The organism is Enterobacter sp. CCUG 70166, from assembly GCF_020224095.1.
GTDB classification, from domain to species: Bacteria; Pseudomonadota; Gammaproteobacteria; order Enterobacterales; family Enterobacteriaceae; genus Enterobacter; species Enterobacter intestinihominis.
On the sequence record NZ_NRIQ01000028.1, the window covers coordinates 1 to 56,254 of the forward strand.

The 56,254-nt window shown below is 52.7% G+C and carries 57 protein-coding genes, 1 tRNA gene and 1 rRNA gene (1 of these 59 cut by a window edge); 38 read left to right on the top strand and 21 right to left on the bottom strand.

Annotated elements, in window-relative coordinates; all coding sequences use genetic code 11:
* The first annotated feature begins 26 nt into the window (after positions 1-26).
* Both CKK19_RS12195 and rrf read left to right on the top strand, forming a co-directional pair.
* Positions 27-102, top strand: a tRNA-Thr gene (locus CKK19_RS12195).
* 43 nt (positions 103-145) lie between these two features.
* Positions 146-261 (top strand): 5S ribosomal RNA (rrf, locus tag CKK19_RS12200).
* Between the two features lie 347 nt (positions 262-608).
* Here the strand turns inward: rrf and CKK19_RS12205 are convergent.
* The 3 genes from CKK19_RS12205 to CKK19_RS12215 all read right to left on the bottom strand — a co-directional run bounded on the left by CKK19_RS12205 (position 609) and on the right by CKK19_RS12215 (position 5,342).
* Complete coding sequence (locus CKK19_RS12205; RefSeq protein WP_003860364.1) at positions 609-830, bottom strand: lipoprotein; 222 nt, start codon at positions 828-830, stop codon at positions 609-611.
* A gap of 247 nt (positions 831-1,077) precedes the next feature.
* Entirely contained in the window at positions 1,078-4,191 is a 3,114-nt protein-coding gene (locus CKK19_RS12210; RefSeq protein WP_022649576.1) for an efflux RND transporter permease subunit, read from the bottom strand.
* Positions 4,192-4,202: 11 nt separating this feature from the next.
* Entirely contained in the window at positions 4,203-5,342 is a 1,140-nt protein-coding gene (locus tag CKK19_RS12215) for an efflux RND transporter periplasmic adaptor subunit (protein WP_023298751.1), read from the bottom strand.
* A gap of 396 nt (positions 5,343-5,738) precedes the next feature.
* On the opposite strand from CKK19_RS12215, the gene envR reads away from it, so the two are divergent.
* The gene (gene envR / locus CKK19_RS12220; RefSeq protein WP_023307086.1) at positions 5,739-6,386 is read left to right on the top strand and encodes an acrEF/envCD operon transcriptional regulator; all 648 of its coding nucleotides are present in this window, start codon (positions 5,739-5,741) and stop codon (positions 6,384-6,386) included.
* Here the strand turns inward: envR and CKK19_RS12225 are convergent.
* Entirely contained in the window at positions 6,381-8,465 is a 2,085-nt protein-coding gene (locus CKK19_RS12225; protein ID WP_063853578.1) for a putative bifunctional diguanylate cyclase/phosphodiesterase, read from the bottom strand. The two genes, envR and CKK19_RS12225, sit on opposite strands and share 6 nt — an antisense overlap.
* 139 nt (positions 8,466-8,604) lie before the next feature.
* Positions 8,605-8,769: a DUF2556 family protein gene (locus CKK19_RS12230; protein WP_003860373.1), complete on the bottom strand. Its 165-nt coding sequence runs from the start codon at positions 8,767-8,769 to the stop codon at positions 8,605-8,607.
* A 363-nt stretch (positions 8,770-9,132) separates the two neighbouring features.
* On the opposite strand from CKK19_RS12230, the gene CKK19_RS12235 reads away from it, so the two are divergent.
* The 4 genes from CKK19_RS12235 (at position 9,133) to CKK19_RS12250 (ending at position 12,062) form a co-directional block, all read left to right on the top strand.
* The gene (locus tag CKK19_RS12235; protein ID WP_211924502.1) at positions 9,133-10,356 is read left to right on the top strand and encodes a tyrosine-type recombinase/integrase; all 1,224 of its coding nucleotides are present in this window, start codon (positions 9,133-9,135) and stop codon (positions 10,354-10,356) included.
* Entirely contained in the window at positions 10,353-11,141 is a 789-nt protein-coding gene (locus CKK19_RS12240) for a DUF6387 family protein (RefSeq protein ID WP_225455146.1), read from the top strand. Before CKK19_RS12235 ends, CKK19_RS12240 begins: the two co-directional genes overlap by 4 nt.
* Positions 11,142-11,244: 103 nt before the next feature.
* Positions 11,245-11,529, top strand: a complete 285-nt coding sequence (locus tag CKK19_RS12245; protein ID WP_045286785.1) for a helix-turn-helix transcriptional regulator — start codon at positions 11,245-11,247, stop codon at positions 11,527-11,529.
* Positions 11,530-11,549: 20 nt separating this feature from the next.
* Complete coding sequence (locus CKK19_RS12250; RefSeq protein WP_212463955.1) at positions 11,550-12,062, top strand: hypothetical protein; 513 nt, start codon at positions 11,550-11,552, stop codon at positions 12,060-12,062.
* Positions 12,063-12,462: 400 nt separating this feature from the next.
* On the opposite strand, the gene CKK19_RS12255 is transcribed toward CKK19_RS12250, so the two are convergent.
* Positions 12,463-12,654, bottom strand: coding sequence for a toxin-antitoxin system HicB family antitoxin (locus CKK19_RS12255; RefSeq protein ID WP_032661928.1), 192 nt, complete (start codon positions 12,652-12,654; stop codon positions 12,463-12,465).
* A 139-nt stretch (positions 12,655-12,793) separates the two neighbouring features.
* Between CKK19_RS12255 and CKK19_RS12260 the strand changes: the two genes are divergently transcribed.
* The 17 genes from CKK19_RS12260 (at position 12,794) to CKK19_RS12345 (ending at position 24,603) form a co-directional block, all read left to right on the top strand.
* A complete protein-coding gene (locus CKK19_RS12260; RefSeq protein WP_024188218.1) occupies positions 12,794-12,985 on the top strand; it encodes a host cell division inhibitor Icd-like protein in 192 nt (63 codons plus the stop codon).
* The gene (locus CKK19_RS12265) at positions 12,978-13,172 is read left to right on the top strand and encodes a hypothetical protein (protein WP_032174324.1); all 195 of its coding nucleotides are present in this window, start codon (positions 12,978-12,980) and stop codon (positions 13,170-13,172) included. The genes CKK19_RS12260 and CKK19_RS12265 overlap by 8 nt, the downstream gene beginning before the upstream one ends.
* A gap of 62 nt (positions 13,173-13,234) precedes the next feature.
* On the top strand, positions 13,235-13,384 hold the full coding sequence (locus CKK19_RS12270; protein ID WP_223259295.1) for a hypothetical protein: 150 nt from the start codon (positions 13,235-13,237) through the stop codon (positions 13,382-13,384).
* On the top strand, positions 13,371-13,562 hold the full coding sequence (locus CKK19_RS12275) for a DUF4222 domain-containing protein (RefSeq protein WP_021538179.1): 192 nt from the start codon (positions 13,371-13,373) through the stop codon (positions 13,560-13,562). The genes CKK19_RS12270 and CKK19_RS12275 overlap by 14 nt, the downstream gene beginning before the upstream one ends.
* Entirely contained in the window at positions 13,546-15,297 is a 1,752-nt protein-coding gene (locus CKK19_RS12280; RefSeq protein ID WP_047351788.1) for a primase-like DNA-binding domain-containing protein, read from the top strand. Before CKK19_RS12275 ends, CKK19_RS12280 begins: the two co-directional genes overlap by 17 nt.
* A 297-nt stretch (positions 15,298-15,594) precedes the next feature.
* Positions 15,595-15,855 carry a hypothetical protein gene (locus CKK19_RS12285; RefSeq protein ID WP_001123053.1) on the top strand — a complete coding sequence of 87 codons (261 nt, stop codon included), beginning with the start codon at positions 15,595-15,597 and terminating at the stop codon, positions 15,853-15,855.
* Positions 15,856-15,995: 140 nt separating this feature from the next.
* On the top strand, positions 15,996-17,057 hold the full coding sequence (locus tag CKK19_RS12290; protein ID WP_059288273.1) for a hypothetical protein: 1,062 nt from the start codon (positions 15,996-15,998) through the stop codon (positions 17,055-17,057).
* Position 17,058: 1 nt separating this feature from the next.
* The gene (locus tag CKK19_RS12295; protein ID WP_059288272.1) at positions 17,059-17,541 is read left to right on the top strand and encodes a hypothetical protein; all 483 of its coding nucleotides are present in this window, start codon (positions 17,059-17,061) and stop codon (positions 17,539-17,541) included.
* Between the two features lie 242 nt (positions 17,542-17,783).
* Positions 17,784-18,950, top strand: a complete 1,167-nt coding sequence (locus CKK19_RS12300) for a phage major capsid protein (RefSeq protein ID WP_059288271.1) — start codon at positions 17,784-17,786, stop codon at positions 18,948-18,950.
* A gap of 51 nt (positions 18,951-19,001) precedes the next feature.
* A complete protein-coding gene (locus tag CKK19_RS12305) occupies positions 19,002-19,562 on the top strand; it encodes an HK97 family phage prohead protease (protein ID WP_032174314.1) in 561 nt (186 codons plus the stop codon).
* A 1-nt stretch (position 19,563) separates the two neighbouring features.
* On the top strand, positions 19,564-20,799 hold the full coding sequence (locus CKK19_RS12310) for a phage portal protein (RefSeq protein ID WP_042998351.1): 1,236 nt from the start codon (positions 19,564-19,566) through the stop codon (positions 20,797-20,799).
* A complete protein-coding gene (locus CKK19_RS12315; protein WP_001201224.1) occupies positions 20,796-21,134 on the top strand; it encodes a phage head closure protein in 339 nt (112 codons plus the stop codon). The genes CKK19_RS12310 and CKK19_RS12315 overlap by 4 nt, the downstream gene beginning before the upstream one ends.
* Positions 21,131-21,424, top strand: a complete 294-nt coding sequence (locus CKK19_RS12320) for a head-tail connector protein (RefSeq protein WP_032660536.1) — start codon at positions 21,131-21,133, stop codon at positions 21,422-21,424. Before CKK19_RS12315 ends, CKK19_RS12320 begins: the two co-directional genes overlap by 4 nt.
* Positions 21,424-21,867, top strand: coding sequence for an HNH endonuclease (locus CKK19_RS12325; protein ID WP_225455147.1), 444 nt, complete (start codon positions 21,424-21,426; stop codon positions 21,865-21,867). Before CKK19_RS12320 ends, CKK19_RS12325 begins: the two co-directional genes overlap by 1 nt.
* A 275-nt stretch (positions 21,868-22,142) precedes the next feature.
* The gene (locus CKK19_RS12335; RefSeq protein ID WP_000113647.1) at positions 22,143-22,499 is read left to right on the top strand and encodes a phage terminase small subunit P27 family; all 357 of its coding nucleotides are present in this window, start codon (positions 22,143-22,145) and stop codon (positions 22,497-22,499) included.
* Complete coding sequence (locus CKK19_RS12340) at positions 22,483-24,144, top strand: terminase large subunit (protein WP_046275061.1); 1,662 nt, start codon at positions 22,483-22,485, stop codon at positions 24,142-24,144. The genes CKK19_RS12335 and CKK19_RS12340 overlap by 17 nt, the downstream gene beginning before the upstream one ends.
* 150 nt (positions 24,145-24,294) lie before the next feature.
* Positions 24,295-24,603, top strand: coding sequence for a DUF3892 domain-containing protein (locus CKK19_RS12345; RefSeq protein WP_001547818.1), 309 nt, complete (start codon positions 24,295-24,297; stop codon positions 24,601-24,603).
* Between the two features lie 157 nt (positions 24,604-24,760).
* On the opposite strand, the gene fis is transcribed toward CKK19_RS12345, so the two are convergent.
* The 12 genes from fis to CKK19_RS12405 form a co-directional block, all read right to left on the bottom strand.
* Positions 24,761-25,057: a DNA-binding transcriptional regulator Fis gene (gene fis, locus CKK19_RS12350; RefSeq protein ID WP_000462905.1), complete on the bottom strand. Its 297-nt coding sequence runs from the start codon at positions 25,055-25,057 to the stop codon at positions 24,761-24,763.
* 23 nt (positions 25,058-25,080) lie between these two features.
* A complete protein-coding gene (gene dusB, locus CKK19_RS12355; protein ID WP_006812176.1) occupies positions 25,081-26,046 on the bottom strand; it encodes a tRNA dihydrouridine synthase DusB in 966 nt (321 codons plus the stop codon).
* Positions 26,047-26,375: 329 nt separating this feature from the next.
* Complete coding sequence (locus CKK19_RS12360; protein WP_023298748.1) at positions 26,376-27,116, bottom strand: carbonic anhydrase; 741 nt, start codon at positions 27,114-27,116, stop codon at positions 26,376-26,378.
* 137 nt (positions 27,117-27,253) lie between these two features.
* A complete protein-coding gene (gene prmA / locus CKK19_RS12365; RefSeq protein ID WP_022649571.1) occupies positions 27,254-28,135 on the bottom strand; it encodes a 50S ribosomal protein L11 methyltransferase in 882 nt (293 codons plus the stop codon).
* Between the two features lie 11 nt (positions 28,136-28,146).
* Positions 28,147-29,598 (bottom strand): sodium/pantothenate symporter, encoded by a 1,452-nt coding sequence (gene panF / locus CKK19_RS12370; protein ID WP_022649570.1) that lies wholly within the window; start codon positions 29,596-29,598, stop codon positions 28,147-28,149.
* Positions 29,588-29,830, bottom strand: a complete 243-nt coding sequence (locus CKK19_RS12375; RefSeq protein WP_022649569.1) for a YhdT family protein — start codon at positions 29,828-29,830, stop codon at positions 29,588-29,590. Before CKK19_RS12375 ends, panF begins: the two co-directional genes overlap by 11 nt.
* Positions 29,831-29,938: 108 nt before the next feature.
* Positions 29,939-31,288 (bottom strand): acetyl-CoA carboxylase biotin carboxylase subunit, encoded by a 1,350-nt coding sequence (accC, locus tag CKK19_RS12380; protein WP_003860388.1) that lies wholly within the window; start codon positions 31,286-31,288, stop codon positions 29,939-29,941.
* 10 nt (positions 31,289-31,298) lie between these two features.
* Positions 31,299-31,760 carry an acetyl-CoA carboxylase biotin carboxyl carrier protein gene (accB, locus tag CKK19_RS12385; protein WP_063853579.1) on the bottom strand — a complete coding sequence of 154 codons (462 nt, stop codon included), beginning with the start codon at positions 31,758-31,760 and terminating at the stop codon, positions 31,299-31,301.
* Between the two features lie 21 nt (positions 31,761-31,781).
* The gene (gene aroQ, locus CKK19_RS12390) at positions 31,782-32,234 is read right to left on the bottom strand and encodes a type II 3-dehydroquinate dehydratase (protein ID WP_022649568.1); all 453 of its coding nucleotides are present in this window, start codon (positions 32,232-32,234) and stop codon (positions 31,782-31,784) included.
* A 234-nt stretch (positions 32,235-32,468) separates the two neighbouring features.
* A complete protein-coding gene (gene msrQ / locus CKK19_RS12395) occupies positions 32,469-33,068 on the bottom strand; it encodes a protein-methionine-sulfoxide reductase heme-binding subunit MsrQ (protein WP_063853580.1) in 600 nt (199 codons plus the stop codon).
* On the bottom strand, positions 33,069-34,070 hold the full coding sequence (gene msrP / locus CKK19_RS12400; protein ID WP_032626457.1) for a protein-methionine-sulfoxide reductase catalytic subunit MsrP: 1,002 nt from the start codon (positions 34,068-34,070) through the stop codon (positions 33,069-33,071).
* A gap of 77 nt (positions 34,071-34,147) precedes the next feature.
* Positions 34,148-35,122, bottom strand: a complete 975-nt coding sequence (locus CKK19_RS12405; protein ID WP_063853581.1) for an MDR family oxidoreductase — start codon at positions 35,120-35,122, stop codon at positions 34,148-34,150.
* 183 nt (positions 35,123-35,305) lie between these two features.
* Here CKK19_RS12405 and csrD point away from each other — a divergent pair, with 183 nt between their 5' ends.
* From csrD to tldD, 8 genes are all read left to right on the top strand, one after another.
* Positions 35,306-37,246 (top strand): RNase E specificity factor CsrD, encoded by a 1,941-nt coding sequence (gene csrD / locus CKK19_RS12410; protein WP_022649564.1) that lies wholly within the window; start codon positions 35,306-35,308, stop codon positions 37,244-37,246.
* A gap of 282 nt (positions 37,247-37,528) precedes the next feature.
* On the top strand, positions 37,529-38,572 hold the full coding sequence (gene mreB / locus CKK19_RS12415) for a rod shape-determining protein MreB (protein WP_000913396.1): 1,044 nt from the start codon (positions 37,529-37,531) through the stop codon (positions 38,570-38,572).
* A gap of 62 nt (positions 38,573-38,634) precedes the next feature.
* Positions 38,635-39,651, top strand: a complete 1,017-nt coding sequence (gene mreC / locus CKK19_RS12420; protein WP_003860400.1) for a rod shape-determining protein MreC — start codon at positions 38,635-38,637, stop codon at positions 39,649-39,651.
* Positions 39,651-40,139: a rod shape-determining protein MreD gene (gene mreD / locus CKK19_RS12425; RefSeq protein WP_003860402.1), complete on the top strand. Its 489-nt coding sequence runs from the start codon at positions 39,651-39,653 to the stop codon at positions 40,137-40,139. Before mreC ends, mreD begins: the two co-directional genes overlap by 1 nt.
* Before the next feature lie 9 nt (positions 40,140-40,148).
* Positions 40,149-40,742: a Maf family protein gene (locus CKK19_RS12430; protein WP_003860403.1), complete on the top strand. Its 594-nt coding sequence runs from the start codon at positions 40,149-40,151 to the stop codon at positions 40,740-40,742.
* A complete protein-coding gene (gene rng, locus CKK19_RS12435; RefSeq protein ID WP_003860405.1) occupies positions 40,732-42,201 on the top strand; it encodes a ribonuclease G in 1,470 nt (489 codons plus the stop codon). The genes CKK19_RS12430 and rng overlap by 11 nt, the downstream gene beginning before the upstream one ends.
* A gap of 42 nt (positions 42,202-42,243) precedes the next feature.
* Positions 42,244-46,050: an AsmA2 domain-containing protein YhdP gene (yhdP, locus tag CKK19_RS12440; RefSeq protein WP_063853582.1), complete on the top strand. Its 3,807-nt coding sequence runs from the start codon at positions 42,244-42,246 to the stop codon at positions 46,048-46,050.
* A gap of 83 nt (positions 46,051-46,133) precedes the next feature.
* The gene (gene tldD / locus CKK19_RS12445) at positions 46,134-47,579 is read left to right on the top strand and encodes a metalloprotease TldD (RefSeq protein ID WP_225455148.1); all 1,446 of its coding nucleotides are present in this window, start codon (positions 46,134-46,136) and stop codon (positions 47,577-47,579) included.
* A gap of 113 nt (positions 47,580-47,692) precedes the next feature.
* Here tldD and aaeR read toward each other — a convergent pair whose 3' ends face one another.
* Positions 47,693-48,619 (bottom strand): HTH-type transcriptional activator AaeR, encoded by a 927-nt coding sequence (gene aaeR, locus CKK19_RS12450; protein ID WP_022649561.1) that lies wholly within the window; start codon positions 48,617-48,619, stop codon positions 47,693-47,695.
* A gap of 178 nt (positions 48,620-48,797) precedes the next feature.
* On the opposite strand from aaeR, the gene aaeX reads away from it, so the two are divergent.
* From aaeX to CKK19_RS12475, 5 genes are all read left to right on the top strand, one after another.
* Positions 48,798-49,001, top strand: a complete 204-nt coding sequence (aaeX, locus tag CKK19_RS12455; RefSeq protein WP_003860416.1) for a p-hydroxybenzoic acid efflux pump operon protein AaeX — start codon at positions 48,798-48,800, stop codon at positions 48,999-49,001.
* Between the two features lie 7 nt (positions 49,002-49,008).
* Entirely contained in the window at positions 49,009-49,941 is a 933-nt protein-coding gene (aaeA, locus tag CKK19_RS12460) for a p-hydroxybenzoic acid efflux pump subunit AaeA (RefSeq protein WP_023298740.1), read from the top strand.
* A gap of 5 nt (positions 49,942-49,946) precedes the next feature.
* Positions 49,947-51,914, top strand: a complete 1,968-nt coding sequence (gene aaeB, locus CKK19_RS12465) for a p-hydroxybenzoic acid efflux pump subunit AaeB (protein ID WP_063853583.1) — start codon at positions 49,947-49,949, stop codon at positions 51,912-51,914.
* A gap of 86 nt (positions 51,915-52,000) precedes the next feature.
* A complete protein-coding gene (locus CKK19_RS12470) occupies positions 52,001-53,455 on the top strand; it encodes an NAD-dependent succinate-semialdehyde dehydrogenase (protein WP_063853584.1) in 1,455 nt (484 codons plus the stop codon).
* A 45-nt stretch (positions 53,456-53,500) separates the two neighbouring features.
* A complete protein-coding gene (locus CKK19_RS12475; RefSeq protein ID WP_022649557.1) occupies positions 53,501-53,773 on the top strand; it encodes a barstar family protein in 273 nt (90 codons plus the stop codon).
* Between the two features lie 59 nt (positions 53,774-53,832).
* On the opposite strand, the gene yhcN is transcribed toward CKK19_RS12475, so the two are convergent.
* Complete coding sequence (yhcN, locus tag CKK19_RS12480) at positions 53,833-54,096, bottom strand: peroxide/acid stress response protein YhcN (protein WP_063853585.1); 264 nt, start codon at positions 54,094-54,096, stop codon at positions 53,833-53,835.
* 378 nt (positions 54,097-54,474) lie between these two features.
* Positions 54,475-54,945 carry a transcriptional regulator ArgR gene (gene argR, locus CKK19_RS12485; protein WP_003860428.1) on the bottom strand — a complete coding sequence of 157 codons (471 nt, stop codon included), beginning with the start codon at positions 54,943-54,945 and terminating at the stop codon, positions 54,475-54,477.
* A gap of 397 nt (positions 54,946-55,342) precedes the next feature.
* Here argR and mdh point away from each other — a divergent pair, with 397 nt between their 5' ends.
* A protein-coding gene (mdh, locus tag CKK19_RS12490) for a malate dehydrogenase (protein ID WP_023298737.1) crosses the window boundary here: on the top strand, positions 55,343-56,254 show its 5' portion. 27 nt of this gene lie beyond the right edge of the window; 912 of the gene's 939 nt are visible here — the first part of the coding sequence; the start codon lies at positions 55,343-55,345; the stop codon falls past the right edge of the window.

The following is a 56,254-nucleotide window of genomic DNA, read 5'->3' on the forward strand; positions in this document are numbered from 1 at the left end:
GAACTGCCAGGCATCAAATTTAGCGTGCTGATATGGCTCAGTTGGTAGAGCGCACCCTTGGTAAGGGTGAGGTCCCCAGTTCGACTCTGGGTATCAGCACCACTTTATACTTAGGTTAAAGTTTGGCAAGAAGTAACAGAATTTGCCTGGCGGCTTTAGCGCGGTGGTCCCACCTGACCCCATGCCGAACTCAGAAGTGAAACGCCGTAGCGCCGATGGTAGTGTGGGGTCTCCCCATGTGAGAGTAGGGAACTGCCAGGCATCAAACAAGTAGAAAGGCCATCCGAAAGGATGGCCTTTTTGCGTTATGCCCTCAGCTAAACCAATTTACTTATCAGATATTCCAACGAGTGCCGTTAATACCTTACTGACGTATTAAAGCGTCTTAACCCAGCTATAAATGAATTCACGGAATGCATAATGCTTACTCGCAGCAGCGTTAAATCAATTCAGTGATTCAGACTGAGGTTGTATAGGTAAGGAAATAGGGCTATAAAAAAAACAGGATACTGAATCTAAAAATTATCTGATGATATCTGAGAGGGGAAATATACATCCCTTTGATTAGATAAAATAAAAGCGCGGCGATGGCCGCGCTTTTAAAAGTATTATTTAGTCAGGGCGACAATACCGAGAGTCAGGCCAGCTATTGCTGCGGCGCCACCGGCAATCGCACCTGCTGTTTCCCAGTTATCCTGGGTAGTCCCCTTCATACAGGTATTGGTGTGAACCAGTCGCCCCTGATCGTCGTATACCGGTACACAGGGAGAGTCGTGCGCGCAACCAGCAAGCAGCGCAGCGAGAAGTGCAACGGAAAGGAATCTTTTCATGATGTTACCTCAATATGATCGCTTATTCGCTTAAGAGCCGATGCGGCAATTTACGAATTGATGATTATTTTACCACCGCACTAATACCATACAGCACGGGGAATAATCTCAAATTGTGTGGATTGTAAAAATCATGGAGAAAAAAGAGGGGCGTTGATTATTTATGGAGGAAATGTGAAGAGATGTCTTTTTATTAGAATGCTGACAGGAAATAAAAAAGGCACCAGAGGTGCCTTTATGATTTTCATTAATCCTTATGCTTTGTAAACCGTCTCCGGACAACAACGAAGAAAACAGGAACAAAGAAAATGGCCAGCAGAGTGGCTGACAGCATCCCGCCCATCACGCCCGTCCCGACAGCGTTTTGTGCCCCACTACCTGCGCCACTACTGATGACCAGAGGCATAACACCAAGGATAAATGCCAGAGAGGTCATCAGGATAGGGCGCAGACGCATACGTGAGGCTTCCAGCGTGGCTTCAATAATCCCTTTGCCTTCTTTATCCATAAGATCCTTGGCGAACTCAACGATCAGTATGGCGTTTTTGGCTGATAAACCAATTGTCGTAAGCAGACCAACCTGGAAGTAAACGTCATTGTTCAGCCCACGTATTGATGCAGCCAGAAGCGCGCCGATCACCCCCAGGGGCACAACCAGCATGACCGAGAATGGAATTGACCAGCTTTCATAGAGAGCCGCCAGACACAGGAACACCACAATCAGTGAAATGGCATACAGTGCTGGAGCCTGATTTCCGGAAAGACGTTCCTGATAAGACATCCCCGTCCAGTCGTAGCCAATTCCGGAAGGCAGTTTCGACGCAAGGCTTTCCATCATCTCCATTGCCTCACCGGTACTTTTGCCTGGCGCAGACTCACCGAGGATCTCCATTGATGGCATCCCATTGTAACGTTCCAGACGAGGTGAGCCGTACACCCAGTGAGAGCTGCTAAAGGCAGAGAAAGGCACCATTTCGCCGTTAGCACTACGCACATACAGGTCGTTAATATCTCCTGGTAACATACGGAAGCGAGCATCAGCCTGGACATAAACTTTTTTCACGCGTCCATGATCGATAAAGTCGTTCACATAAGTGCCACCCAATGCTGTTGAGATGGTCTGATTGACATCAGATATGCTCACACCCAGCGCCTGGGCCTTCTCCTGGTCGACATCCAGTTTGTACTGTGGCGTATCTTCCAGTCCGTTAGGACGCACGCGGACCAGTAAGTCAGGATGTTCCCTTACCATGCCAAGCAGTTGGTTACGTGCCTGCGTGAGCTGCGTATGTCCCAGGTTTGCCTGGTCAATCAGTTCAAAGTCAAAGCCTGTTGCGGTACCCAGTTCAATAATGGCAGGGAGGTTAAACGGAAATACAAGACCATCTTTGATCTGGCTAAACGCTTTCGTTGCGCGGCTGACAATCGCCTCAACGCCGTTTTCCTTGCCCGGGCGTTCTTCCCATGGCTTCAGGCTGACGAAAGCGATACCGGAGTTCTGCCCCTGCCCGCTAAAGCTAAATCCGTTTACGGTAAAGACCGATTCAACGTTCGCTTTCTCTTTCGTCAGATAATAGTCCTGAACCTGATCGAGTACCTGCTGGGTACGCATCTGCGTCGCCCCTGCTGGCAGCTGAACCATCGTCATAAACACCCCCTGATCCTCTTCCGGCAGGAAGGAGGAAGGCAGGCGCAGGAACAGTACTGCCATGCCGCCGACGATGATGACGTAAACCAGCAGATAGCGTCCGGTCTTACGTAAAATGCCGCTCACGCTGTTGCTGTAGTGCTCCACGCTCTTATCAAAAAGCGCGTTAAACCAGCCGAAGAATCCACCTTTCTTTTCATGATGGTCGCTGGAAACCGGTTTGAGCAGCGTTGCACATAAAGCAGGCGTTAATATCAACGCCACCAGCACCGATAAGGCCATCGCGGAGACAATGGTCAGCGAGAACTGGCGATAGATAGCCCCGGTTGAACCTCCAAAAAATGCCATCGGAATAAACACCGCTGAAAGCACCATGGCAATGCCCACCAGAGCGCCCTGGATTTGCTCCATCGACTTCTGGGTCGCCTCTTTTGGCGGCAGCTTGTCCTCAACCATGACGCGTTCTACGTTCTCAACCACCACGATGGCATCATCGACGAGCAAACCTATCGCCAATACCATCCCGAACATCGTCAGGGTGTTAATGGAGAAACCAAACGCAGCCAGTACCGCAAAGGTACCCAGTAGCACCACGGGCACGGCAATAGTCGGAATAAGGGTCGCCCGCAGGTTTTGCAGGAACAAGTACATCACCAGGAACACGAGAACGATCGCTTCAAACAGCGTCTTCACCACTTCATGGATTGAGATCTTCACGAAAGGTGTGGTGTCGTACGGATAAACGACTTTCAGGCCCTGAGGGAAGAAGGGCTGCAACTGCGCCAGTTTACTCTTAATGGCGGCAGCGGTATCCAGCGCGTTTGCGCCAGTCGCCAGCTTGATCCCGAGCCCCGTTGCTGCCTGGCCATTGATTTTGGTGACCATGTTGTAGTTTTCGCCACCCAGCTCAATGCGGGCCACATCTTTCAGGTGGACCATTGAACCGTCCTGGTTCACCTTCAGCGTCACACGGCCAAACTCCTCCGGCGATTTCAGGCGCGTTTGAGCAATAATTGAGGCGTTCAGTTGCTGCCCTGGTACGGAAGGCGTTCCTCCCAACTGGCCCGCAGCAATCTGGTCGTTCTGCGTTTTCAGTTGGTTAATGACATCCAACGGCGTGAGCTGATATTTATTCATCGCGTTGCTGTCCAGCCAGATGCGCATTGCATACTGCGCACCGAACAGCTGCACATCACCGACGCCGGAAGTACGGCTGATCGCATCTTTTACGTTAGAAGCGACATAGTCGGAGATATCATCCTGAGTGAGGTTTTTATTATCCGACACAAATCCCGCGACCAGCAGGAAGCTGCTGCTGGATTTTTCCACGCCGATCCCCTGTTGCTGTACTTCTTGCGGTAGCAGCGGCATAGCGAGCTGGAGTTTGTTCTGAACCTGCACCTGCGCGATATCAGGATCCGTACCCGACTCGAACGTCAGGGTGATGGTGACGTTACCGGCAGAATCACTGGTGGACGACATGTACATCAGATTGTCGATTCCGTTCATGTTCTGTTCGATAACCTGCGTCACGGTATCCTGGACCGTCTGGGCATCAGCGCCAGGGTAGGTCGCTGTCACCGCAACTGCTGGCGGCGCAATGGTTGGATATTGCGCCACCGGCAGTTTTAAAATGGCCAGCCCGCCCGCAATCATCAGAATGATGGAGAGCACCCAGGCGAAAACAGGTCGTTGAATAAAGAAATTAGCCATCTCGTTATCCCTTAACTGGCTGGAGTCGCGGCGGTATCAGGAATAGCCACGACGGTGACGCCAGGGCGAACTTTTTGCAGGCCGCTGATAATGACGCGGTCGCCATTTTTCAGACCTTCCGTGATCAACCACCGATCGCCAATCGCCTGCGGTGCAACGACAGTGCGAGATTCCACCTGGTTTTTATCGTTTACCACAAGCACGGTTGCATCACCGCGAGGTGTACGGGTTACCCCCTGCTGGGGAACAAGGATGGCATCAGGCTGTGTGCCTTCGTCAATGCGTGCACGGACAAACATACCCGGTAACAGCATATGCTGAGGGTTAGGGAAGAGAGCGCGAAGGGTGATTGAGCCGGTACTTTCATCTACCGTGACATCAGAGAACTGGAGCGTTCCTTTCAGAGGATAAGGCTGGCCATTTTCCATCAGCAACTCAACGCTGCTGGTGTCTCCCTTTTGCAGGCTCGTCTGCTGCTTCAGACGCATAAAATCGCTGCTGGATTGCGTTACATCGACATAAATGGGATCGAGCTGCTGAACTGTCGCCAGTGCGGTTGACTGACCATTAGTGACTAACGCCCCTTCAGTGACGCTGGATTTGCCAATGCGCCCGTTGATTGGCGATGTGACTTTCGTATAAGCAAGATTGATTCGCGCGCTTTCAACGCCAGCTTTCGCGGCAACGACGCTTGCATCCGCCTGCTGGGCGGTTGCCACCGCCTGATCATACTCCTGCTTGCTCACATATTGCGTACCGACCAGCGGAAGGTAACGTTTTACCGTCAGATGGGCTATGTTTGCCGCCGCCTGCGCTTTTACCAGTTCACCTTTCGCATTGTCGTAGGCTGCCTGATAGGTGGCCGGATCGATCTGATAAAGTGATTCACCCGCTTTGACGTCGCTGCCTTCGGTAAAATTACGGTGCAGAATGATACCACTTACCTGGGGACGAACCTCCGCTACACGATAAGCATCAGTTCTGCCTGGCAATTCCGTCGTTACGGCCAGTGGCGCGCTTTTGACAATATGAACACTGACCTGAGGAGCTTGCCCATGCTGCTGTGGGTTTTCTTGCCCATCGCACCCGGCGAGCAGTGCAGCACAGACAATGAAACCGGATAAGGGTAAGCGTCTGAAGTGATTCGTCATTACTGTTCCTTAAACTACCCTTGAACCGATATATGCCATAAGTCGGTGAAAGGGTGTGAGGCAAAAAAAGAAATGTAGCTGCGTATAATAATGAGGGTATTCAAGGTTTTTTAATTTATAAGTGCTGATGGAGGCAATAAAAAGCAAAATCAGATTCTGAACCAGTGTATTCGAAATCCGGCTTCTGTCAGGATAATCAACGGAATACTTATGAGTAAATACAAACTATTTATTTAATGAATTTGATTCGCTCAATTTATTCGTATGAATTATAAATTAAATGAATTGACTTTTTTTGTGCAAAACTAAAACGGGTTATGGTGAATACTTTGACTTACACGACCCTTTAATAACGTTTGATGTCGTATCAACCGTATAAGTAATGAGTAGCAGGCTATGGCGCGTAAAAAGAAAGAAGAGGCTCAAAAGACCCGGCAGCAGCTGATTGAAGCCGCTATCGGGCTATTTGCGACACGTGGCGTGGCTAATACCACGCTTACCGACATCGCCGATGCTGCTCAACTTACTCGCGGGGCGGTTTACTGGCATTTTTCGAGTAAAGCGGAAATATTTAACGCCATCTGGGAACAGCAATTGCCGCTGCGTGAAATGATTCGTGACAGGTTAATACTTTCTGAAAAAGATGACCCTTTGTTAATGCTTCGTGAACAGTTTATTGTCGCGCTGCAATATATTGCGAGCGAGCCACGCCAGTATGCTCTTTTACAAATTCTGTATCATAAGTGTGAATTTCATGACGATGTGATTTCAGAATGTGAAATACGCAAGCGGATCGGTTTAAACGATAATTATCTTCGCAGGACGTTGAGACAATGCGTTGCGCGTAGCATTATTTCTTCCCAAACTAATATTGAACTGGCGCTGATTGTTTTCCACGCATTTTTTAGCGGAGTCATTAAAAACTGGTTAATGGATAGCAACAGTTTTAATCTGTACAAACAGGCGCCGGCGCTGGTGGATAATATTCTTGCGACACTAAATATCACTCGAGTGGCGCCAGTGTTTTACGATACAGCCTCATGATTGCATACGGGATGGTGACATCTCCCCGTGCTGGCACTGTTCCATAATAGCCTGCGCGGTAATCGGTTTGCCCAGCAGATAGCCCTGTAGCGTATTGCATCCCAGTTCTGTCAGAAAGGTCTGCTGCGCTGCGGTTTCGACCCCTTCTGCCACGACCTTCAGATTCAGCGTTTTTGCCAGGGCGATAATCGCCGAGACGATCGTCGCATCTTCACTCTCTCCACTTAACTCTTTTACAAAAGCACGATCGATTTTCAACTCGCAGGCAGGGAGTCGCTTAAGATAAAGAAGGCTTGAATAACCTGTACCAAAATCGTCTATCGAGGCTTTTACGCCCGCATCCGTCAGCGCTGTCAGGACACGAACGCTTTCGTTCGGATTGCTCATCGCCGTGGTTTCAGTCACCTCCAGGATCAACATGCCGGGCGGTACGCTATGGCGCGTCAGACAATCGAGAACCGTTTTAATCAGCGACGGCTGTTCGAACTGCAACGTAGAAAGATTCACCGCCATTGACCAGTCCGTGTGGCCCTGAAGGTGCCATTCTCGAAGCTGGCGGCAGGCCTCGTCGATTACCCAGTTTCCAATTGGAATAATCAGCCCGGTTTTCTCTGCAAGCGGTAGAAACAGGTCGGGGGGCAGTAATCCCTGTTTGGGATGCTGCCAGCGTAACAGCGCTTCGAATCCGATGACCGGCCCGGCAGGGGCATGGAATTTAGGTTGATAAAGCAGGCGTAACTCATCACGGTCGATGGCCTGCCACAGATCATTCATCAGCTGTAGATGCGTCTGCGCCAGCGTATTCATTGACGGCTGAAAGAAGTGATAACCGTTGCGACCCATATGTTTCGTGTGGTACATCGCAGCATCAGCGTTAAACATCAGTTCACGATCGGTTTTGCCATCGTGTGGATAGAGCGCAATGCCAATGCTCAGGGTGACCATCAGTTCGTAAGGATCGAGATGGAACGGGCTATCAATGACGCGTACCAGTGAATTTGCCAGTGAGGCAGCATCATCCGGGGTAGTGGTTTCGGCCAGCAGGACGAATTCATCCCCACCGATACGCGCCAGCGTGTACTGACCTTTCAACTGCAACAGCAAACGCTGAGTCACCGCAACCAGAAGCTTGTCACCGACATCATGACCATAGGCATCGTTGACGGTTTTAAAGCCATCAAGATCCATAAACATCAGCGCGAAAGGGCTTCCTTCGCGATCGGCCTTGCTGATGGCCTGATCGAGGCGATCCTCAAGCAGAATACGATTGGGTAAGCGCGTCAGCGTATCATGCAACGCCAGCTGAGCAAGTTCACGGTTAGCTTCTGCCAGGGATGAGGCCAGCAGCGAGGTACGAGCCTGAAGGCGGGCATCGAACATCGATACCAGCAGCGTAATCCCCAGAATAGCGAGCGCGACCACGCTAACCAGTATCGCCAGCCAGCTCCCGTTAATGCCATGATGGTGGACCATCGTCGACATTGGAAATTGTGCTGCTTCCATGCCGGCGTAATGCATGCCAGCGATAGCGATGCCCATGGTGATCGCCGCCCCCAGACGCATCAACGCCATTCGTGCAGCTTCCTGACGTAAACGGAACGTCAGCCAAAGAGCGGCCAGTGAAGCGGCAAGGGCTATGCCCACAGAGATAGCCATCCACGTTTTATCCCAGACAATACCCGGTGTGACCTCCAGGGCAGCCATACCGGTGTAGTGCATGGTAACTATGCCTGCACCCATCACGACGGCGCCAGGCAGCAGTCGGCGCAAATGTAGCTGCTCGCCGCTAACGAGCCACAGGGCGAACATTGACGAGCTGATGGCGATAATCATCGAAAGCACGGTCAGGGTCGCGTTGTAACTCATGCTCATGGAAAGCTCCATCGCCAGCATACCGATGAAATGCATCGCCCACACGCCAATCCCCATCGAAACTCCGCCACCTGCCAGCCAGACGCGTGCAGCGACGCCCTGGCTTCCGGCAACGCGCGCAGCCATATTCAGCGCGGTATAGGCGGCAAGAATGGCGACAATAAAGGAGATGACGACGAGGATTTGGTTGTATTGGCTAACCAGCATGGTCTGTTCACTCGTTGTGAGACGTTAAGCAAGAGCGGTTGGAAAGGGCACAGACATTATCATCGTCAGGAAATGACGAAAAGTGATTTAAGCCCCTGTTTTTATTGGGTGATAACAGAGGGGTACAGGATGGAAGAGGCTAGTCCAGCTCTGAGCAGTTGACCAGTTTTAGCGGGTTCACGGAATTCATATTGCGACATTTATCGGTTTCGGTGCTCATCAGTTCAATCCACTGCATCAGCAGCGCATCGAAAATGAAAACAGAGACAGCAAAAACGACCAGCCACCAGTATTTACGAATCATGTGTCATTCCGCGAAAAGAGAGCCTGTAAGGTGGTGGAAATATACACGAAAAGCGGGCGTTGAAAAGTGGGGAAGGAGAAGGTTTACAAAGCGTTGACGGTCGCTCATCCGGGCAATAAAAAAGGCGCTTCCCCATGCCGAAGAGCGCCTTTTTAAACAAGCATTTAACTGATTAGTATCAGTTCATGCCGTACTGTCATATTAGCTGTTTTCATGCTTTTAGATGATTTTAATATTCATATAATAATCAATGTGTTATATAAATTCATGCCTGTATATTGTTCCAGTGTTTTTCTTTGTTTATGCTATTATGCAAGCAATTCTGTATAAACATTTGTATAAACACTTTGGGCTGGGTGGTCTATGGCTGGCGAACTTAACAAACTGAGCGACAGGAAGTTAAAGGGATTACATGGTATCCCGGCCAGTAAGATTGAGTTCTATGCTGATGGTGCCGGGCTGAGCGCCAAGGTAACGAAAGCTGGTGGTATTAGCTGGGTGTTTACTTACCGACTCGACGGGCAGAAGCTGCATCGTCTTACTCTGGGACGATACCCGGATATGAGCCTCAAAGAAGCCCGTTCTTCGCGTGATAAATGCCGCCAATGGCTGGCCTCAGGTAAAGATCCAAAGCACCAGTTGGCGCTGACCACTCAGGAAACGCTTAAACCGGTCACTGTTAAGGAAGCTATAGAATACTGGATACGCGAATATGCAGAAGAGAACCGCGCGAATGTTGAACGGCACAAAGCGGAGCTGCGAAAACACATTTATCCTTATATAGGGAAAATGGCGCTCGCTGACTGTGAAACACGATACTGGCTTGACTGCTTTGACAGGATGAAAAAGAAAACTCCAGTCGCCGCAGGTTATGTGTTCCAGATGTGCAAACAAGCCCTGAAATTCTGCCGGGTTCGTCGCTATGCTGTGAGTACCGCGCTTGAAGATTTAACAATTCCAGATGTCGGTAAAAAACAGGCAAAAAAAGACCGGGTATTAAACGATAAAGAGGCTGGCGATTTATGGGCTGCCATTTCCTCTGGCACTTGCTTCATGCCTTACTACACCAGGCTACTGACAATCTTAATGGTGTTTGGGTGCCGAACGCAGGAGGCCAGGCTATCAGAGTGGAGTGAATGGGATATGGATGCCTGGGTCTGGACAGTTCCCAAAGAGCACAGCAAGGGCGGCGAGAAGATTGTAAGACCTGTGCCGGATGCCATGCGCAAATTCATTGAAATACTGCATGATGAAACGAAACTATCCGGTCTTTTGCTTGGGTCGGTTAAAGGCAGTGAAGCGGTAAGCCAGTGGGGCCGTAGCGTTTATAAAAAGCTGGGACATTCTGAACCATGGACACTGCACGATCTAAGACGAACATTAGCAACGCATATGAATAATATGGGTATAGCACCACACGTTGTTGAACAGTTGCTGGGGCACTCAATGCCGGGAGTCATGGCGATTTATAATCGCAGCCTGTACTTGCCTGAGAAACTGGATGCGCTGAATAAATGGTATGACCGTCTCGATATTTTGGCGGGTAATCACTCGAATATTGTTATTTTAAAGGCTGGTGAGAAATGAAAAAGATAAATAAAATGACCGATTTGCCGAAATGGTTTTCATTGGACAATTACAATTCTATCAATGGGCTGAGTGATCTTGATTTAATTAATCAGTTAGCTATGAGAATGGAAGTTGCTAATGATGATTTTGAATGGCTTGATACCTATCCCGGAGCAAGAAATGAGTTCGCTTCATTTATGGAAGAAAGATTTAGTAACCCAATTCGGCCGCTGAGTGGAAAATTATTTGCAGAGAAAATAAAAAGAAAAAAATATTCTGAATGGCAAATGGATGCCGTCGGAGGTGTTGAGCCTTTAAGATTAATTGATGTGATGCAGTTGTCTAAGAAAGCCTCTCATTATATTGATGAAAATAAAATTAATCGCTCATTGCGTGGACAAAAAAGGTCTGTAAGTAAGACCATAAGCGATAATGATCAAATGCACATTACTTTAGATTTGTCTTGGCCTGATGAAATTTTATTAAGCGATTTGGCTGCATTGTTGCCAATATGGCGAATGGATCTTGAAAGCAAAAGTGAAAATAGTTGTAAGTTAAGTAATAGCTGGGGTGTAATCAAAAAGAAAATATTCGATTACAAGATATTGCCAATGTTAGACCTTATGGAGTGGGCTAAAATTAACAATGCAACAATCACTAACAGAGTTTTATCTTTGGCCCTGTTTCCTAATGCAGAGTATGACGCCATTGGTATCGCTCAAACGATCAAACCGTTCATTAGAAATTTTTCCGCAGATTTTTCTATAGAAATATTAAAGCGCAAAGCTATGGATTCATTTTAATCGGGAAATCCATATAGAAATAATTAAAAATTATCTAATAGTGAACCATGCTTTTTAATAGCAAATAATAGCCTCCACAAAACGTAGAAACAGTGGAGGCAACATGCAAAATATCACCTTTACCCCGCCAAATCCTGAGCAGCGCCGCACCCTTCTGGAGGAGTACGGCTTCAAGTTCGACCGTCGAATCCGTGAAGAAGAATGCAGCGAGATCACCAGTCTTTCCCGTTCCAGCCGCTGGAAGATGGAGCAGCAAGGGCGCTTTCCATCACGCTGCCACTTCGGACGCAATAGCTGTGCATGGCTTCTTTCTGATGTGCTCTGGTGGGTTCGTAATCCGCCTGCCGTGGAGAACGTCAATAACCCGTACAGCCGCAAATCTGCTTAATTAACTACAGGTAATCAGATATGAAAATGATTAATGCCCTCAACGGGCAGGGATTCGCTCACCCTGAAGCCAGACAGAAGGAAATTCTCGTTAACGGCCTTCCGTTTGAATTTGTCGGCCAGTGGCAGGAATACCCGACTAAACGCAGCTTTGCCGTTTCAGTATCTACGGAACTACGCCGCCAGTATTACCCGGACGATGCCACTTTTGGTAAGGCGATGCGTGAGGCGGGTTATATTCCCGTGCGCACCCGTAAATTGACCGGGAAGCTGGCAAGTTACTGGCTGTATCGAGTAACGGGTGATGATAAGGGGGTATGCACAGCAGAACCCACGCCCCGCAAGGCTTCCGAGCCAGTTGTCCAGACCATATCTAAGCCTCATCCGTGGTTTAAGCGTGTGGCACTCGATGGTAAATGGCAGTACGTCTACGCAGATCACATCCGCTTTCTGACTAAAAAGCGTCATCGCGTCGATGGTGTTCGGGTTCAGGGGTATACCGCTGGCGGGCTGAAAGTGGAGGCTATTGTATGACAGGCAAAACAAAGGCGGCCATGCCGGGCCGCCTGAGTCTCAACGCTTTACTGAAACATCGCCAGATTACCAGGCTTGCCGCTGGTGGTCAAACCTTGAGCCAACGAAATCCGTACGCACAAATTAACCGCGTACGTTTAACGTACGGACATCGCAATCCATTGAAGGAACTTGATTATAACGAATCGTTAGAATCGGCTGGCAACAAACATGAACAGTATTCGGGTTCGCCTGAACATCAACACTGCTTAGGTTCAGAGGTTCCGACTAATAACGTAGAGAGCTGCGAAGATAACCAACCCTCTTTAAGAGGTGAGCCTCTGCACAACTCATTAAAAGTTGCGCAAAACAGACCATTTTTAAGAGGGGCAGTTCACAGCATTACGGAGAGTAACCCTGCTCAGCCCTTTGGCTCGATGCCCTGTCGGCGCAATTCCGCGCGGGCCAGTTCTTTCAACCAATTACCGAGACTAACGCCCTCACGTTCTGCGGCATCATTAAGCTGCTGCCGTAATTCTGGAGTGATTCGGATCTGGAAAGTAGGCGACAGCCCTTCTCCTTTTGGTGTTTTATCTCGTTTGATAGTTGACATGTACGTACGTAACCTTATAGCATGGATTTTGTTATGTACGTACGTTATCACGACGAACATGCAAAAGACAACGCCCCGGACTGCGGGAACAGTGCCAGGGCGTCTGACCTCCACCGATAAGTTACGTATCGAGGAAGCTATGAAAGATCATATCACACACCCGCAAGGGCGGAAGTCCTACATCTGGCGTTTTCTTGCACTGAGCGCCATCGGTCGCAACGTCATTCACATCACAGCTAACACTGAGCGCGAAGCCCGTGAGCAATCACCGGCTGGCTGCGTGATGGTATTCGCTGGCCGTCTACCAGTTCAGGAGGTTCGCTATGCGTGAGCCAATCTGTCTGGAGCAGGCCGAATATAAATCAGCGCTGGCTTCATCACTTTACGAAACCATCCTGGAAAAAGCCTCTGCTGAATGTTCAGAAACGCTGCTGAATCTGATTTCTATTGCGTGTGATTTTAATCAGGAAATTCACCGGGCATTAATCGCCGAGCTGCACATGGGAGAGACAAAGTGAGACAGGTTCCTTTTGAAGTCCTGATGCACGCTGAAAATGCCCTTTCAGAAAGTGAGTGCGCAATGTCTGTGCTGAGCATGTGGATTGACAGCATTCCCGACGGTGAAGAACACCGTGAGGAAGCGTGCCGTGTCGGAGCAATTATGTCTCTGCTGCACAAATCTATCGGCGAGCTGGTGAAGGCGCGGGAGGCTTACAGTGCGAAATCCTGAAATCAACGATAGCTGGAAGGATAAGCGCGGCGAACTGGTCACGGTGAAAGATAACGCATTTAACCGGGTAACGTTTGTGCGTGATGGTTACGATTTTCCGTGCATCTTTCCGCTGGAAAGGTTCGTTAAAGAGTTCACTTTCGTTAGCTGGGGGCTGAAAGATGAAAAACGCGCCTAATGTGAAAACCCTCCCGCGCGACAAAATGGAGGAGGCCATCATCTTTGCTGGAACGGGAGCATGGAAAGCCGCTCAGGATTACCAGAAAGGGAAGGGCGAGCATGGAGACGATGTTCCGCCTGTGGTTCTGGATCACACTCAACTGGCGGAATTGCCACACCTGCGCATTGTTGATAAAGGCCGTCGATTTGCCCGTGTCTGTCAGGCCGGGCTTATCGAGCAAAACCAAATCAGCATGATTGCAAATAAGTTGTGTGAGGCTGGCGTTACCAATGCTGAGTTTATCAACGAACAAGGCGAGAAAGAGGACTGGACGCCATTGATGAAACGTCTGGAAGACGAGCCCCTTATGGTGACTACGAGGGGAAGTGCTACGCCAGCGCTTAACCAGATGGGAGCCAGCCAGCGCGGGGAAGTTCTGCTTGCTCATTACAATGGCAATCTGGCGATCCATGCTGATTCCGACACGGTTCATCATTACAACGGCGTGGTGTGGGTTCCGCTTTCGGATAAAGAGCTGCAGCGAGAAATGGCGCAGATTTTTATTGATTCCGAAGTCGCCTATTCGCAGAACGCGATTAAATCCGCTGTCGATACAATGAAGCTGGGCCTCCCGGTAATGGGTAACACAGCCCGTAACCTGATTGGTTTCAGCAACGGGGTTTTTGATACCCGGTTAGGCCAATTTCGACCGCATGATAAAAAGGACTGGCTTATCGTTGCGAGCGAATTGCCATTCAGCGAACCAGCAGAAGGTGAAACTCTGGCAACCCATGCGCCTAACTTCTGGAAATGGCTCCGCCGCTCTGTGGCGGATAATGACCGAAAAGCAGACCGCGTACTGTCTGCGCTGTTTATGGTGCTGGCGAACCGGTACGACTGGCAGCTGTTTCTTGAGGTAACGGGGCCGGGCGGAAGTGGTAAAAGTGTTATGGCTGAGATCTGCACGATGCTGGCGGGCAAGGCCAACACCGTATCGGCGAGCATGGCGGCGCTGGAGAACCCAAGGGAAAGGGCGCTGGTAGTGGGCTATTCGCTGATTATCATGCCGGATATGACCCGGTACGCTGGCGACGGCGCAGGGATTAAAGCTATCACTGGCGGGGATAAGGTAGCCATTGACCCTAAACACAAAGCGCCATATTCAACCCGTATACCTGCGGTGGTGCTGGCCGTCAATAACAATGCCATGTCGTTCAGCGACAGAAGCGGGGGGATTTCCAGACGGCGGGTGATTTTCAACTTCTCCGAAGTGGTACCGGAAAACGAACGCGATCCTATGCTGGCCGAGAAGATTGAAGGTGAGCTGGCTGTAATCATTCGCCACCTGCTCACTCGCTTTTCCAGGCAGGACGAAGCCAAACAGCTTTTGCATGAGCAGCAAAAATCAGAAGAAGCGCTGGCCATCAAACGTGAAGGGGATTCACTGGTGGACTTTTGCGGCTACCTGATGGCTTCGGTGGTTTGTGATGGAATGCTGATTGGTAATGCCGAGATCGTGCCATTCAGCCCGCGCCGTTATCTGTATCACGCTTATCTGGCTTACATGCGGGCCAATGGTCTTAGCAAGCCTGTATCGTTAATGCGGTTCGGTACGGATATGCCAGGCGCAATGGCTGAATATGGCAAGGAGTACCAGAAGCGCAAAACTAAACATGGCATAAGATCGAACGTCACCCTGCATGATGATTCAGAAGACTGGATGCCAATGTGTACCGATACAACAAAAGAATAAAGGCGGGGAAAATTAAAAGTAATGGGATAAGTGTTCACCACTGTTCACCATGTATAAAAATCATTAAATAACAATATGTTAATGGGTGAACACTTTTTTATGAAGTGTTCACCAAGTATTCACCTGTTCACCTTTAAAGGGCTTTTCTTTTAAAAGGTGAAGGGTTAAGGTGAACACTAGTGAATACTTAAAATCATAGTCTTCACCCTGTAACCGAATGAATTTAAATAGGAAAAATGCAAAGGTGAACAGGTGAACACTTAAACGCATATTTTTAAATTTTACAGGAGGGGCTGTATGCCAATCACTAACGAGGAACGCAGGGAACACCTGGAAAAGTTTGGTTTAAGCAGTCTTGATACAATGCACACTGACGATTACCGTAAAGCCCTTGAAGAGGAAGCGTTCTTTTGGGATGACCCACACGGTTTTGTGATGCACACACTTTCCGGAGAACGGCTCGTTACGAATACAGAGCAGCTGGATGCCTTGATCGAGCACTTAGAGGAATACCGAGCGCTGTTGCCTGAACCACCAAAATGGATGAGTGAGAAATAGTAGCCATAAGCAGATGCAGTATTGTTCTGTGCTTTGATGATTGATTTATGTTGTTCTTGAGTTATCTTAAGGGCTGGGATTTACAATTTAAATTCATGTTGAATTATTAGCATTCTATTGAAAGAAATTAAGGATCTTAGATGACTACACAAGAACCTATAACATACAAAAGAAGAACTGTTCATTATAAAAGGGCAGTAATTGGTGGTTCAAAGCAATATCTGCAATCTATTTTAGAGGAAGCCTTGGGTGAAGGCGGTGCTTATGAATTAGCATCTAGCAGAAAAGAGCAAATAGACCCTAATGATCCGTCTGCTGGATTTCACCTCATTAATAAAAGCCAGCATTACGAAAGTATTTTCTTCGGGCAGTTTTTACTCTTCGAACCTGGTAAAACCCAAGCAACTATAACGATGGAAGATAATGCCCAAGCTTATAAAATAGATCCTATAACAACCGCATCGCTTAAGAAGCGTAAAGGCGATAAAGGGACGGAAAAAGAGTTTGTAGAATCTATTCTTTATTTTGGGGTTTATAAAAATCATGTCTTAATTGTCCAGTCTGCCGCATTGAGAACAAAAGAGTTTGAGCAACATGTAAATAACCTGTTTGCCAATAACACATTATCTACAACAGGCGTTACTTCTATAATCTTTAAGGACAAGCCTGCAAACTCGATAGTTAAAAGATTAGAGGAATCCCCGGTTAAGAGTGTGGTGTTAGGGCGTTCTCCTATAGAAAGTGAACAATTACAACTCAATCCCAAAAGAGATAAAGAAGCGGCAAAAAGAGAAATTCAGCGCCTCGAATCTAAAACAGTACAATTTAAGCCTGCAGGAATAGGAACTAAAATTCTTGATACAGTGCTGGGCGATGGTTGGGCTAGTAAATTAGATCTCGACGATTCACTGGATGAAGCGAATCTTAATGTTAAACTTGAGATAAGCTATAATCGAACTACCACAGGCAGCGGTCAGTTCGTACTGGATACTATAGCCAGTTCCTTGCGAGATCTAGATAATGATAGCGTTAGGGTAGAGCTTAAAAATGGTGGAGTTATAACGGGTAAAGAACTGAAACTTTCTGATTCTCTAAATGTCCAAGTTCATGATGGTTTGTTGTCAGAAGATGACTTATATCTTAAAATGTTTAAATGGTTGTCTGCAAACATACTTAATGGAGAAATAGACAACAGGGGGTAATATGAAGGTGTTAAGTACATTTATATTCACTATCCTGTCTTTTTTGATAGGAGCATTGTGTCTATTCGGTCTTATCCATCATTTCGGTGTGGATAAGTTGACTGCGCCTTCCCCAATCATTGCAGTTTTAGTCCTTCCTTTAGCTTACTGCTTGCAAGCAATTTATAAATTAAGCGATTTGAAAGAAAGCCAGCAATTAAATGGCGATGAAGCTAGACGGCTTTTTTATATAGTTGATGTGAAACGTGGTAGGCTATTTACATGTATAGTTTTTTATTTTCTGTCAGCTATCTTTGTTGGCATATCTATGATGATTGGCGACGGTGGGCAATTATTTAAAAAAATAACCCTCATAATATCTGGTGGGCTGCTTGGGGTTACAGTTTTTACAATCTTTATCATTTATTCATTGATGAACGAAGTTACGAATTTCAAAGCTAAACTGGTTCGTCGTGAACAGGATGAAAAACACCGCAAAATGTAACTTATAGAAGATTTGTAAATTATTTGTACTCGTGTTTAGCCATGATTAACCCTGTCTCTGACTGGGGTTTTCTTTATATTTTTCATGTATATCTTTAAGAGTGGCACTCAGACGTGAGCCGCCACTGGCCGTTAAGTCAAGCTGTAGCGAGTACAGCCTGTGGGATGCAGAAAAAGATTTAACGGCCTCCCCTCCAAGCGCTGGTTTCACGTCTCAACGTTAATTGTTACGGAAACCACTCCATGAAGAAACTACTCGAATTACGCCAGCAGAAAGCCGCACTCAAAACACAGATGCGTTCCATGCTGGACAAAGCCGACACCGAAAAGCGCAGCCTGAACGAAGAAGAGGGCAAAAAGTTCGACGAACTCCGCGCACAGGCTGATGCGCTTGAAGTTGAAATCAACCGACTTGAAGCCGTCGCCGACGATCAGCGCAATCTGCCTGGTACTTCCGTCGAAGGTGAGCCAGTAAGCAACGACGAGCTGCGCCACTACATCATGACAGGTGATACCCGTTCTCTCTCCACGCTGGTGCAGGCTGACGGCGGTTATACCGTTATCCCTGAGCTGGACAAAGAGATTATGCGCCAGTTGCAGGATGATAGCGTGATGCGCTCCATCGCAACGGTGAAGACCACCAAAACCAACGAATACCAGAAGCTGGTATCTGTGGGCGGCACTACCGTTAATCGTGGTACCGAAGGTGAGGCACGTACCGAAACCAGTACGCCGAAGATGGAGCGCGTTGATATCAAACTCAACCCGATCTACGCCTACCCGAAAACCACTCAGGAGATTCTCGACTTCTCCGAGGTGGATATTCTGGGCTGGCTGTCTTCTGAAATTGCCGACACCTTCACCGCGACCGAAGAAAGCGACTTTGTGAACGGCGACGGTGATAAAAAATCAAAAGGCTTCCTGTCTTACCCTCGCGCGGCCACTGCCGACAAAACCCGTCCGTTCGGTACGCTGGAGAAGATGGAAGCGGCTGACGTTTCCTCTGATGGACTGATCGACCTGCTGTATAAGCTGAAAGCCAAATACCGCAAAAACGCCGTATGGGTGATGAATTCCAACACCGCCGCCAAACTGCAAAAGCTGAAAAACGGCAACGGGGATTACATCTGGCGTGATCGTCTTGTTGCCGGTTCTCCCGATACGCTGCTGGGCCGTCCTGTTCAGTATCTGGAAACCATGCCGGATGCGGAGGCGGGTAAAGCGTTCCTCGCGGTTGGCGACTTCAAGCGCGGCTATTTCATCGTGGATCACACCACTGGCGTGCGTACCCGTCCTGACAACATCACCGAGCCGGGTTTCTACAAGGTGCATACCGATAAATACCTGGGCGGTGGTGTGGTGGACTCCAACGCCATCAAGGTGCTTGAGCTTTCAGGCTCCGGTTCCTGATTTGACGTTTAAGGGGCTGCGGCCCCTTTTTGCCCTCTGTGGAGTCCAGTAATGAAAACAATCGATTTTGAAATCCGTACCTCCGAAGTGAGCGCCAGCAACAAAAAGCTGGTGGGCTATGCCGTGCGCTGGAACAGTCTCTCTGAAATTATCTGGGACGAGTTCCGCGAGCAGTTTGCGCCGGGAGCGTTTAAAGACAGCCTGGCATCCGGTAGCGATGTGCGTGCGCTGTACGAGCATAACTATACCCAGCTGCTGGGCCGCACTAAATCCGGCACGCTGGTGCTGTCAGAAGATGATACCGGGCTGCGCTTCGAGCTGACCCCGCCGAATACCCAGCTTGGCAACGATGTGCTGGAGCTGGTGGAGCGCGGGGATATCTCCGGCATGAGCTTTGGTTTCCGGGCGCTGAAAGAGGCGTGGGATATTGCTCAGTCTCCATACCTGCGCACTGTTACCGCTGCCGAACTGCGGGAGATTACCGTTACCTCTATGCCTGCTTATCCTGAGTCTGGCGTGGAAATCGCGCACCGTTCGCTTTTCTCCCAATATCCTGAACTGCGCCGGGCTGGCGATAACCGCCGCCGCTGGGCTGAATTAGCGGGGCTCTGATATGTGGAATATCTGGCCGTTTGGCCGTAAGTCTGAACCCTCTGAGCAGCGCAGCATGACCATTGATGAGTTTCTGGCGATGGCAGGGATTCCAAATACCGGATCAGGCGAATATGTGTCTGCGGGTACTGCGGAATCTCTGCCGGCGGTCATGAACGCCGTGTCAGTTATCAGTGAGGCGGTGGCAACAATGCCCTGCTACCTCTACCGCGTGCGCAACGATAACGGGCGTGAGGCGCGAGAATGGCTGAGCAATCACCCGGTGGATTTTCTGCTGAACGAGCAGCCGAACGACTGCCAGACACCTTACCAGTTTAAACGCACGATGATGCGCCATTGTCTGCTGAATGGTAACGCCTATGCGGTGATCCAGTGGGGCCGCGACGGCCAGCCGCAATCCCTGCACCCGTATGCGCCGGGGGCGGTTGTACCTGAGCGTATCGGCCAGCATAAATACAAATACACCATTACTGAACCATTTACCGGGGCTGTGCGCACCTACTTGCAAGAAGAGATCCTGCACCTGCGTTACTCGACCGATGATGGTTTTCTGGGGCGCTCGCCGATCACCACCTGCCGTGAGGCGCTGGGGTTAGGTCTGGCCCAACAGCGCCACGGTGCCAGCATTATGAAAGATGGCATGATGGCGGCTGGCGTGGTCACTACTGCTGAGTGGCTCGACAGCGTGAAGGGCAAACAGGCTCTGGACGCACTGGAGCGCTACAAAGGTGCCAGAAACGCCGGGAAAACGCCGATCCTTGAAGGTGGCATGGACTACAAGCAGCTTGGCATGAGTAATCAGGATGCCGAATGGCTGGCCTCCCGTCGCTTCACCATTGAAGACATTGCCCGCATGTTCAACGTGTCGCCCATCTTCTTGCAGGAATACAGCAATAGCACCTACAGCAACTTTAGCGAAGCGAGCCGCGCATTTCTCACCATGACCATGCGCCCGTGGCTGGCGAACTTCGAGCAACAAATCAAATCTGCGCTGCTGGTGGCCTCTCCGGTTCCGGGAACCCGCTATCAGGTGGAGTTTGACTCTGCTGACCTTCTCCGCGCTACGCCAACCGAACGTTACGCCACTTATGAGCGAGGCATTAAGAACGGGATCATGAACCCGAACGAAGCCCGTGAGCGTGAGGGGATGCCGCCGCGTGAAGGTGGTGACGAATTCAGCCAGGCATGGAAGCAGGAAGTGAAGATCAGCAAAGACGGCAAGGAAGGTGACGCATGAGAGCCGGGGGGCTGAGAAGCCGCGTCACTATTCGGGTATTCACTACCCACAGGGAGCCGTCCGGTCAGGTTGTTCAGGTCTGGGAAGACGGGGAAACCATATGGGCTGAGGTTAAGGGGATCAGTGGCCGAGAGTTAATGGCGTCAGGTGCCGAGGTTGCCGAAGCGACGATCCGCGTTTGGGTGCGTTTCCGCCGTGATATTACCGCAGCCAACCGTCTGAAAGTGCTTACTGGCCCGTTTGCTGGCAGCACTCTCAATATTATCGGGCCTCCTATTCCTGATTCGGAAGGTACCCGGCTGGAAATTCTCTGCAAGACAGGAACGGAAAAATGACAGCAGAAATCACCCTGGATGAAGCAAAGCTGCATTGCCGTATTGATGATGATTACGAAGATACGTTGATACAGGCGTACATCGATGCGGCGCTGGAGGTTTGCCAGAAGCATATCGGCAAGCGGTTTGATAACGGGCTGGAGTTTACGCCAGCTATCAAGATTGGCTGTCTGATGTACGTCTCTCAGCTGTACGAGTACCGCACGACAATTGGCGACACTGACACCAAAGAGATACCGATGGCTGTCTCTGCGTTGTGGTCTGTCTACCGTGATGTGGGGGTGTACTGATGCCGTGGCAACCACTACGCCGATGTAATGAGCCGGGATGTAATAAGCGGGTGAAATCCGGCAAGTGTGATGAGCATAAGCGGGATGCCCGCCGACAAAGCGACAGCCGAAGAGGTACGCGAACAGAGCGCGGTTACTCCAACCGCTGGGGCGAATATCGTCGTCATTTTCTGAGAGCTAATCCGCTGTGTGTCCACTGTCTCAAGGCTGGCGTCTATACATCGGCAACTATCGTCGATCACATCATCCCTATCGAGGGTGAAGCTGATGTGCTGTTCTGGCCCGCCAGTAATCACCAGTCGTTATGCGCTGCCTGTCATGGACGGAAGACAACCACAACAGACCCGGTGACGAAGCAGCAGCGTAAAGCCGGTAAGTTCCGCGAGCAGGAAGAAGCAGCACGTCATCGCACCGACTGGATCTATGAGGCAAACAATGACTGAGCAGGAACAGCAGCGGCTGATTAGTGGGCTGATAAAGCAGCGCGAGGCATGGCAACCAGCCAGACAGAGAGCGCATAAGAAGCCCGTAGCAAAGCGCATGAGCCAGCGTGACCGGGAGCTTATGGAATGCTTTCGCAACCGCTGACAGGCCGAATGGACGGGGTGGGGGAGGTTTTCAGGACAAACCCCTCTCAGCGAGGAACCACCCGCCCCCTCAAATTTTTACGCACGGTGATTTTTTTGAAAATAAAACGCGATGGAAACGAGAAATTTTTATGGCAAGACCACCAAAACCGCCAGCTTACCTTGATGAGTTAGCCGCGCAGCAGTGGAAAGCGAAAGCGAAGCAACTGGCCGAGCGTGGCGATCTGACACCCGCCGACTGGAACAACCTTGAGCTTTTTTGCGTCAACTATTCGATGTACCGCAAAGCAGTGGAAGACCTTGCCAGCCGTGGGTTCAGCATTGTTAACAGCCAGGGGGGCGAGAGCCGAAATCCTGCACTGAGTGCAAAGGCTGATGCTGAAAAAATCATGATTAAAATGTCGTCGCTGCTGGGCTTTGATCCGGTAAGCCGCCGCCGTAACCCGGTAGAAACGGAAGAGGAGGACGAGCTTGACCGTCTGGAATGAGTACGCAAATGCGATAAAAACGGGCGAAATTCCGGCCTGTAAGCGCGTAAAACAGGCCGTGGAAAGGTACTTTTCAGACCTGAATGACCCCCGATATGAGTTCGATACGGCGACCGTAGAGCGGTTTATTGCGTTCTCGCGGCTCTGTCCTCACGTCAAAGGCCCGCTTCGGGGCCAGCCAATCGATCTGGAACCGTGGCAGCAGTTCGCCTTTGCTAACCTGCTGGGCTTTAAAGTTAGAGAGACAGGCCGCCGTAAGTACAGCAGCGCCTTTATTGAGGTGCCGCGCAAGAATGCCAAATCAACCGTGGCCGCCATGCTGGCTAACTGGTTTCTGGTAATGGAGAAGGGCCAGCAGGATATCTACACGGCGGCGGTGAGCCGGGATCAGGCCCGAATCGTGTTCGACGATGCCCGCCAGATGTGCCTGCTGTCAAAACCGCTGAAAAAGCGCGTAAATATTCAGGCGCATAAAGTCATTTTCCCGAAGAGCAACAGCCTGCTAAAGCCGCTGGCGGCGAAAGCGGCCACCATTGAAGGGACTAACCCCAGCCTGGCGATTGTCGATGAGTACCACCTTCACCCGGATAACGGCGTTTATTCCGCCCTTGAGCTGGGTATGGGCGCACGTCCTGAGGCTATTTTGTTCGCCATAACGACCGCCGGGAGTAACGTTGTCTCAGCCTGTAAACAGCATTACGACTACTGCTGTCAGATTCTGGCCGGGGAAGAGAGCAACGATTCGCTGTTTGTCCTGATCTACGAACTGGACGACGAAAGCGAGGTTGAGCAGCCTGAAATGTGGATCAAGGCCAACCCTAACCTGCATGTGTCCGTTGACGCGGCGAAGCTGGAATCCACCATCCAAAAAGCGCGGGGTATACCGTCACAATGGGTGGAGATGCTGACCAAGCGTTTCAATATCTGGTGTCAGGGTTCCACTCCGTGGATGGGTGCCGGGGCATGGGATGCCTGTGCACTCGATTATGCCGAAGAAGATCTGTCCGGGATGGAGTGTTACGCCGGATTTGACCTGTCCTCAACCAGCGATATTACCAGTGTGAGTTACGCTTTCCCGTTTGAACGCGAGATTAGGCTTCTTACCCGGCACTATCTGCCCGAAGCACAACTACTTAACGTTGCTAACAAAAACCGCGCCATCTATCGGCAGTGGGTAAAAGCGGGCTGGATACGCACCACCCCCGGCGACTGTATCGACTATGATCGCATCCGTGACGATATCCTGCGCGACGCTGAAATATTCAATATCCGGCTGGTGGGCTTTGATACGTGGAACGCGACACACTTGCGAACCCAGTTACAGGGGGCTGGCCTCGATGTGGAGCCGTTCCCGCAAACCTATCTGAAATTCAGTCCGGTAGCGAAATCTTTTGAGGTTTTTGTTAACCGCAAGGTGGTGCGCCATCGTGGCGATCCGGTTCTGGCCTGGGCGATTGGTAACGTGGTGATGGAGTCCGATGCCAACGCCAATATCAAACCTAACAAAAAGAAATCCTCCAACAAGATAGACCCGGCGGTTTCTGCACTCATGGCGTTCGGCACATTCCAGGCAGAACACGAAGATTTTGCTTTCGATATGAGCGACAGTCACAAAGAGCGACTGGCTTTATTTAATGGGATTTGAGCATAAAGCGTAAAGGCAGAATTATCTTGAGGTTATCAGGAATATAAAATTGCTCTAGATCACTACATTGCTGTCGTGGAATAGGAAGAGTCTGTTTTGTTGTTTATAAATGTATTGCAGGGCTTTTCCTGTTCAAACTTCTGGTGAAATATGACTGATAAATGGGCTGATTACCTTATTTCTAAAGTCCGATATAACGATAAACACACTCACATTACCCATGTGTATGTGCATGTCGATAATGGCGATACTGTTGGAGAAGGGACATCAGAAACACGGCAGTGGGTAGTGAATAAAATCGATAGCGGCTATACCTTTTACACCATTTTCAAAGGTGATGACGGTAAGTGGAAGAAAGGTCAAAAAGTGGTTAAGGACCGTGTCAACGGTACTGATTACATTACTACTAGACCTAATGGTACATCCAAGGATAACTTAGAAAACCTTCCTGAGTACTAAACACTTTGGTTACTAAAGGCATAAAGCATCAGAATTGTTCTGGTGCTTTTTTGTTTGTTCAGCCAAAGCTGTATAAACATCTGTATAAACAATAATAAAAAAGGCGCATCCCCATGCCGAGTAGCGCCTTTTTATTCAATAACATAGCTGAAATGTATCAGTTCATGCCGTATTTTTTCAATTTCTTACGCAGGGTACCACGGTTGATGCCCATCATCAGGGCAGCGCGGGTTTGATTACCACGGGTGTATTGCATCACCATGTCCAACAGTGGCTGTTCAACTTCAGCCAGTACCAGCTCATACAGGTCATTAACATCCTGACCGTTCAGTTGAGCAAAATAGTTCTTCAGTGCCTGTTTAACCGAGTCACGCAGGGGCTTTTGAGTCACCTGATCCTGAGAGTTAACGGTAGAAACGGTCAGTACGTCAGAATTTACGCGTTGTTCGAACATAGTTCTGTCAGCTCTTTATTTCATTACGCAAGATTTTCGAAGTATGCCTCCAACGCCTCCAGCTGTTCGCTGGCATCCTCAATGGCGTTGAATGTGCGCCGAAACTGGTCATTTGGAGCGTGCTCCTGGAGATACCAGGATACGTGTTTACGCGCAATTCGGTACCCTTTTGCCTGGCCGTAGTGGTCATGCAGTTCCCGAACATGCGAACAAAGCAAGCGCTTAACCTCTGCCAGAGGCAGCGGGGCAAGCAGCTCCCCAGTGTCCAGATAATGCTGGATTTCCCGAAAGATCCAGGGTCTTCCCTGAGCGGCACGTCCTATCATCAGAGCATCAGCTCCCGTATAGTCGAGCACAGCTCTGGCTTTAAGCGGGTCAGTTATGTCGCCATTCGCGATAATCGGAATGGAAACTTTCTGCTTAACTGCCCGAATGCTGTCGTATTCAGCTTCACCGTTGAACAAACAGGCGCGAGTGCGTCCATGAATGGTCAGGGCCTGAATGCCACAGTCTTCGGCCAGTTGGGCAATCTCTACACAGTTACGGTGTTCCGGCGACCAACCCGTGCGAATCTTCAACGTAACAGGAACGTCCACTGCGCTGACAACCGCCGTCAGGATTGACTTCACCTGGTCGGGGTATTGCAGAAGGGCTGAACCTGCAAGCTTGCGATTCACCTTTTTGGCCGGGCAACCCATATTGATATCAATAATCTGGGCGCCACTTTCCACGTTAATACGCGCGGCATCTGCCATCTCTTCAGGCACGCTTCCGGCAATTTGCACGGTGCGGATACCTGGCTCATCCACGTGCACCATCCGAAGGCGGGACTTGTCGCTTTCCCAAACCTGCGGGTTAGACGACATCATCTCGGAAACGGTTAATCCTGCTCCCATCTCGTAGCACAGCGTCCTGAACGGCCGGTCGGTAATACCTGCCATTGGGGCTGCGATCAGGCGATTTCTAAGCTGGTGGTGTCCGATGCGCATGAGTTAAGAAATGACCATACTGTGACTGCAAGGCGGCGTATATTACGCATTTTTTGCACGAGATGAAAGGCCAAACTTTGAACAATCCTCTGTTGTAGATCAAGGAATCGCCAGTCATTCTTTTCGGATAAGATTATTCGCTATTTAAATCATTGTGTTATGAAGAAATGAACATTTTGTGGGCGCTTACAATTTCCCGTAACTTCTCATCATTTCTGAATAAATGAATCAATTGGCCGGGATAATCTGCTGCGATATGCAGCAGATTATGGCGCTTCTTTGCGATCTGCGTCGCATTTCAGCACAGGATATCAGCGCAAAACATCGGCTTATTCAACAACCAGACGGCCATGAAGCGGCTGAACCGGGCGGCTGTTTTCGTGGTGCATAGTGTGAGTGAATTTTTGCAGCTGTTCAGCAGAGACGGTCAGCGGATGCTTGAGCACCAACCATGTCACCCCTTCTGAGCACGGTGGCGTGGTCAGGGAGCCGCTAAAACGCCAGTAGGTTTTATCCGCAGGCAGTAATTTATTCATATCGAGGGTTGGCTTAATTGTAACGTTCTGGTCAACCTGCCCTGGCATCACGCCCCAGAGTTTATCCAGTGCAGCGTTTGCCGCGCCCTGATCGAACATAACGGCAACGACCGTCAGTTCGCCGTCAGCGTTTTTATGGACCAGATGCATTTCCATTGCGTATTTTTTACCGTGCACCGTGTTTTCGGAAGGCGCATGGAAATGGAACTGCTGTAATGTCCAGGTCTGTTTATCAAGCGTGATGCTGTCGCGTGTATCGGCATTTTCACTCGCCTGGATAGTATGGCCGTTGTTTGTCAGGGTGACCGGGCCGTCGATATAGTGCGTTTCCAGCGGAGAGATGTGAGCTTTGACCGTATTATCAATGTTAACCGGCGACTGATACATCCCGCTTTTACACGTCTTGTACGCCTCGTCCAGTTCGCCCCAGTGTTCCGGTGCGCCTTCTCCTTGATAGCTCCAGTGTGAGGCGTAAGTTGAAGCCGAAATCACGCTCAGCGCCAGCAGCGCTGCCTTGCCTGAAATGTGTTTCATCGTATTCTTCCTGTGAATTTTATTATCCAAATCAATGAGTAACATTGTGATTTGTGTGGTTATTTTATCGAAGAAAGGATGAAGGGGGGAGAAAAAACCGAAGGAAAAAGGCGTGGTCAGACGACCACGCCAAAGGCTTATTTTTTACGACCGGTGATGCGACACCACTCTTCTTTCTCGACAACCGGGTCGAGCGCAAAGAGATCGGCGTAGGCTTCACAGACGCTGTCTGCCTGGCTGGCAAGGATACCGGACAGGCCCAGCAGACCGCCTTCAACCGGCAGCACGCTGATTAACGGCGCCAGCTCGCGTAACGGGCCAGCCAGGATATTCGCGACCACCACATCGGCTTTCATGGCCTCTGGCTGTGCATCAGGCAGATACAGTTCAAGGCGATCGGAAACACCATTACGCTCGGCGTTATCACGGCTGGCCTGAATCGCCTGCGGATCGATGTCGATCCCGATGGCTTTTGCCGCGCCCAGTTTCAGCGCCGCGATAGCGAGGATCCCGGATCCGCAACCGAAGTCGATCACGGTTTTGCCTTCCAGATCCAGGCCATCCAGCCATTGCAGGCACAGGGAGGTTGTCGGGTGGGTACCGGTGCCGAACGCCAGACCCGGATCCAGCATTACGTTGACCGCATTTTCATCGGGAACGTCGCGCCAGCTTGGGCAGATCCACAGACGCTGACCAAACTGCATTGGATGGAAGTTGTCCATCCACTCGCGTTCCCAGTCTTTGTCTTCCAGCTGTTCGATTTTATGCGCGAAACCCGCGCCCAGCAGCGGATGGTTTTCCAGAATCGCCACGACCTCTTTCATGTCGGTTTCTGCATCGAACAGGCCGATAACGTCCGTATCACCCCACAGGCGCGTTTCGCCTGGTAGCGGCTCAAAGACCGGCGTGTCATGCGTGTCCTGGAACGTGATAGAGACCGAACCGGCCTCCATCAGCGCATCACTCAGTTCTTCGGCGTTCGCGCCGGTTGTGTTCAGTTTCAATTGGATCCACGGCATGGCAAAACTCTTTATTTATCAGTAGAAATCAGGGTGGCGGGTGGAACGGGACGGCCAAAACGGTTACCCACCACAAACGCCAGTAAACTTAACAGTAACGAAGGCACGATCGGGTGAAAGCCAAGATACTGAATTTTCAACGTGGCGAGAACGGCATACAGGACGCCCCCGACAATCATGCCGCTTAATGCACCCGCGGCATTCGCGCGTTCCCAGTACAGCCCCAGCACCAGCGGCCACAGGAAAACGGCTTCCAGCCCGCCAAAGGCGAGCAGGTTCAACCAGATGATCATCTCCGGTGGACGCCACGCGGCCAGCAGCAGCAACGCCCCCAGCACCAGGGTAATCACCGCCGACATGCGCTTGAGGCGTCGCTCATTTTCGACCTGTTCAGGGCGCAAATTCAGATAGAGATCTTTAATGATCGTAGCGGAACTTTGCAGCAACTGAGCGTTGATGGTCGACATAATGGCCGCCATGGGTGCGGCGAGGAAAATTCCGGCAGCAAACGGCGGAAGTACTTTCACCATCAGGGTTGGAATGACCAGATCCGGTACGGTAAGGTCAGGAATCACCGCGCGTCCCAGCGCGCCCGCAAGGTGCATACCAAACATCAGGATTGCCACCACAATTGTCCCGATAATAATCCCGCGGTGTACCGCTTTGCTGTCTTTATATGAAATGCAGCGCACGGCGGTATGCGGCAGGCCAATCACGCCAAAGCACACCAGCACCCAGAACGAGGTCATAAAGGTTGGAGAGAGGATGTCATCCGCCCCCTGCGGCGAGACCAGTTTCGGATCGATCGCTTCCAGGGTTTCAACCGCATGGCTCAGGCCCCCTGCGGCATGCACGATACCCACCAGCAGAACGAGTGTGCCAATGAGCATCACCATTCCCTGCATCGTGTCGTTCAGAACGCTGGCACGGAACCCGCCAAACGCGGTGTACAGCGCGATACTCACACCGAAAATGACCAGACCCGTCTCGTAGGGGATCCCGGCTGCCGTTTCCAGCAGACGTGCGCCGCCGATAAACTGCACCGTCATCGCACCAATAAACGCCACCAGCAGACTCAGGCTTGCCAGCCATACCAGCAAGCGACTCTGATAGCGGGCAAACAGCATATCGTTCAGCGTCACGGCATTGTAGCGACGGGCCAGAATGGCAAACTTTTTACCCAGTATGCCCAGAGAGAGCCAGATGGCAGGCAGCTGGATCATGGCCAGCAGTACCCAGCCCAGTCCGTACTTATAAGCGGCGCCCGGGCCACCGATAAACGAGCTGGCGCTGATGTAAGTAGCGGTCAGCGTCATGGCCAGCACGACGCCCCCCATTGAGCGGCTCCCGAGGAAATACTCGTTCAGAAAGGTACCGGTTGAACGTTTACGCATCGCATAAACCGACAGGCCAAACACCAGGAACAGGTAAGCGACAAGCGGCAGAATGACTTCAAGCTGCATCATCGTCCTCCAGGGAGATATCGCGATAGATGAATTTCACCATCGCCCAGCACAGCACAATAAACACCAGCGGCAGCAGCAGGCAGGCCATTTCAAACCAGTGCGGGAGGCCGGTAATGCCAATCGCTGAATCAGGTAAGTAAGCAGTTACTAACCATGCAGCGAGATAGAGAAGGGTCAGCCACAGCGCCCAGCGCGCTTCTTTATGGGCCTGAACAAAACGTTTGTCCATTTTTTGTCCCTTGTGGATGAAGAAAGCGGGGATTGTACATGATGGGGCTTTGCGATCCCCAGAAATAAAAAAGGCCGGATAATCCGGCCTTTTAGCAACACTGGTCTCTTACTTCTCGTTCAGACCGAGTTTTTTCTCCAGGTAGTGGATGTTAGTACCACCATTCTGGAAGTGCTCGTCGCTCATGATGCGCATCTGGAGATCTACGTTGGTTTTGATCCCGTCGATGATCAGCTCCTGAAGGGCGTTCTTCATGCGGGCAATGGCCACGTCACGGTTTTCGCCGTAGCAGATCAGCTTACCGATCATTGAGTCATAATACGGCGGTACGGTGTAACCGGCGTAAATATGGGACTCCCAGCGCACACCAAAGCCACCCGGCGCGTGGAAACGTGTGATTTTACCCGGGCTTGGCAGGAAGGTGTTCGGGTCTTCGGCGTTGATACGGCACTCTACCGCATGGCCTTTAACCACAACTTCTTCCTGTTTGATGGACAGCGGCTGACCGGCTGCGATACGCAGCTGTTCTTTGATCAGGTCAACGCCGGTGATCATTTCGGTCACCGGGTGTTCAACCTGAATACGGGTGTTCATCTCAATGAAGTAGAACTCGCCGTTTTCGAACAGGAACTCAAAGGTACCCGCCCCGCGATAGCCGATATCGACACACGCTTTGGCGCAACGCTCACCGATGTAGCGACGCAGTTCCGGCGTAATGCCCGGCGCTGGCGCTTCTTCGACGACTTTCTGGTGACGACGCTGCATGGAGCAGTCACGTTCAGCCAGATAGATCGCGTTGCCCTGACCGTCAGCCAGCACCTGAATTTCGATGTGGCGTGGGTTTTCCAGGTATTTTTCCATGTACACCATGTCATTGCTGAAAGCCGCTTTCGCTTCCGCTTTGGTCATGGAGATGGACTGCGCCAGTTCAGCATCGCTGCGTACAACGCGCATACCGCGACCGCCGCCGCCGCCAGACGCCTTGATGATAACCGGGTAGCCAATGCGTTTAGCATGGGCGCGGTTAGCATCCATATCGTCGGTCAGCGGGCCGTCAGAGCCCGGTACGGTTGGCACGCCGGCTTTTTTCATCGCGGTGATGGCAGACACTTTGTCACCCATCAGGCGAATGGTGTCGGCTTTCGGGCCAATGAAGATAAAGCCAGAGCGTTCAACCTGCTCAGCAAAGTTGGCGTTCTCAGAGAGGAAACCATAACCCGGGTGAATCGCGACCGCGCCAGTGATTTCGGCGGCGCTGATGATCGCCGGGATGTTCAGATAGCTTTTTACGGACGGAGCCGGACCGATACAGACCGTCTCATCCGCCAGCAATACGTGTTTTAAATCGCGATCCGCGCTTGAGTGCACGGCCACGGTCTTGATGCCCAGTTCTTTACAGGCACGAAGAATACGCAGTGCAATCTCGCCACGGTTGGCGATAACAATTTTATCCAGCATGTTCGCCTCGTTACTCGATGACGACCAGCGGCTCGTCAAATTCTACCGGCTGACCACTTTCGACCAGAATCGCTTTCACAGTACCTGATTTGTCTGCTTCGATCTGGTTCATCATTTTCATGGCTTCAACGATGCACAGGGTATCGCCTACGTTGACTTTCTGACCCACTTCGATGAACGCTTTCGCGTCCGGGCTCGGGGTGCGGTAGAAAGTACCAACCATTGGGGAACGTACGATGTGACCACTGATTTCTGCAGCTGCTGCAGGTGCGGCTTCTGCTGCTGGTGCAACGGCTGCGGTGAGCGCAGGCTGCTGCACTGGCGCAGCATAAGCTTGCTGCATTACCGGGAAGCTAGCGGCTGGGGCTGCACGGCTGATGCGTACAGACTCTTCGCCTTCAGAAATTTCCAGTTCGGAGATGCCTGATTCTTCAACCAGCTCGATCAGTTTTTTAATCTTACGAATATCCATGAGTGGGTTCCGTACTCTTGTTTAGTGTGATTGTGACAAGCGTTTTACCGCTGTCTGTAAAGCGTATGAATAGCCGTCTGCACCCAGCCCACATATCACGCCAGCGGCGATATCTGACAAGTAGGAATGGTGGCGGAACGGCTCTCGGGCGTGCACGTTACTCAGATGGATCTCGATAAACGGGATACTCACCGCGAGCAGTGCGTCGCGTATAGCAACACTGGTGTGCGTAAACGCGGCCGGATTGATCAGGATATAGTCCACAGTGTCTTTAGCCTGATGAATACGGTCGATGATTGCGTACTCCGCGTTTGACTGAAAATGGTCCAAATCCACATTCAGCGAGGCTGCTTCCGTACCCAGACGGTTAACAATTTCGCTCAATGTCAGCGTGCCGTACTTCTCTGGCTCACGGGTGCCGAGCATGTTCAGGTTCGGTCCGTTCAATACTAAAATTTGGAATTTGTCAGCCATTGTGCCGCTATCTCCTGCGATTTTCGGGTAAAAAACAACATATACCCTCAACACGCAATTGTCACCCTTTCAGAGGCCAAAAACCCCTGTCCGGAAAACCGAAGTCGCACATTATAACGATTTCGTAGCATTTGGCAGCTAAATACTGGTCTTATCAGGGAAGATTATCAACCGCTATCCGAAAAAGATTCGCGGCTGATAAATAATCTGCGGGAAAACGCACAGTTTCGTGGACTATCGTACCCACTGGCGGAACTTCTTGTAACGCCATGCTAAAAGGGCCAATGCCAGCAGGGCGTAGATGACCGGCTGAGGAGATAATATCTTCACCGACCACAGGTAATGGATGGGCGCGAGGATCGCGACAAGATAGACGAAGTTGTGCAGCAGTAGCCAGCGCCGTCCCATTTTTCGCTGCGCGTACTGCGTGGATGTCAGCGTCAGTGCCAGTAAAACCAGCCAGCTTACGATACCCAGCGTCAGATAAGGACGCGTAACCAGTTCGCTGCCAAGGAGTGCCAGGTTGTTAATGCCCAGTTCCAGCAGGGCGTAACTGGTGAGATGCAGCGTCGCCCAGGCAAAACACCATAGCCCCAAAAGCCGACGGGTACGTATTAGCAATGGCTGTTTAGCGTAGCGCGCAAGCGGTGAGACGAGCAAGGTCGCCAGCAAAAATTTCAGAGCCATCCGACCCGTAAAATGCTGAATATCTTTAGCCGGATCGGCACTGAACTGTCCCTGGCTGGCTGCCCAAAAGAGCCAGATAAAGGGGAGCAATCCGGCTAAATGCAGGAGTACCTTCAGCCAGGTTATCTGCTTTGCCGTTAAACGCACTTAGAAGTTCTCCCGTAAATTCAGCCCACGATAGAGGGATGCCACCTCATCTGCATAGCCGTTAAACAGCAGCGTTGGCTGGCGTTTAACATCCAGCGCGCCGCCGGAACCGATAAAACGTTCCGTCGCTTGCGACCAGCGTGGATGATCAACGTGCGGGTTAACGTTGGCAAAAAAACCATACTCATCTGGCGCTGCGAGGTTCCAGGTGGTGGGTGGGCGTTCACGGGTGAGCTTAATGCTGACGATCGATTTGATGCCCTTGAAACCGTATTTCCACGGTACGGTCAGGCGAATGGGCGCCCCGTTTTGCGGCGGCAGCGCTTTGCCGTAAACCCCGACGGTGAGCAGCGTAAGCGGATGCATGGCTTCGTCGAGACGTAAACCTTCAACGTAGGGATACTCCAGCCCGCCGCCGATAAACCGATCCTTCTGGCCTGGCATCTCGTCCGGGGCATAGCGCGTCTGGAAAGAAACATACTTCGCGTTGCTGGTGGGCTCAACCAGCGCCAGCAGTTTATGCAAAGGGAAACCTACCCACGGCACCACCATCGACCAGGCTTCCACACAGCGCATACGGTAAATGCGTTCTTCAAGTGGGAAGCGGGTGGTGAGGTCATGATGATCCAGCGTCAGCGGCTTTGCCACTTCGCCATCAATCTTCAGCGTCCAGGGATCGGTTTTCATGCTCCCGGCGTTGGCGGCAGGATCGGCCTTATCAAGGCCAAACTCATAGAAGTTGTTATAGCCGGTGACTTTATCTTCCGGCGTCAACGTCAGTTTATTCTGCCATTGCGCCGGTTTGGTGAAGTTAAGCGGTGCGCCAGAGGGGGCTTTCGGGCGGTCATTGCCCTTAAACCAGTCGAGCAGATCGGCGTGGGCCGCAGGGGTGAGCGTCAGGGCAGTGGCGCTGATGCCAAGCATTTTCAGGATCTGGCGACGCTGTAGCATAAAGACAGACTCGGACGTTACGTCTGCTTCCGTCAGTTTTCGGGTTTTCATGGCATCCTCCGTCAGGCGTTTTTCTAAGCATGACGGAGGAGGAGGGTTAGCGCGAATATGTCACGAAAATTTGAAGATTAGGCGATTTTAACCAGCGCACGACCGTGGAACTGGTTGTCCATGATTTTATTGGCGTACTCTGGCGCCTGGCTCAGGGTAATCTCAGTGGCGCTCTGCTCATAGAATGAGGCTGGCAGATCCCGCGCCAGACGTTCCCAGGCCTCAGCCCGCCGCTCGGCTGGGGTCATGACCGAATCGACACCCTGAAGACGCACGTTACGCAGAATAAATGGCATCACCGTCGTCGGCAGGGCAAAACCACCCGCCAGACCACAGGCCGCCACGCAGCCACCGTAATTCATTTGCGCCAGCACCTTCGCCAGCACTTTGTCGCCGACGGTATCTACAGCGCCAGCCCAGACCTGTTTTTCCAGCGGACGGGTCTCGGCGAATTCGTCGCGGCTCAGAATACGGCTTGCGCCCAACTGACGTAGATAATCATGCGTACTTTCGCGGCCAGAGACGGCGGCGACCAGGTACCCCAGCTTGTGCAGCAGCGTGACGGCCGTGCTGCCCACGCCACCGCTGGCGCCGGTCACGACAATTTCGCCAGAGTCAGGACGGATCCCGGCCTCTTCCAGCGCCATCACGCAGAGCATGGCGGTGAAACCTGCCGTGCCGATGATCATCGCCTTACGGCCGTCCAGGCCTTTCGGCATCGGGACCAGCCAGTCACCTTTTACGCGCGCCTGCGCTGCCAGTCCTCCCCAGTGGTTTTCACCTACGCCCCAGCCGGTGAGCAGCACCTGCTGTCCGGCGTGAAAACGCGGATCTTCACTGGTATGCACGCGTCCAGCCAAGTCGATGCCTGGCACCATTGGGAAATTTCGGATGATTTTACCTTTTCCCGTAATGGCCAGTGCATCTTTATAGTTCAGGCTTGACCAGTCGATATCTACGGTCACGTCGCCCTCCGGCAGGCGGCTCTCGTCAATGGCTTGCACCGAGGCAACGGTTTTGCCGTCCTGCTGTTCTAAGATCAAAGCCTGCATACAGGGTCCTCACTAGGATTGATGATGGGAAAATATGTACTGAAGACTATACTCGCTCAATGAAACGCAGTGCCGATTTAACGCAATAAATTGCCAGATACACCAGGTTTGGTAGTATGCCGCATTTGAAATGCAAGTTAGCGCTCACTTGCGACCCCTTCAACCCACGGAGTAATCTCAAGGATGCGATTAACGACGAAGTTCTCAGCTTTTATCACCTTGCTGACGGGACTGACCATATTTGTCACGCTAATCGGCTGCTCGCTGAGCTTTTATAATGCCATCCAGGATAAGCTGGTTAACCGGGTAGAATCGGTTGCATCGGTTATCGACACTCGCCTGATTACAACCTCCTTCCCGGCACTTTCGCGTGAACTGGATGAGTTAATGGTGCCTGTGGATATCGTGCAGATCGACATTAAACAGGGGAAGCAGACCGTTTTCAGCCATACCCGTCAGGGCAGCTACCGTCCTGCCGGCACGGTAGATCAGTATCGGGACATAACGGTACGCTCACTTAAACATCCGGGTATGACAATCCATCTGATGTACCAGGATCCGATGAGCAACTATTTACGCTCGCTCATGACCACCGCGCCCTTAACCATCGCCGTTGCCTTGATCGTCCTGCTGATTTTCCTCGCCGTTCGCTGGCAGCGTCGTCAACTTTCCGGCCAGGAACTGCTGGAAACACGCTCGGTGCGAATACTGAATGGCGAGCGGGGTCCGCAGGTACGGGGATCGGTTTATGAATGGCCATCACGTACCAGTAGCGCCCTGGACGTGCTGCTCTCCGAAATCCAGTTTGCCAGCGATCAGCGTAGCCGTATGGACACGTTGATTCGCTCCTACGCCGCGCAGGATAACAAAACGGGCCTTAACAACCGTCTCTTCTTTGATAATCAGCTGGCTACGCTTCTTGATGATCCCGAAAAGGTGGGGACGCATGGCGTGGTAATGATGATTCGCCTGCCCGACTTCGATCTGCTCCGTGATACCTGGGGCCAGCGCGTGGCGGAAGAGAACCTCTTCACGCTGATTAACCTGCTGTCCACCTTTATTATGCGCTACCCCGGCGCGTTACTGGCACGCTACCACCGCAGCGACTTTGCTGTCTTGCTGCCGCATCGCACCTTAAAGGAGTCCGAGAGTATCGCCAGCCAGCTGTTGAAAGCCGTCGATGCGCTACCCCAGAGCAAAATGCTCGACCGCGACGACATGGTGCATATGGGCATCTGTGCCTGGCGCGGCGGTCAGTCGACGGAGCAGGTGATGGAACATGCAGAAGCGGCCACGCGCAACGCCGTATTGCAGGGGGCGAACGGCTGGGCGGTCTATGATGATACGCTACCGGAAAAAGGGCGCGGTAACGTACGCTGGCGAACCCTGATTGAACAGATGCTGAGCCGGGGTGGACCGCGCATCTATCAAAAACCGGCGGTCATAAAAAATGGTCATGTCCATCATCGTGAGCTGATGTGCCGTATTTTTGATGGGACCGAGGAGGTTATCTCCGCAGAGTATTTGCCGATGGTGCTGCAATTCGGATTGTCCGAAGAGTATGACCGCCAGCAAATCACCCGCCTCATTCCGTTTTTATCGTACTGGCCTGAAGAAAATCTGGCTTTACAGGTGACCGTCGAATCGCTGATCCGTCCGCGTTTTCAGCGTTGGTTACGTGACACGTTAATGCAATGCGAAAAATCGCAACGCAAACGCATTATTTTTGAACTTGCAGAGGCAGATGTAGGTCAACACATCAGCCGGTTGCGCTCGGTTGTGCGTTTAATCAATGCGCTTGGGGCTCGCGTGGCGGTAACACAGGCGGGTCTTACCCTGGTCAGCACCAGCTGGATCAAAGAGCTGGATGTCGAATTATTGAAGCTGCATCCGGGTCTGGTAAGGAATATCGAAAAGCGCACGGAAAACCAGTTGCTGGTACAAAGCCTGGTGGAGGCGTGCAAAGGAACGCAAACGCAAGTATTTGCCGCAGGCGTACGTTCACGCAGTGAATGGCAGATGTTGACAGAGCGCGGCGTGACGGGCGGTCAGGGGGATTTTTTTGCCGCCTCTCAGCCGCTTGACACCAATGTGAAAAAATATTTGCAAAGATACTCTGTTTGACCTGCCGTTTACTTTGTTTTCACGTAGAATATCGCGCCTGTAGCTTTGAGTAAGACGAGCATAAAAGCCAGTGAACGACCTTTTATAGGTTACAAGTGAAAGTGAGGGACGCTGCTGTTTACTCAGCCCTGAGGGATTCAGGGGATGAATTTGTAACAAAGGAAACGTGCTGCACTAATTTTCACCGTAGCAGACGATTTTTGCGCCTTGTCGCTGCTGCGTGTGGTTGGTAAAGTAAGCGGATTTTGTTTTCCGCCCCAGCTTTCAGGATTATCCCTTAGTATGTTGAAAAAATTTCGTGGCATGTTTTCCAATGACCTGTCCATTGACCTGGGTACCGCGAATACCCTTATCTATGTAAAAGGACAAGGCATCGTATTGAATGAGCCTTCCGTTGTGGCCATTCGTCAGGATCGTGCTGGCTCGCCAAAAAGCGTGGCCGCAGTAGGCCATGATGCGAAGCAGATGCTGGGCCGTACGCCGGGCAACATTGCCGCGATCCGCCCAATGAAAGATGGCGTTATTGCTGACTTCTTCGTGACCGAAAAAATGCTTCAGCACTTCATCAAGCAGGTTCACAGCAACAGCTTCATGCGCCCAAGCCCGCGCGTACTGGTGTGTGTGCCGGTTGGCGCAACCCAGGTTGAACGCCGTGCAATCCGTGAATCCGCTCAGGGTGCCGGTGCGCGTGAAGTGTTCCTGATTGAAGAACCGATGGCTGCGGCAATTGGTGCGGGTCTGCCGGTTTCTGAAGCAACCGGTTCTATGGTGGTGGATATCGGTGGCGGTACCACTGAAGTGGCCGTTATCTCCCTGAACGGCGTGGTGTACTCCTCTTCCGTGCGTATCGGCGGCGACCGTTTCGACGAAGCCATCATTAATTACGTTCGCCGTAACTACGGCTCTCTGATCGGTGAAGCGACCGCAGAGCGCATCAAGCATGAAATCGGTTCTGCCTATCCGGGTGATGAAGTTCGCGAGATCGAAGTTCGCGGTCGTAACCTGGCAGAAGGCGTGCCACGCGGATTCACCCTGAACTCCAACGAAATCCTGGAAGCGTTGCAGGAGCCGCTGACCGGCATCGTGAGCGCGGTGATGGTAGCGCTGGAACAGTGCCCGCCAGAGCTGGCCTCCGATATCTCCGAGCGCGGTATGGTTCTGACCGGTGGTGGTGCGCTGCTGCGTAACCTCGACCGCCTGTTAATGGAAGAGACAGGTATTCCTGTCGTAGTTGCAGAAGATCCACTGACTTGCGTCGCCCGTGGTGGTGGCAAGGCGCTGGAAATGATCGACATGCACGGCGGCGACTTGTTTAGCGAAGAGTAGTCGGGTGTGAGAGGGTAGCAAATGGCTACCCTTTCTCTCTGACGCGAGAATACGCATAGCCTATGAAGCCAATTTTTAGCCGTGGCCCGTCGCTACAGTTTCGCCTGATCCTGGCGGTTCTGGTGGCGCTCGGGGTCATTATTGCCGATAGCCGCCTCGGTACGTTCAGCCAGATCCGAACGTACATGGATACCGCCGTCAGTCCTTTCTACTTTATTTCAAATGGTCCCCGTGAACTGCTCGACTCCGTGTCGCAAACGCTTTCATCGCGTGACCAGCTCGAACTCGAAAACCGTGCATTACGCCAGGAACTGCTGCTGAAAAACAGCGAGCTACTGATGCTGGGGCAATATAAGCAGGAAAACGCGCGTCTGCGGGAACTGCTTGGCTCGCCGCTGCGCCAGGATGAACAGAAAATGGTCACCCAGGTGATCTCCACCGTAAACGATCCATACAGCGATCAGGTGGTGATTGATAAAGGCAGCGTGAACGGCGTATACGAAGGTCAGCCTGTCATCAGCGATAAAGGCGTTGTGGGCCAGGTCGTGGCGGTTGCCAAACTGACCAGCCGTGTGCTGCTGATTTGCGATGCCACCCATGCACTGCCGATTCAGGTGCTGCGTAACGATATTCGCGTAATTGCCGCCGGTAATGGTTGTACCGACGATCTGCAACTGGAACACCTGCCCGCCAACACGGATATCCGCGTGGGTGACGTGCTGGTGACGTCTGGTCTGGGCGGTCGTTTCCCTGAAGGCTACCCGGTTGCGGTTGTCTCTTCCGTGAAGCTCGACACTCAACGTGCCTACACCGTGATCCAGGCGCGTCCAACGGCTGGCTTGCAGCGTTTACGCTACCTGCTGCTGCTATGGGGCGCCGATCGCAACGGCGCTAACCCGATGACGCCGGAAGATGTGCATCGCGTGGCCAATGAGCGCCTGATGCAGATGATGCCGCAGGTGCTGCCTGCGCCGGATGCAATGGGGCCACCTGCGCCCGTACCGGCTCCGGCGACGGGGTTAACGCAGCCGCTACCGGATGCGCCGCCACCGCCGCAAGTCTCGGGTGGAGGGCAGTAGTGGCCAGTTATCGTAGCCAGGGGCGCTGGGTAATCTGGCTCTCATTCCTCGTTGCATTGTTGCTGCAAATTATGCCCTGGCCGGACGACATTCTTGTTTTCCGGCCAAACTGGGTATTACTCATTTTGCTCTACTGGATCCTTGCCCTGCCGCACCGCGTAAATGTCGGCACAGGTTTTGTGATGGGTGCCATACTGGATCTTATCAGTGGCTCTACGCTTGGCGTCCGCGCCTTATCCATGAGCATTATTGCGTATCTCGTTGCACTCAAATTCCAGCTCTTTCGTAACCTTGCGCTCTGGCAACAGGCGCTGGTGGTGATGTTGTTGTCGCTCGCTGCGGATATCGTTGTTTTCTGGGCAGAGTTTTTAGTGATCAACGTCTCTTTCCGACCGGAAGTGTTCTGGAGTAGTGTAGTAAACGGTGTGCTCTGGCCGTGGCTGTTCCTGCTGATGCGTAAAATTCGCCAGCAGTTTGCCGTGCAATAAAAGGTTTCTATGACGTCTTTGTATCTTGCCTCCGGTTCTCCGCGTCGCCAGGAACTGCTCGCGCAGTTGGGTGTATCCTTCGAACGCATCGTTACCGGTATCGAAGAAAAACGTGCTGAGGGCGAAAGCGCTCAGCAGTATGTCTCCCGTCTGGCGCGTGAAAAAGCGCAGGCGGGCGTTGCATGCGTGCCGCGTGACTTACCGGTGCTGGGGGCCGATACCATCGTCATCCTCAATGGTGAGGTGCTTGAGAAACCCCGCGACGCAGACCATGCTGCGCGGATGCTGCGTAACATGTCCGGACAAACCCATCAGGTGATGACGGCGGTAGCGCTGGCAGACAGCCAGTACGTTCTGGATTGCCTTGTGGTAACGGAAGTGACGTTCAGAGTCCTCACCGACGAGGAGATCGCCGGCTATATCGCCAGCGGTGAACCTATGGATAAAGCAGGTGCATACGGTATTCAAGGGTTGGGTGGCTGTTTTGTCAGGAAGATAAATGGCAGCTATCACGCCGTAGTCGGCTTACCGCTGGTGGAAACGTATGAGTTGCTGAGCAATTTTAACTCACTGCGTGAGGGAAGGGATAATTATGACGGCTGAATTGTTGGTAAACGTAACGCCATCGGAAACCCGTGTGGCCTACATTGATGGTGGCATTCTTCAGGAAATTCATATTGAGCGTGAAGCGCGGCGCGGAATCGTAGGCAATATCTACAAAGGTCGTGTCAGTCGTGTACTGCCGGGTATGCAGGCGGCTTTTGTAGATATTGGGCTCGATAAAGCGGCGTTTTTGCACGCCTCCGACATCATGCCGCATACCGAATGCGTGGCAGGCGAAGAGCAAAAACAGTTTGCCGTGCGCGACATCTCTGAGCTGGTGCGTCAGGGCCAGGATCTGATGGTGCAGGTGGTAAAAGATCCGCTGGGCACCAAAGGCGCGCGTCTGACCACCGACATCACCCTTCCTTCACGTTATCTGGTCTTTATGCCGGGGGCGTCGCACGTCGGCGTGTCACAGCGTATTGAGAGCGAAAGCGAGCGTGAACGCCTGAAAAAGGTGGTCAGCGCCTACTGCGACGAGCAGGGCGGGTTTATTATCCGTACCGCAGCGGAAGGGATCAGCGAAGAAGACCTGGCCTCGGATGCGGCCTATCTGAAGCGCGTCTGGACCAAAGTGATGGAGCGTAAAAAACGCAACCAGACCCGCTACCGGCTGTACGGTGAGCTGGCGCTCGCTCAGCGCGTATTACGTGATTTCGCCGATGCGCAGCTCGACCGAATCCGCGTGGACTCCCGTCTGACGTACGAAGCCTTACTGGAGTTCACCGCCGAGTACATCCCGGAAATGCCGGGGCTGCTGGAGCATTACACCGGACGCCAGCCGATATTTGATCTCTATGACGTTGAAAACGAAATCCAGCGTGCGCTGGAGCGTAAGGTTGAGCTGAAATCGGGTGGCTATCTGATTATTGATCAGACCGAAGCGATGACCACCGTCGACATCAACACCGGCGCGTTTGTCGGCCATCGCAACCTCGATGACACCATCTTTAATACCAATATAGAAGCGACGCAGGCCATCGCACGCCAGCTTCGCCTGCGTAATCTGGGCGGTATTATCATCATCGACTTTATCGATATGAATAATGAAGACCACCGCCGTCGCGTGCTGCACTCCCTGGAGCAGGCGCTGAGTAAAGATCGCGTGAAAACCAGCATCAATGGCTTCTCGCAGCTCGGTCTGGTGGAAATGACCCGGAAACGGACCCGCGAAAGCGTGGAACATGTCCTGTGTAATGAGTGTCCAACCTGCCATGGACGCGGAACGGTAAAGACGGTGGAGACGGTCTGCTACGAGATCATGCGTGAGATTGTCCGTGTCCATCATGCCTACGACTCAGACCGTTTTCTGGTCTATGCTTCCCCTGCGGTGGCAGAGGCCCTGAAAGGGGAAGAGTCGCACGCGCTGGCGGAAGTGGAAATCTTTGTCGGCAAACAGGTAAAAGTGCAAATTGAGCCGCTCTATAACCAGGAGCAGTTTGACGTCGTCATGATGTAAACGCAGTTCGCTGCGAGATTTAAGGCTGACAAGGAGAGACGCGTGAGGCGATTGCCGGGGATTTTACTGCTTACAGGGGCAACGCTGGTCGTGATTGTCGCGTTGCTCGTGAGCGGGCTGCGTCTCGCCTTGCCGCATCTGGACAGCTGGCGGCCGCAGATCCTGGCAAAAATCGAATCTGCCACCGGTCTGCCGGTGGACGTGAGCCATATCGAGGCAAGCTGGCAGAACTTTGGCCCGACGCTTGATGCGCGGGATATCAGCGCCATCCTGAAAGATGGCGGCCATCTTAAAATCAAACGCGTCACCCTGGCGCTGGATGTCTGGCAAAGCCTGCTGCATCTGCGCTGGCAGTTTCGCGATCTCACCTTCTGGCAACTTCAGCTTATGACCAACACGCCGCTGCAAAGCGGCGACAGCGATCGTGGGCTGGAAACCAGCCGTATCAGCGATCTCTTCCTGCGTCAGTTCGATCATTTCGATCTCCGCGACAGCGAAGTGAGCTTTATAACCCTTTCCGGACAGCGCGCTGAGCTGGCGATCCCACAGCTGACCTGGCTAAACGGGAAAGATCGCCACCGCGCCGAGGGGCAGGTGAATCTCTCCAGCCTGAACGGGCAGCACGGCGTTATGCAGGTGCGGATGGATCTGCGCGACGACAATGGCCTGCTGAACAACGGCAGGGTGTGGCTACAGGCGGACGACGTGGACGTGAAGCCGTGGCTGGGTGAGTGGCTACAGCAGAACATGCAGCTGGAAACCGCGCGCTTCAGCCTGGAAGGCTGGATGACCCTGACGAACGGGGCATTCGCCAGCGGCGATATCTGGCTTAAGCAGGGGGGCGCGAGCTGGAAGGGGGAAAACCATCAGCATCAGCTTTCCGTCGATAACCTCACCGCACACGTGACGCAGGATAAAGGCGGCTGGCAGTTCGCTATTCCGGATACGCGCATCTCCATGGATAACAAACCCTGGCCGCGCGGCGCGCTGACGCTGGCGTGGATGCCGGAGCAGGACGTCGGCGGGATAAACGGTAAACGCAGCGATGAGCTGCGTATCCGCGCCAGTAACCTGGATCTGACGGCGATCGAAGGGCTGCGTTCAATGGCCGCAAAACTCTCCCCGGAGCTGGGCGAAATCTGGCTGGCGACGCAACCGAGCGGGCAGATAAACCGGCTGGCGCTGGATATTCCGCTCCAGGCCACGGAAAAGACGCGTTTTCAGGCGGCATGGAAAAATCTCGCATGGAAACAGTGGAAGCTGCTGCCGGGTGCCGAGCACTTCAGCGGTAAACTGGAAGGAAGCGTGGAAAACGGCAGGCTGACGGCAGAAATGCAGGAAGCAAAAATGCCGTACGAAACGGTCTTCCGTGCGCCACTGGAGATCGAAAAGGGAAACGCCACCCTCAACTGGCTGAAGAATGACAAAGGTTTTCAGCTCGATGGTCGCGATATTGATGTAAAAGCCAAAGCGGTACATGCCCGCGGTAATTTCCGTTATCTACAGCCTGAAGGCGCTGAGCCGTGGCTGGGCATTCTGGCGGGCATCAGCACGGATGATGGTTCGCAGGCGTGGCGCTACTTCCCGGAAAACCTGATGGGGAAAGCGCTGGTAGACTATCTCAGCGGCGCCATTCAGGGCGGTCAGGCGGATAACGCCACGCTGGTCTACGGCGGCAATCCGCACCTGTTCCCGTATAAGCATAACGAAGGCCAGTTCCAGGTTCTGGTGCCGCTACGCAACGCCACCTATGCCTTCCAGCCGGACTGGCCCGCGCTGAAGAATCTGAATATCGAACTCAACTTCCTGAATGACGGCTTGTGGATGAAGACGGACAGCGTTGCGCTGGGCGGCGTAACGGCAAGCAACCTGACGGCAAACATCCCGGATTACTCCAAAGAGAAACTGCTGATTGATGCGGATATTAATGGGCCGGGTAAAGCGGTTGGCCCATATTTTGAAGATACGCCGCTGGATGACTCCCTGGCGGCCACTCTCCAGCAGTTGCAGTTAGATGGTGATGTGAATGCTCGCTTACATCTGGATATCCCGCTCGACGGTGAAATGACCACCGCCAAAGGCGACGTTCGTCTGAACAATAACAGCCTCTATATCAAGCCGCTGGACAGCACGCTGAAAAACCTTAGCGGTCAGTTCAGCTTTGTTAACGGCAATCTGAAAAGTAAGCCGCTGAAAGCGACCTGGTTCAATCAACCCGTCAATATCGATTTCTCCACCACCGAGGGCGATAAAGCCTACCAGGTGGCGGTCAATATGGACGCGAACTGGCAGCCGTCACGCATGGATGTTCTGCCGAAGCCGATTGAGAATGCGGTGGACGGCGCGGTGTCATGGAATGGCAAGGTCGCCATCGACCTGCCTTATCATGCCGGTGCGCGCTATAACGTCGACATTACGGGCGATCTAAAAAACCTCAGTAGCCAGCTTCCCGCACCGCTGAACAAGAAAAGCGGTGAAGCACTGCCCGTCAACGTAAAGGTTGCGGGCAACCTCAACAGCTTCGATTTAACCGGAAACGCTGGCGGAACAAACCACTTCAACAGCCGCTGGCTGCTTAACCGCAAGCTGACGCTGGACAGGGCGATCTGGACGACGGACAGCCGTACCACGCCGCCGCTGCCGGAGCAGGCGGGCATTGAACTGAATCTCCCGCCGATGGATGGCGCAGAGTGGCTGGCACTGTTTCAGAAAGGTGTCGGGCAAAACGTCGATCAAACGGCGCAGTTCCCGCAGTCCATTACCTTGCGCACGCCTGCGCTGACGCTGGGTGGGCAGCAGTGGAACAACCTGAGTATTGTCTCCCGGCCGACGGTGAACGGCTCAAAGGTCGAGGCGCAGGGGCGTGAAATTAACGGTTCGTTGACGATGCGCGATAACGCGCCATGGCAGGCGGCTATCCGTTATCTCTATTACAACCCGACCTTTACGGCGTCTAAAACACAGTCGACAAGTACGTCTCCTTTCAGCAGCAGTGGAACGTCGCGCGTGGATTTCAGCAACTGGCCCGATCTCCAGCTGCGCTGCGCGGAGTGCTGGCTGTGGGGACAAAAATATGGCCGTATCGACGGTGATTTTGCTATTCAGGGCAATACGCTGAGCCTCTCTGGTGGGCTGGTGGATACCGGCTTTGGCCGCATGACCGCCGCTGGCGAGTGGGTGAACAAACCGGGTGAACAGCGCACCTCGCTGAAGGGCGATATTAAAGGCAACAAGCTGGACGCAGCGGCTAACTTCTTTGGGATCAGCACGCCGCTTCGCGGATCGTCCTTCGATGTGAATTACGATCTGCACTGGCGCGCGGCACCGTGGCAGCCGGACGTTGCCTCGCTGAACGGTATCCTCAGAACCCGTTTTGGTAAGGGACAAATTGCCGATGTTAGCACCGGTCATGCAGGGCAAATACTGCGCCTGCTGAGCTTTGACGCGCTGCTGCGCAAGCTGCGCTTCGATTTCAGCGATACCTTCAACGACGGTTTCTATTATGACTCCATTCGCGGAACGGCCTGGATCAAGGACGGCGTGATGCATACCGATGATACGCTGCTGGACGGCCTGGAAGCGGACATCGCCATGAAAGGATCAGTGAACCTCGTGCGCCGGGAGCTGGATATGGAAGCGGTTGTTGCCCCGGAAATCTCCGCTACAGTGGGTGTCGCTACCGCTTTTGTGGTCAATCCGATAATTGGCGCGGCGGTATTTGCCGCCAGCAAAGTGCTGGGGCCGCTCTGGAGCAAAGTCTCGATTCTGCGTTACCGCATTACGGGCCCAATCGATAAACCGCAGATTAATGAAGTGCTGCGCCAGCCGCGCAAAGAAGCACAGCAATGATTTGACGTGGGCAGGTAATTGCCTCACTCTCAATAATATTGATTTTATACCGCCACTGGCGGCAACGAACGAGTAGCAATACGATGAGTCTGAACCTGGTAAGTGAACATTTGCTCGCAGCGAACGGCCTGAGCCATCAGGACCTGTTCTCCATTCTTGGTCAACTGACCGAACGCCGCCTCGACTACGGCGATCTCTATTTCCAGTCGAGCTATCACGAATCCTGGGTTTTAGAAGACAGCATCATTAAAGATGGTTCTTATAACATTGACCAGGGCGTCGGCGTGCGCGCCGTCAGCGGCGAAAAAACCGGTTTTGCTTATGCAGACCAGATAAGCCTGGCCGCGCTGGAGCAGAGCGCGCAGGCGGCGCGAACCATTGTGCGTGATACCGGCGACGGTCGCGTGAAAACCCTGGGTGAAGTGCAGCACGCTGCGCTTTTTACCAGCATCGACCCACTGCAAAGCATGAGCCGCGAAGAGAAGCTGGACATCCTGCGTCGCGTGGACAAAGTGGCTCGCGCGGCGGACAAACGCGTGCAGGAAGTCTCTGCCAGTCTGAGCGGGGTCTATGAGCTGATTCTGGTGGCGGCGACGGACGGTACGCTGGCCGCTGACGTGCGTCCGCTTGTGCGCCTCTCTATCAGCGTGCAGGTGGAAGACGACGGCAAGCGCGAGCGCGGCTCAAGCGGTGGCGGCGGTCGTTTTGGCTACGACTGGTTCCTCGGCGACGTTGACGGCGAAGCGCGCGCGGATGCGTGGGCAAAAGAAGCCGTGCGCATGGCGCTGGTCAACCTGTCTGCCGTGGCGGCACCTGCCGGTACGCTGCCGGTGGTTCTGGGCGCAGGCTGGCCTGGCGTGCTGCTGCACGAAGCGGTCGGTCACGGCCTGGAGGGGGATTTCAACCGTCGCGGGACGTCCGTATTCAGCGGTCAGATGGGGCAGCTTGTCTCCTCCGAGCTGTGTACCGTGGTGGATGATGGCACCATGCTCGACCGTCGCGGCTCGATTTCTATCGACGATGAAGGCACGCCGGGCCAGTACAACGTGCTGATCGAAAATGGCGTACTGAAAGGTTACATGCAGGACAAGCTTAACGCGCGTCTGATGGGCGTTGCGCCAACGGGTAACGGTCGTCGCGAATCCTACGCGCACCTGCCGATGCCGCGCATGACCAACACCTACATGCTGCCGGGTAAATCCACGCCGCAGGAGATTATCGAATCCGTTGATTACGGTATCTTCGCGCCAAACTTTGGCGGCGGCCAGGTGGATATCACCTCCGGTAAATTTGTCTTCTCTACCTCAGAGGCGTATCTGATTGAGAAGGGCAAAGTGACCAAAGCGGTGAAGGGCGCAACCCTGATTGGCTCTGGCATTGAGGCCATGCAGCAGATTTCCATGGTGGGTAACGACCTGAAGCTGGATAACGGCGTGGGCGTCTGCGGTAAAGAAGGTCAGAGCCTGCCGGTAGGCGTGGGCCAGCCAACCCTGAAGGTCGATAACCTGACGGTGGGCGGCACGGCGTAATTTTTTCATTTTCCCCTCACCCTAACCCTCTCCCCAACGGGGAGAGGGGACTGCTCCGTGCCGTCTTTTCTCCCTCGCCCCTTTGGGGAGAGGGCCGGGGTGAGGGGGGAGGCCTACTCTTTCCTTCTTCCCCGCATCCCCTGAAACAGCTCTGCCACTTCCACAAAATAGTCCGTCAGATAGTTAATACAGACCTGCACCTTCAGCGGTAGCTTGTCCTTTTCGGTATAGAGCGCGTACACCGGGCGCGGATCCGACTGGTAGCGCGGGAAGAGGATCTCCAGTTCGCCGCTGTTGATCTCGTTGATCACCCACATCAGCGGCACGTAGGCGATCCCGGCCCCGGCCACCAGCCAGCGTGAGATGGTCATCGGATCGTTGGTCACGAAGCGGCCTTCAGGCAGCAGTTTGGTGGAAAGCCCTTCTGGCGCGATCAGTTCAAATTCGTTATCTGGGCGAACGCTGTATTCCAGCCACGAGTGGTTGCTCAGGTCGGCAGGTTTTTCCGGTACGCCATACTGTGCCAGATAGCTTTTCGAAGCGCAGACCACCATCGGCATGCTGCCCAGTCGACGCGAGAACAGGCTCGAGTCCTGCAATGCGCCAACGCGGATCACCACGTCTAACCCATCGGCAATCAGATCCGGTGCCGGAATACCCGTTACCAGATTAACGGTTAAACCGGGATACTCTTTCAGCATTTCCGCCGTCATGGCAGCGAGAACATTTTGTGCCATAGTTGAAGAACACCCGATACGCAGCGTGCCGATAGGCGTGTTGTTAAAGGCGTAGAGCTGCTCGTGAACATCCTGCACTTCATGCAGCATTCGACGGCAGCCCTGATAGTAAATTTTACCCGCTTCCGTCAGCCCAATGCTGCGGGTGCTGCGGTTGAGCAGCTTCACCTGGAGCTCATCTTCCAGTTTTGACACTGTCTGGCTAATGGATGAGACGCTCATTTGTAGCTGACGTGCTGCGGCGGTAAAAGAGCCTTGCTCAACCACTTTCGCAAAGACGGACATGCGTTTTAGACGTTCCATTATTCACTCTGGCTTAAAAGTGATTTAGATCACATATGATAGATAACAGCATAACAGTTACGTTAATATATTATTAATTACATAACGGCTGCGCCACTCTCGCCCGGCAATTCATGCTCTCCTGCGGCGGCGTGAGCTTAATAATCCAGTAACCTGCATCTCTTTAATCAAGGTCAACATGAGTCTGTTTCCCGTTATCGTGGTGTTCGGTCTGTCGTTCCCACCGATATTTTTCGAGCTTCTTTTATCACTGGCGATCTTCTGGCTGGTGCGCAAGGTGCTGGTCCCTACCGGGATTTATGATTTCGTCTGGCATCCTGCATTGTTTAATACCGCGCTGTATTGCTGCCTGTTCTATTTAATATCGCGCATGTTTGTCTGAGGTTGATGTGAAAACGCTAACAAGAAAAATCTCCCGCACTGCCATCACTATGGCGCTGGTCATCCTGGCGTTCATCGCTATTTTTCGCGCCTGGGTTTATTACACCGAATCCCCGTGGACGCGCGATGCGCGTTTCAGCGCGGAGGTGGTCGCGATAGCGCCCGATGTCGCCGGTCTCATTACGGCGGTCAATGTCCACGATAACCAGCTGGTGAAAAAAGATCAGGTACTGTTCACTATCGACCAGCCGCGCTATCAAAAAGCGCTGGAAGAAGCGGAAGCCGACGTAGCGTATTACAACGCGCTGGCCGCTGAAAAACGGCGTGAAGCAGGACGTCGTAACAAGCTGGGCATCCAGGCCATGTCCCGGGAAGAGATTGATCAGTCCAATAACGTGCTGCAAACCGTGCTGCATCAGCTGGCAAAAGCGCAGGCGACGCGCGATCTGGCGAAGCTCGATCTGGAACGTACCGTTATCCGCGCCCCGTCCGATGGCTGGGTAACCAACCTCAACGTCTATGCGGGTGAGTTTATCACGCGCGGCTCTACGGCCGTGGCGCTGGTGAAACAGAACTCTTTCTACGTCCTCGCCTATATGGAAGAGACCAAGCTGGAAGGCGTGCGTCCGGGCTATCGCGCCGAAATCACGCCGCTCGGCAGCAACCGGGTCCTGAAAGGAACCGTGGACAGCGTGGCCGCGGGGGTGACCAACGCCAGCAGTACCAATGATTCAAAAGGGATGGCGACCGTCGATTCTAACCTCGAGTGGGTTCGTCTGGCGCAGCGCGTACCGGTACGCATTCGTCTGGATGAGCAGCAGAGCAACCTCTGGCCCGCAGGCACCACGGCGACGGTAGTGATCACCGGTGAAAAAGACCGTGATGCCAGCCAGGATTCTATCTTCCGTCAAATCGCCCATCGCCTGCGCGAGTTTGGTTGATCGCTATGGGCATTTTTTCCATCGCCAGCCAGCACATCCGCTTCGCCGTGAAGCTGGCATGCGCCATTGTGCTGGCGCTGTTTGTTGGCTTCCATTTCCAGCTTGAAACGCCGCGCTGGGCTGTTCTGACCGCCGCGATCGTCGCCGCCGGCCCTGCCTTCGCGGCGGGTGGCGAGCCTTACTCCGGGGCAATTCGCTATCGCGGGATGCTGCGTATTATCGGCACCTTTATCGGCTGTATCGCCGCCCTGACCATTATCATCCTGATGATCCGCACGCCGCTGCTGATGCTGATTGTATGCTGTATCTGGGCGGGTTTTTGCACCTGGGTCTCTTCGCTGGTGAAGGTGGAGAACTCGTACGCCTGGGGCCTGGCGGGATATACCGCGCTGATTATTATCATCACCATTCAGAGTGAACCGCTGCTTGCTCCGCAGTTCGCCGTGGAACGTTGCAGCGAGATTGTCATTGGTATCGTCTGCGCGATTGTCGCCGATCTGCTCTTCTCTCCGCGATCCATCAAGCAGGAAGTCGATCGTGAGCTGGACGCGCTGATTGTTGCCCAGTACCAGCTCATGCAGCTGTGCATTAAGCACGGCGACAGCGAAGAGGTCGACAAGGCCTGGAGCGCGCTGGTGCGCCGCACGCAGGCGCTGGAAGGGATGCGCAGTAATCTCAATATGGAGTCTTCCCGCTGGGAGCGTGCCAATCGTCGTCTGAAAGCGATCAATACCGTCTCGTTAACGCTGATCACCCAGGCGTGTGAAACCTACCTGATTCAGAACACTCGCCCCGAAGTGGTAACGGATACCTTCCGCGAACTGTTTGATGAGCCTGTGGAGACAGTGCAGGACGTGCATCGACAGCTTAAACGCATGCGTCGTGTGATTGCCTGGACGGGCGAACGGGATACGCCAGTCACCATTTATACCTGGGTTGGCGCCGCAACGCGCTACCTGCTTCTGAAACGCGGCGTGATTAGCAACACCAAAATCAGTGCGGCGGAAGAAGAGGTGTTACAGGGCGAAGTGGTGATCAAACCGGAATCCGCCGAGCGTCATCATGCGATGGTTAACTTCTGGCGTACCACCCTGGCCTGTATACTCGGCACGCTGTTCTGGCTGTGGACCGGCTGGACGTCCGGCAGCGGCGCGATGGTGATGATTGCCGTCGTTACCGCGCTGGCGATGCGTCTGCCCAACCCGCGCATGGTCGCTATTGATTTTCTGTACGGCACCATTGCGGCGTTACCCATTGGCGCGCTCTACTTCCTGGTAATCATCCCCTCGACGCAACAAAGCATGCTTTTGCTCTGTATCAGCCTGGCGGTGATGGCGTTCTTTATCGGGATTGAGGTACAAAAACGCCGTCTGGGATCGTTAGGTGCGCTGGCGAGTACGATTAACATCCTCGTGCTGGATAACCCGATGACCTTCCATTTCAGTCAGTTCCTGGATAGCGCATTAGGCCAGCTGGTGGGCTGTTTCCTGGCGATGATGGTGATCCTGCTGGTGCGGGATAACTCTCAGGCGCGGACAGGGCGCGTGCTGCTCAATCAGTTTGTGTCGGCCGCCGTATCGTCCTTGACCACCAACACCGCGCGGCGCAAGGAGAACCACCTTCCGGCCCTTTACCAGCAACTGTTCCTGCTGTTGAATAAATTCCCGGGCGATGTCGCTCGCTTCCGTCTGGCGTTAACCATGATTATCGCGCACCAGCGTCTGCGGAACGCGCCAGTGCCGATCAACGACGATTTGTCCGCTTTCCACCGCCAGCTACGGCGAACGGCGGACCATGTGATATCGGCATCCAGTGATGACAAACGTCGCCGCTACTTTAAGCAACTGCTGGAGGAGCTGGATATCTACCAGGAGAAACTGCGAGTCTGGGAAGCCCCGCCGCAGGTTACCGAGCCGGTAGAGCGGCTGGTGTTTATGCTGCACCGCTACCAGAATGCGCTGACAGACAGCTAACGAAGAGAAAACCGACGCCAAAAGCGTCGGTTTTTTTGTGGCTATACTTATTCTTGCAGGTTCAAACATTCAGGAAGGGAGGACACATGACAACCCAGGCTCTTCAGGACAGTATTCTTTTTCAGACCGGGTATCTGGTTAACGGTATCTGGAAAACACTCGACACCACGTTTGATGTGCTAAACCCGGCCACGGGCGAGGTGGTTGCGAAAGTGGCGAAAGCAGGGAAAGCCGAAACCGAAGAGGCAATTGCGGCCGCGACGAAAGCCTTTCCCGCATGGCGCGCAAAAACGGCAAAAGAGCGTTCCGCGATCCTCTATCGCTGGTATGAACTAATTATCGAGAACAAAAGCTGGCTCGGGCGGCTGATGACCACCGAGCAGGGCAAGCCGCTGAAAGAGGCTGAGGGCGAGGTGGACTACGCTGCCAGCTTTATTCAGTGGTTTGCGGAGCAGGCCAAGCGCGCTAACGGTGAAATCATTCCTCCGGTTAAACCCGGCTCCCGTATTCTGGCCACTCGTGAACCTGTTGGGGTGGTTGCTGCTATCACGCCATGGAATTTCCCGATGGCTATGCTCACCCGTAAGCTCGGCCCGGCGCTGGCAGCAGGATGTACCGGCGTCATCAAGCCTGCAAACAACACGCCGCTGAGCGCCTTTGCGCTGCTGACGCTGGCGAAGCAGGCCGGTGTGCCGGATGGTGTGCTGAATGCGGTCGCGGGGAGCACCTCAGAAATTAGTGACGCCATTATGGCCAGCCATGACGTGCGCAAAATCTCGTTTACGGGGTCAACCGCCGTCGGGAAAACGCTGGTTCGCAATTCCGCTGAGACCATGAAAAAGGTATCGATGGAGCTGGGCGGCAATGCGCCGTATATCGTTTTCGAGGACGCGGATATTGAGGCCGCCGTCAAAGGCGCCATCGCCAATAAATTCCGTAACGCCGGGCAGGTCTGCGTCAGCGTAAACCGTTTCTATATTCAGGAGACGGTCTATGACAAGTTTGTCAATCAGCTTGCCGATGCGGTGAAGGCGCTGAAGGTGGGTAACGGTCTGGACGAGGGCGTCGTTGTCGGCCCGCTGATTGAGCCTTCGGCTGTCGAGAAAGTCCGTGAGCACGTCGAAGATGCGGTAGCGAAGGGGGCCACGGTGCTGGCTGGGGGTAAACCGCACGAACTTGGCGGCAACTTCTGGATGCCAACCGTACTCGGTGACTGCCATGAAGGCATGAAGCTGGCAGAAGAAGAGACCTTTGGTCCCGTTGCCGCCTGCTTCCGCTTCACGTCGGAAGACGAAGTGGTTATGCGCGCTAACAATACGCCTTACGGGCTGGCGGCCTACTTTTATACCCGGAATCTCTCGCGCGTGTTCCGCGTCTCACAGGCCATTGAGAGCGGCATGATCGGAATTAATGAATGTGCGGTCTCGACCGAGCTGGGTCCGTTTGGGGGCGTAAAAGAGTCCGGGCTGGGACGCGAGGGGTCCGTGCTGGGGCTGGAGGAGTTTCTGGAAGTTAAAACCCTGCATATCGGGGGCTTATAATAGACAGGGCGGCATCTGCCGCCCGCCTGTACCGGGTGGCTGGCAATGAAAATTTATACCTTTGATTTTGACGAAATTGATAGTCAGGAAGACTTCTACCGCGAGTTTATCCGGGCGTTCGACCTGGAGCGGGGCAGCGTAAACAATCTTGATATGCTGTGGGATGTGGTTACCGGCGACAGGCTGCCGTTACCGCTGGAGATCGAATTTACCCATCTGCCTGAAAAACTGCGCAGACGCTTTGGCGCATTGATTTTATTGTTTGATGAAGCGGAGGAGGAGCTGGAAGGGCAACTGCGTTTCAACGTGCGCCAGTGATAAAAAAGCCCCTGACCGGGAGGTCAGGGGCAAGTCGTATGATGAGATACGACGAGGGTTTATTTGTACAGTTCTGCGGTAGCGTGCCAGTGGTCGCCACTGCGCGCTTCGATGATGCGATAAGATGACGCACCCTGTTCTTCCGCTTTTTTGTTCAGCATTTCGTACATGTCCATCGGAGAAGTACCGATGGCACCAACAGAAACGGTCCCGATAGCCTGACGGGATTGTGCCTGTTCGGCGTTAATAGTGTCGGCTGCAAACGCACCGAATGACAGGACTGACAGTACGCTCAGGGCAGCTACAGTGGTTTTAATTTTCATGATTATTTACCTCGTCAATTATTTTACTGGGGTCTTTGTTCTGTGACCCTCATCACAAAATCAAGTATACACTAATCACGGAAAAAATTAATACCAGACTAATGGTTTCGCCTGTTATTACGTGTTAAAAACATCATTTTTTATAACGGGAATGAATAAAAAAGGGCGTTACTCTGCAGGTGTTATGATTTTTTATTATGTAAATCAATTGGATAGGCGGATTTGATTTTTAGTGCGATTTTACGGCAGATCATTCACTGAATGAATGTTAACAGGCGGTAAAAAGCACTATTTGCAAAAGCAGCAGGCAGAGAAAAGCAGGGTAAAACGAGGCGGCCGCAGAATGATCCCCGCAGCCAGGCGCTACGGGGCAGAAGATTACAGTTCCTGTTCGAACAGGACCAGAATCGCTTCGTAGAGGTCTTTCACCGAGAAACCATTTGCCGGGGTCGTAAAAATGGTGTCATCACCGGCGATGGTCCCGAGGATCCCCTCTGCTTTACCCAGCGAGTCCAGCAGGCGGGCAATCAGCTGGGCTGCTCCCGGGCTGGTGTGGATCACGACCACGGCATCGTTATAGTCAATGTCCAGAACCAGGTTTTTCAGCGGGCTGGAGGTCGTTGGCACGCCAAGTTCAGCAGGCAGGCAATAAACCATCTCCATTTTGGCGTTGCGCGTACGCACTGCACCAAACTTGGTTAACATGCGGGAGACCTTCGACTGGTTGATGTTGTCGAAGCCTTGCTCCTGCAACGCCTGAACAATTTCTCCCTGAGAACTGAATTTCTCTTCTTTGAGTAGCGCTTTAAACGCTTTCACTAATTCTTCTTGCTTAGACGAGCTTCGCATAAGTCACCCGGAATATGACGATAGAAACAACATTATTATGCATGTGGATGAATTTTTATGCAAATTATCTACCTGGCACCAGGCTGAAATAATGTTATGAAAGGGAGAGATTTTATCAGATTTCGTTATCAGAAAACATGCCTGGGTCACGCCGCGCAAATAAGCTTAAAAGTAAATTAAATGTTATCAAAATGATGTTGTTTTGGTGGCGTGGCAGGGTGTATTGTAACCCCCTCTTAATTCGTTGTTGCCCACCGCCTGATAGCATTCGGGTGAAGGTCAAAGACGTGCGACCTCAAATTCTTTAGCGATGAAAATTGTAATTAATGACGTGCTGAATTATGGTCGCCGCAACGGAGTTACAGATACTTAAGTTAACCATAATAAGGAGTTTAGGATGAAAGTCGCAGTCCTCGGCGCTGCTGGTGGTATCGGCCAGGCGCTTGCCCTACTACTGAAAACCCAACTGCCTTCAGGCTCAGAACTCTCCCTGTACGATATTGCTCCGGTAACCCCAGGTGTGGCGGTTGACCTGAGCCACATCCCGACAGCTGTGAAAATCAAAGGCTTCTCCGGTGAAGATGCGCGTCCTGCGTTGCAGGGTGCCGATGTGGTGCTGATCTCCGCGGGTGTTGCACGTAAACCGGGTATGGATCGTTCAGACCTGTTCAACGTCAACGCGGGCATCGTGAAAAACCTGGTTCAGCAGATCGCTGAAACCTGCCCGAAAGCGTGCATCGGTATCATCACCAACCCGGTGAACACCACCGTTGCCATCGCAGCAGAAGTGCTGAAGAAAGCGGGCGTTTACGACAAGAACAAACTGTTCGGCGTAACTACGCTGGATATCATCCGTTCCAATACCTTCGTGGCTGAGCTGAAAGGCAAGCAGCCAACGGAAGTGGAAGTGCCGGTTATCGGCGGACACTCTGGCGTGACCATCCTGCCTCTGCTGTCGCAGATCCCGGGCGTGAGCTTCACCGAGCAGGAAGTGGCTGACCTGACCAAACGTATTCAGAATGCAGGCACCGAAGTGGTGGAAGCGAAGGCGGGTGGCGGTTCTGCAACCCTGTCTATGGGCCAGGCGGCGGCGCGTTTCGGCCTGTCTCTGGTTCGCGCGCTGCAGGGCGAGAAAAACGTGGTTGAATGCGCTTACGTAGAAGGCGATGGTGAACACGCGCGCTTCTTCTCTCAGCCGCTGCTGCTGGGTAAAAACGGCGTTGAAGAGCGTAAGTCTATCGGCACGCTGAGCGCGTTTGAGCAAAACGCGATGGAAGGCATGCTGGATACGCTGAAGAAAGACATCACG

What these genes read in the sequence shown, in the direction of transcription:
- CKK19_RS12205 (WP_003860364.1), bottom strand. Translation starts at nt 830, where the DNA reads ATGAAAAGATTCCTTTCCGTTGCACTTCTCGCTGCGCTGCTTGCTGGT.
- CKK19_RS12210 (WP_022649576.1), bottom strand. Translation starts at nt 4,191, where the DNA reads ATGGCTAATTTCTTTATTCAACGACCTGTTTTCGCCTGGGTGCTCTCC.
- CKK19_RS12215 (WP_023298751.1), bottom strand. Translation starts at nt 5,342, where the DNA reads ATGACGAATCACTTCAGACGCTTACCCTTATCCGGTTTCATTGTCTGT.
- envR (WP_023307086.1), top strand. Translation starts at nt 5,739, where the DNA reads ATGGCGCGTAAAAAGAAAGAAGAGGCTCAAAAGACCCGGCAGCAGCTG.
- CKK19_RS12225 (WP_063853578.1), bottom strand. Translation starts at nt 8,465, where the DNA reads ATGCTGGTTAGCCAATACAACCAAATCCTCGTCGTCATCTCCTTTATT.
- CKK19_RS12230 (WP_003860373.1), bottom strand. Translation starts at nt 8,769, where the DNA reads ATGATTCGTAAATACTGGTGGCTGGTCGTTTTTGCTGTCTCTGTTTTC.
- CKK19_RS12235 (WP_211924502.1), top strand. Translation starts at nt 9,133, where the DNA reads ATGGCTGGCGAACTTAACAAACTGAGCGACAGGAAGTTAAAGGGATTA.
- CKK19_RS12240 (WP_225455146.1), top strand. Translation starts at nt 10,353, where the DNA reads ATGAAAAAGATAAATAAAATGACCGATTTGCCGAAATGGTTTTCATTG.
- CKK19_RS12245 (WP_045286785.1), top strand. Translation starts at nt 11,245, where the DNA reads ATGCAAAATATCACCTTTACCCCGCCAAATCCTGAGCAGCGCCGCACC.
- CKK19_RS12250 (WP_212463955.1), top strand. Translation starts at nt 11,550, where the DNA reads ATGAAAATGATTAATGCCCTCAACGGGCAGGGATTCGCTCACCCTGAA.
- CKK19_RS12255 (WP_032661928.1), bottom strand. Translation starts at nt 12,654, where the DNA reads ATGTCAACTATCAAACGAGATAAAACACCAAAAGGAGAAGGGCTGTCG.
- CKK19_RS12260 (WP_024188218.1), top strand. Translation starts at nt 12,794, where the DNA reads ATGAAAGATCATATCACACACCCGCAAGGGCGGAAGTCCTACATCTGG.
- CKK19_RS12265 (WP_032174324.1), top strand. Translation starts at nt 12,978, where the DNA reads ATGCGTGAGCCAATCTGTCTGGAGCAGGCCGAATATAAATCAGCGCTG.
- CKK19_RS12270 (WP_223259295.1), top strand. Translation starts at nt 13,235, where the DNA reads ATGTCTGTGCTGAGCATGTGGATTGACAGCATTCCCGACGGTGAAGAA.
- CKK19_RS12280 (WP_047351788.1), top strand. Translation starts at nt 13,546, where the DNA reads ATGAAAAACGCGCCTAATGTGAAAACCCTCCCGCGCGACAAAATGGAG.
- CKK19_RS12285 (WP_001123053.1), top strand. Translation starts at nt 15,595, where the DNA reads ATGCCAATCACTAACGAGGAACGCAGGGAACACCTGGAAAAGTTTGGT.
- CKK19_RS12290 (WP_059288273.1), top strand. Translation starts at nt 15,996, where the DNA reads ATGACTACACAAGAACCTATAACATACAAAAGAAGAACTGTTCATTAT.
- CKK19_RS12295 (WP_059288272.1), top strand. Translation starts at nt 17,059, where the DNA reads ATGAAGGTGTTAAGTACATTTATATTCACTATCCTGTCTTTTTTGATA.
- CKK19_RS12300 (WP_059288271.1), top strand. Translation starts at nt 17,784, where the DNA reads ATGAAGAAACTACTCGAATTACGCCAGCAGAAAGCCGCACTCAAAACA.
- CKK19_RS12305 (WP_032174314.1), top strand. Translation starts at nt 19,002, where the DNA reads ATGAAAACAATCGATTTTGAAATCCGTACCTCCGAAGTGAGCGCCAGC.
- CKK19_RS12310 (WP_042998351.1), top strand. Translation starts at nt 19,564, where the DNA reads ATGTGGAATATCTGGCCGTTTGGCCGTAAGTCTGAACCCTCTGAGCAG.
- CKK19_RS12315 (WP_001201224.1), top strand. Translation starts at nt 20,796, where the DNA reads ATGAGAGCCGGGGGGCTGAGAAGCCGCGTCACTATTCGGGTATTCACT.
- CKK19_RS12320 (WP_032660536.1), top strand. Translation starts at nt 21,131, where the DNA reads ATGACAGCAGAAATCACCCTGGATGAAGCAAAGCTGCATTGCCGTATT.
- CKK19_RS12325 (WP_225455147.1), top strand. Translation starts at nt 21,424, where the DNA reads ATGCCGTGGCAACCACTACGCCGATGTAATGAGCCGGGATGTAATAAG.
- CKK19_RS12335 (WP_000113647.1), top strand. Translation starts at nt 22,143, where the DNA reads ATGGCAAGACCACCAAAACCGCCAGCTTACCTTGATGAGTTAGCCGCG.
- CKK19_RS12345 (WP_001547818.1), top strand. Translation starts at nt 24,295, where the DNA reads ATGACTGATAAATGGGCTGATTACCTTATTTCTAAAGTCCGATATAAC.
- fis (WP_000462905.1), bottom strand. Translation starts at nt 25,057, where the DNA reads ATGTTCGAACAACGCGTAAATTCTGACGTACTGACCGTTTCTACCGTT.
- dusB (WP_006812176.1), bottom strand. Translation starts at nt 26,046, where the DNA reads ATGCGCATCGGACACCACCAGCTTAGAAATCGCCTGATCGCAGCCCCA.
- CKK19_RS12360 (WP_023298748.1), bottom strand. Translation starts at nt 27,116, where the DNA reads ATGAAACACATTTCAGGCAAGGCAGCGCTGCTGGCGCTGAGCGTGATT.
- prmA (WP_022649571.1), bottom strand. Translation starts at nt 28,135, where the DNA reads ATGCCGTGGATCCAATTGAAACTGAACACAACCGGCGCGAACGCCGAA.
- panF (WP_022649570.1), bottom strand. Translation starts at nt 29,598, where the DNA reads ATGCAGCTTGAAGTCATTCTGCCGCTTGTCGCTTACCTGTTCCTGGTG.
- CKK19_RS12375 (WP_022649569.1), bottom strand. Translation starts at nt 29,830, where the DNA reads ATGGACAAACGTTTTGTTCAGGCCCATAAAGAAGCGCGCTGGGCGCTG.
- accC (WP_003860388.1), bottom strand. Translation starts at nt 31,288, where the DNA reads ATGCTGGATAAAATTGTTATCGCCAACCGTGGCGAGATTGCACTGCGT.
- accB (WP_063853579.1), bottom strand. Translation starts at nt 31,760, where the DNA reads ATGGATATTCGTAAGATTAAAAAACTGATCGAGCTGGTTGAAGAATCA.
- aroQ (WP_022649568.1), bottom strand. Translation starts at nt 32,234, where the DNA reads ATGGCTGACAAATTCCAAATTTTAGTATTGAACGGACCGAACCTGAAC.
- msrP (WP_032626457.1), bottom strand. Translation starts at nt 34,070, where the DNA reads ATGAAAACCCGAAAACTGACGGAAGCAGACGTAACGTCCGAGTCTGTC.
- CKK19_RS12405 (WP_063853581.1), bottom strand. Translation starts at nt 35,122, where the DNA reads ATGCAGGCTTTGATCTTAGAACAGCAGGACGGCAAAACCGTTGCCTCG.
- csrD (WP_022649564.1), top strand. Translation starts at nt 35,306, where the DNA reads ATGCGATTAACGACGAAGTTCTCAGCTTTTATCACCTTGCTGACGGGA.
- mreB (WP_000913396.1), top strand. Translation starts at nt 37,529, where the DNA reads ATGTTGAAAAAATTTCGTGGCATGTTTTCCAATGACCTGTCCATTGAC.
- mreC (WP_003860400.1), top strand. Translation starts at nt 38,635, where the DNA reads ATGAAGCCAATTTTTAGCCGTGGCCCGTCGCTACAGTTTCGCCTGATC.
- CKK19_RS12430 (WP_003860403.1), top strand. Translation starts at nt 40,149, where the DNA reads ATGACGTCTTTGTATCTTGCCTCCGGTTCTCCGCGTCGCCAGGAACTG.
- rng (WP_003860405.1), top strand. Translation starts at nt 40,732, where the DNA reads ATGACGGCTGAATTGTTGGTAAACGTAACGCCATCGGAAACCCGTGTG.
- tldD (WP_225455148.1), top strand. Translation starts at nt 46,134, where the DNA reads ATGAGTCTGAACCTGGTAAGTGAACATTTGCTCGCAGCGAACGGCCTG.
- aaeR (WP_022649561.1), bottom strand. Translation starts at nt 48,619, where the DNA reads ATGGAACGTCTAAAACGCATGTCCGTCTTTGCGAAAGTGGTTGAGCAA.
- aaeX (WP_003860416.1), top strand. Translation starts at nt 48,798, where the DNA reads ATGAGTCTGTTTCCCGTTATCGTGGTGTTCGGTCTGTCGTTCCCACCG.
- aaeB (WP_063853583.1), top strand. Translation starts at nt 49,947, where the DNA reads ATGGGCATTTTTTCCATCGCCAGCCAGCACATCCGCTTCGCCGTGAAG.
- CKK19_RS12470 (WP_063853584.1), top strand. Translation starts at nt 52,001, where the DNA reads ATGACAACCCAGGCTCTTCAGGACAGTATTCTTTTTCAGACCGGGTAT.
- CKK19_RS12475 (WP_022649557.1), top strand. Translation starts at nt 53,501, where the DNA reads ATGAAAATTTATACCTTTGATTTTGACGAAATTGATAGTCAGGAAGAC.
- yhcN (WP_063853585.1), bottom strand. Translation starts at nt 54,096, where the DNA reads ATGAAAATTAAAACCACTGTAGCTGCCCTGAGCGTACTGTCAGTCCTG.
- argR (WP_003860428.1), bottom strand. Translation starts at nt 54,945, where the DNA reads ATGCGAAGCTCGTCTAAGCAAGAAGAATTAGTGAAAGCGTTTAAAGCG.